Below are 55,898 nucleotides of genomic sequence, written 5' to 3' on the forward strand. Positions count from 1 at the left end.
GCGCGGAGGACCGCGAGGCCCTGCAGGGAATCCCGGTGGTGACCACGCACAACTCGGTCGAGATTCCGTACCTGGCGGCCGAGGAATTCGGGGAAGAAAACATCCTCGCCGGTGTCGCTCGCGTCTATGCCACGCGCCTGGAGCCGGCGCAGATCAAGCGCAACCCAGGGCCCTTGGCTTTGGCTTTTGGTCCGCTGAGTGCTGAGGCGCCGGAGTCGCTGCGCCGTACGGGCGAGGAGCTGGCGGCCGCGTTGAAAAAGTCTGGGGCCTCCAGCAAGTTCCACGACGCCGCGCTTGTCGACGTCTGGTCGAAAGCCATGTTCGTCACCCCGACAGGCACTCTAGGCACCTTGGTGGACAAACCGATTGGGTACCTCTGCCAGGAAATCCCCGGCCAGCTCGAGGCCTTCATGCGGGAAGTTGAGGCCGTTGGGCGCGCACTCGGCGTGGAGCTACCAGAGAACGTGGTGGAACAGACCATGGAGTTTGCCCGCCAGCAGCACCCGGACAGCACGTCCTCAATGCAGCGCGATATCAAGGAAGGATTGCCCAACGAATTAGACGCCCAGGTCGGAGCGATCCGACGCATGGGCGTCAAAGCTGGGGTTGCAACCCCGTTGTGGGACTTCGCACAGGAGGTGCTGGAGGCGCAGCTGCGCACCGCCTAAGAGTGCGCACTACGCAGCGTCGGTGCCTTATTCGGTACCGATCTTGCCGCCCTTCTTCCACACCACAACCACGGCCGGGCGCGGGGTGGACTTACCGCCATCAGGCCAGTGGGAGGTGGCCTTGTCGAAGGTGGCGTCATCAGACTCGCCCGGGTGCTGAACGTTGACCATGACGCGGTCATCGTCGACGATCGGGCCACAGGTCTCCGCGCCCGCCGGGACGGTGAGGAAGCACTTGAGCTCGCCGCGGGTCTCGCCCTCGGTGGTCACGGCGTAGAGGCCGTCGTTAGAGTCCAGCGCGTTGCCGTCAGTGGAGATCCACAGGTTGCCGTGGTTGTCGAAGGCCAGGTTATCCGGGCAGGAAATCGGGGAGACCTTCTCCTTGTCGAAGCCACCGAAGTAGGTGCTGGCCTCACGCGGGTCACCGCAGACTAGGAAGAGGTTCCAGGTGAACTTCTCACCGGCGTGGTCATCCTCGAGCTCCATGACGAGGCCGTTCTTGTTCTCCTTGACCGGAGCCCATTCCTTGGCGTCTTCCTTGTTCTTCTTAGCGTTCTCGCCGGTGGCGCCGCGGTACTTATTGTTGGTCAGCGCGATGTAGACCTTCTCGGTCTCCGGGTGAACCTGGACGTCTTCCGGGCGGTCCATCTTGGTGGCGCCCACCTTGTCGGCGGCCTCACGGGTAAAGACGGCGACCTCTTCGGCGGACATGCCGTCCACGTGGGACTCGAACTTGTTGTTCTCAGTATCGGAGGTCAGCAGCTTGACCCACTCGCCGCTGCCATCGAAAGCGCCGTCCTCCGGCAGGACACCAGAGCCGTCGATTTCCTTCTCCGGGGAGTTGCCCTCCATCTTGGCCACGTACAAGGTGCCGTGGTCCAGGATGGTCATGTTGTGCTCGAGATCGCCTTCCTTGTACTTCTTGGTGGAGACGAACTTGTAGACGTACTCGAAGCGGGAGTCATCGCCGGAGTAGCACACCACGGTGCCATCCTTGGTGATGTGGATGTTGCCGGCCTCGTGCTTGAAGCGGCCCACTGCGGTGTGCTTGATCGGGGTGGACTTCGGGTCCAGCGGGTTGATCTCCACGAGCCAGCCAAAGCGGTTCGGCTCGTTCGGCTCCTTGGTCACATCAAAGCGGTCATCGTACTTTTCCCACTTACGGTCGGACGGGCCCTCCTCGATGCCGAAGCGCTTCAAGGACTCAGCAGCCTTCTGATCCTTGATGTCGCCGCCGGCGAAGTATTGATCAAAGTTCTCTTCGCCGGAGAGCATGGTGTTCCACGGGGTCACGCCGCCGGAGCAGTTGTTGAGGGTACCCAGGACCTTCTCACCCTTCGGGTCGGCGGAGGTCTTCACCAGGTCAGTGCCCTTAGCTGGGCCCACCAGGGTGAACGGGGTGGTGGCGGTGATGCGGCGGTTGAGCGGGCCGAACTCACGCTTGAGCTCGCCGGAGCCCTTGACCTTGGACACCTCGAGGATAGTGTGGCCGTGACCGGCCCAGCCGATCTTCACCTGTTCCTCGGTGGGGTTCTCCGGATCGTAGTCCGGGAACATCATCGGCTCGGTGGTGTACTCGTGCGAGCACATGTAGATCATGCGGTTCTTGTCATCCGGGTGCTCGATGAGGCCGGCGAAGTCATTGTTGAAGCCGAACTGCTTCTCCGCCGCTTCGGCGGTCTGGTTGTTGACGTCGAATTCCGGAGCGCCCTCGATGACCGGGTCACCCCAGGCAATCAGGACGGACTGCTCGTAGCCCTTGGGGATGACGACCTCATCCTTGGTATTGGCCTCAACGGCTTCAAAGTGCATGCCCTCGGCGGAGGTGAGCTCGATGTCAGAGCCCTTTACCTCGCTGGTCTTGTTGGAGGATCCGCCAGCCGCAGACCCGTTGTCATCCGGAGCAGCGCATGCAGCCAGCGCAGAGGAACCACCAACGGCGACGACAGCCAAGCCACCGGCGCGCAGGGCGGTACGGCGGGAGAACTGGTCGCCGAAGTAAGGGTTGTCGGAGGTGTTCTCGCATTCGCCGAAACAGGCATTACCGCACTTGTAGGTGCAGGTAAGAGAAGAACGAGAAGAGGTAAACATGTTAGCCAAGAGATTGCGGCCGTTGAGTGCCATGAAAGTGATGCTCCAAAAATCGAAAATCGTTGGTTGCGCAAGGGGATGTCGCAACGGACGTCATGAGTTAATACGGTTGAGATGACCGCATGGTTGATGCTGTCTAACCACCAGATGAACTCTCTGTGAACCGGGATCGCGCCAGCGTATGGGGATCGACTACCCTAGACAACCGTGAGCGAGAAGAAGAATACTGAAGTTACTGACGTCCCCGAGCAGCTGCGCATTCGCCGCGAGAAGCGCGCCCGACTGTTGGAGTCCGGCACTGATCCTTATCCGGTGACCGTAGACCGCACGATCTCCCTGCGGGATCTTCGCCAGCAGTTCCAGGTGGTGGCCGAAGGCGAGGAGCCGGCCGCGGAAGAGGGCGTCACCTACCTCAGCGCTGGTGAGGAGACTGACGTTGAGGTGGCCATCGCCGGCCGTCTCATTTTCATGCGCAATACCGGCAAGCTGTGCTTCGCCACCCTGCAGGATGGCGACGGTACCCAGGTGCAGGCCATGCTGTCCCTTGCAGAGGTAGGGGAGGAGCGCCTAGCCGCGTGGAAGTCCGACGTTGACTTGGGTGATTTCATCTCCGTGCGCGGCCGAGTAATTGCCTCGCGCCGCGGCGAGCTCTCCGTCATGGCTAGCGAATGGACCATGGCGGCGAAGTCCTTGCGCCCGCTTCCGGTGTCCTTCGCTGACATGAATGAGGAAACCCGCGTGCGCCAGCGCTACAACGACCTCATCGTGCGCGAGGAAGCCCGCAAGAATGCCATGACCCGCGTCAAGGTCATGCGTGCACTGCGCAACTACCTGGAGGATGAGGGCTTCGTAGAGATCGAAACCCCGATGCTGCAGACCCTCCACGGCGGTGCAGCAGCCCGCCCGTTCGTAACGCACTCCAATGCTTTGGACATTGACCTGTACCTGCGCATCGCGCCGGAGCTCTTCCTTAAGCGCGCCGTCGTCGGCGGCATCGATCGCGTCTTTGAGATCAACCGCAACTTCCGCAACGAGGGCGTCGACCGCTCCCACTCCCCGGAATTCGCCATGCTGGAGACCTACGCCGCGTGGGGCGACTACAACGATTGCGCCCGTACCACCCGCGAGTCCATCCAGTCGGTGGCACGTGCGGTCTTCGGTTCCACCACCGTTACTCTGGCGGATGGCACCGAGTATGACTTCGGTGGTGAAGAGTGGCCGGAGATTGAAATGTATCCCTCCCTCAACGAGGCTCTGCAACGCAAGTTCCCGGGCCAGCCGGAGGTCACCATCGACTCCACCGTCGAGGAGCTGAAGGCGCTTGCCGACGTCATCGGGCTCGACGTCCCGAAGGACGGTGGCTGGGGCCACGGCAAACTGGTGGAAGAGATCTGGGAGGTGCTCTGCGAGGACCAGCTCGAGGGCCCGATCTTTGTGAAGAACTTCCCGGTCGAGACCTCTCCGCTGACCCGCCAGCACCGCTCCCTGCCGGGTGTGACCGAGAAGTGGGATCTCTACGTGCGCGGCTTCGAGCTGGCTACCGGATACTCGGAGCTGGTGGATCCCGTTATCCAGCGCGAGCGCTTTGAGGATCAGGCGCGCTTGGCCGCCGGCGGTGATGAGGAAGCCATGGTCTTGGACGAGGACTTCCTCGCCGCCATGGAGCAGGGAATGCCTCCGACAGCCGGCACGGGCATGGGCATCGACCGCCTGCTCATGGCCCTGACTGGCCTGGGTATCCGTGAGACCGTGCTCTTCCCGATTGTGAAGCCGGAGAAGTAGGCCCGAGGCCAACTCGCACAGAGCTCACCCCGCGGCACATTCCGCGCGCAACGCACAAGCCACCAGCCCCACAGCTGAAGGCTTGTGCGTTGTTGTTTTGCAGCCTCCAGTTTGTCGCCGCAGCGCACATCACTCAGCGAGAAGCCTGCCTGCGTGGAAAATACAAAGCATGAAAAAGCTACTCTCTCTTCTCACACTGCCGCTTGTAACGGCTGGCTTGGTTGCGTGTTCTTCTGATGAAGGAACCGAGGAAACCCATCGATTCGAAGTTGTGGAGTCCTCCGGTTCTCAAAGCAGTGCGCAAAGCTCTGAAAGCGCCGAAGAAAGCGATTCCACAGATCGCGAGCCGGAGTTTGGCTCTCAATCTTCCGGACTCAAAGAGCGCGATGCCGAGGACTTCCGCGCCACTGGGTTCAGGTATGAGACCACGGTTGCTTGGGGAGTGAGGAGCCCAGACGGCAGGGTGTCGTGTTCTCTGACTGAGGGCTCTAAAGGGCCTTGGTGCAGCGTTGGCTTTGAGAACCCGCCTATCCTGCCTGACCCCGAGAACCCGCAATGGGAAGCGAACATGGTTTCCTTCAAAGATGGCGCAGGCTTCTTCCCCAACGGCGTGGTGGATGCCGGCGACCAGGTTCCATCGCAGCAGCTGGGGGAAGGCGAGAAGGTCGAAATAGACGGTGTGGTTTTTGAAGCCCCCAGCGCAGATGAATTCACCGTTCAGGCCCAAGGGCACCAGTTCACCGTGAAATACGGCGGCCAGTTTTCGGCGGATACCTATCCTTTTAAACCGGACTCCAATGGCTATGCGCCCGTGGGTACCGTCTGCGGCGAGGCTGACACCAATTTTGGCCGTCAGAAAGTCTTTGTGCAGACAGACGGGACGAATTGCACGACTGCAATGGACATCGTGGACAAGTACTTCAACTACGAGTGGGACATCAAAGAAATGAACTCTCGCGGAATTTTGGAGCTTGACGGCTGGAAGTGTTCCTACCGAGAACCGGAGTACATTGACATGCCGGATCCGGATGCACGCCGTCTGCACTGCGGTGATTTGTCCGGTAATGGTCGGGTCATTCTTCTCGACGCTGTACACCCAGATGTTCCGAAATACACATATAACTACTAGCGCAGCACTAATTCGTGGGACGATGATTGTTATGAAGAAGCTTCTCTCTATCCTTTCTGCCTCCCTCATGGCCTGCGCCGTGGCTTCGTGTTCTTCCACGAGCGAACCGGCGGGCGATGAGCCACAGTTTCAACAGAACTCAGCCAGCTCCACTAGCTCTGAGTCTGCCTCCAGTAGCTCTACTGAGGCCGCGGCGTCGAGCAGCGCCAAGCCCGATAAAGACAAACCCGGCGGATTGAAGGAACGCGATCCGAAGGACTTTAAGGCCGGCGGTGATCGGGCGAGTATTCCGAACCCCATCCCGGCCGTCAAGAGCCCTGATGGGCGCGTCCTCTGCCTCATTCACGAAGAGACTGACGGCCCAAACTGCAAGGTGGAGTTTGCTGATCCGCCAATCTATCCGGGGCCAGTCATGCAAAGCTGGAGGTCAAACGCGGTGAGCTACCGCAGTGACCGTGGCTTCTTCCCTGTGTGGGCCATCGAGTTCTATAGGCCCACCGAGGTTGAAACGCTCAACGAGGGCGAGACCGTGAGCTTTGACGGTGGAACCTTTGAGGCGCACAGCGGCAATGAGTTCGTGGTCAAGTCGAACGGGCACCACTTCACCGTCAAGGATGATGGACAGTACTACTCCGATACCTTCCCGGCGAAACCGGACGCGGATGGCATTGCCAACACCGGTGCGGTGTGTGGTGAGAGCGGCACGCGTGGTGAAGACACCGGTTTGGTCTACGTGCAAGAGGACGGCACGAATTGCAATGACGCCATGGAATTGTTGGATGAATACGCCAACCATGATTGGCAGGCTGGCGAGGGCGGAAGCCGTGGCCACCTCGAGACTGACCTAGGACACTGTGCATACGGTGCGCCGAAACTGTGGGAGGATACCCCAGAAAACCGGCTGCTGGGCTGCAGCCTGGATAGCGGTGGCAGCGTCGTGGTCATCACGTCCCGCAACATGGAAACGATTCCTTAAAACCCCACCACCTGCCGGGGAGCGAGGAAACCTCGCTGCCCTGGCTCATGTGGCATCCCCGGCTAGCTTGCGAGTACTCTAAACTCCTTGCGCGCTGACATCGGAAGCGTTGGCGCGAGTATCCCCAGAGCAGAGAAAAGAAAGGTGTGGCTGGCCGCATGTCCGCTGAGATTCCCTCCAAGGTAGTCATCAACCTCAGCATCCTGGTGCTGGGAGCGATGGTCATGATTCTCAACGAGACCTCGCTGTCCGTCGCACTACCAGCCATCATGGCGGACTATGGCATCCCCGCCACGAGCGCACAGTGGTTGTTGACGGGATTCATGCTCACCATGGCCGTCGTCATTCCGACCACCGGTTACCTGCTGGAGAGGCTCACCACGCGCCAGATTTTCTTCGCCTCTGCCGGGTTCTTCCTGGCAGGCACCGTGGTGGCGGCCCTTGCGCCGAGCTTCGTCGCTCTGCTCCTCGGGCGCGTCCTGCAAGCAGGCGGGACTGCGTTGATGATCCCCACTCTCATGACCGTGGCCATGACTCTGGTCCCACCGCAGCGCCGCGGCACGGTGATGGGCATTATTTCTGTGGTTATTTCCGTCGCCCCGGCGCTGGGCCCCACGGTCGGCGGGGCAATCCTCAACCGCTTCACCTGGCACGTCATTTTTTGGGCCATGGTGCCGCTCATCGCTCTCATCCTGGTGGCTGGTCTCTGGCGCCTGAGTGATGTGGGTGAGAACCGCGATACCCCACTCGACGGTCCCTCCGTACTTCTTTCTGCTTGTGCATTTGGCGGTCTGATCTATGGTTTGTCTTCGATTGAAAAGATGCTGCAGGGTGGCGCCTGGGTAGACATCGCCGTCACCGTGGTGGGCGTCATCGCGCTCATCGTCTTCATCCGCCGGCAGCGGCGTCTGGCGCTCGAGGATCGTGCACTAATGGATATGCGCCCCTTCCGCGTTCGCAACTTCACGCTCGCGGTGCTCATCCTGGTATTGTCCTTCGGCCTGATGCTGGGAATGGTTACGGTCTTGCCCATCTACCTGCAGACCACCCTGGGCGTCACCGCCTTTGCCACGGGTTTGGCGGTGATGCCGGGTGGAATTCTCCAAGCATTTCTTTCCCCGATTGTGGGCCGACTCTTCGATTCCTATGGCCCGCGCCCGCTCATGATTCCGGGCTCGCTGTTTATGGTGGCCAGCCTGTGGCTCTTGGCCACCTTGGGCGAGAACTCAGCCGTGTGGATGGTTGTGGGCATGCACGTTCTCTTCTCCTTCGGCATGTGCCTGATGATGACGCCGTTGATGACAACAGCGCTGTCCTCGCTTCCGGAGAAGCTGTATTCGCACGGGTCGGCCATCATGAACACCTTCCAGCAACTGGCGGGTGCGATGGGAACGGCCTTCCTCGTTGTCTTCCTCACGCGCGGCACCCAGGCCGGTGTCGCGGCGGGGATGGGACCAGCCGCAGCGACGGCACAGGGAACGCACTGGGCTTTCCTCTTCGCTGGCGTGGCCGGCACCGCCATTGCGGTGATTGCGCCGCTGCTCAAGCGCGTGAATTAGCACAGCGGCATGTTCAGGCGAAGCTCCTCTGCATCCTCGCCCCACACGAGAACGGCGTCGGTCGAGTCCTCGGCGCCCATGTAGAACACCGGCTCGGTGTCGGAAACGTCGTAGCTGCGCACGGTGCACTGTCCGTTGGACAGTTCCTGTGCATCCTGCGTCGGGGCGGCTGCATCGCGCTTGGCGACGTCCCCGTACCGCGCCACGGAGTAGCCCACACCGTCACCAACGCAGGTGATTTTCGCGTCCTGACCATCTTCCGGTTCGCGGGCATCGCAGGTGGCACCGCTGAAGCCTTCCCCGCCGGGACGGGAGCTGATGAGTCCCGGGTGGTCGTCGACAAGCGCCTGCTCCGCCTCGGACCACGCCGGCCGCCCCAAGAAGAACCACAGTAGGCCGCCGATCAGAGCTAAGAGGAGAAGCCCCACGCCGAGCCCGGCGAAGACTTTCTTCTTCGAGGTCGACTTGCGCTTGGTGGAGCCTTTCGCGGGAGCGGGAGCTGCGACCTGCGGTTGGGGCTGCGTTCCCCACCCCTCCTGCGGGGCGGGGGAGTAAGGCTGTTCTGGCTGCCACTGCGGTGTGCCCGTTGCGGCGGTGTTCGTGCCACTGGTATTCGCGCCAGCCGTGTTCGTGCTGGTCGTGCCCGCGCTACGCAGCGAATCAACGACGGCAGCAGCCGAGGGATAGGCGGCAGCTGCGCGGAAGGAAGGGCAGGCGGCGGCGACGATGCGCGCGAGGCGGTCGATTGCTTCTTTCGCTGTTGCGTTGGGAGCTTCGTTAGTTGAGGCTGGTCCGACCGCAGCGAAGAAGGCATTCGAGCGGTTATCGGTCAGGATGATGCGACGCGGATTGAGCGCGCGGATGGCGTAGTTGGCGCGGCCCTTGTTGAGCAGAAAATCGGTGGCGTCTGCCAATGGAGCAAAGACGGCGAGGGCTTCCTCCCGGGACAGGTGGTGCGCGCCAACGCCGGAGGAGGTGAAGTTAGAAAGCTGCTCGCCCGGCAGACTGCGGCGCACAAAGAATTCCTGACCGCTGTTCATCGTGCCTGTGCCCACGATGGGTGCGATGGCGCTGTGCTGTAGCTGCCCCATAATGCCGGACTGGCGGAGTACGCCGCGGTGCTCCGGGGCGTAGATTTCCACGAGCATCTCATCGTGTGAGGGATCTTCTACGAGGAAGAGCGTGGAGTCGGCTCCTTGGTCCAAGACTGCCTTTTGGCGCAGCTGGTGCTGGGTGGTGAAAAATTCTGGGAGCATAGACACGGTGAGGGGAAATCCTTCGCGGAGAGTCGACGATGAGATTTATAGAATCCTCTTCATTCTAAGGGGATGAAGCCTCCATGGCAGGCTGGTGCGTGATGCGGGCTTTCTACTGCCTGTTCGCTACCGGCGTACAGTGCCGTTGCCTGCGGAAACGGGGATTTAGGGGAAGTGGGGAGAAAAATCGTGAATGGAGTGTCCGCCCCGCGCGTTAGAGTGGATGACACATTTAAAGCGAAAGGTAAGAGGTAATGTTCGAGAGGTTTACTGACCGTGCTCGCCGCGTCATCGTTTTGGCGCAGGAGGAAGCACGCATGCTCAACCACAATTACATCGGCACCGAGCACATCCTCCTGGGGCTTATCCATGAAGGTGAAGGTGTAGCAGCCAAGGCCTTGGAGTCCATGGGCATCTCGCTGGAGGATGTCCGCCGTGAGGTGGAAGAGATCATTGGTCAAGGTTCTCAGCCGCACACAGGCCACATCCCATTTACCCCGCGCGCCAAGAAGGTCCTCGAGCTCTCGCTGCGTGAGGGCCTCCAGATGGGGCACAAATACATTGGCACCGAGTTCCTGCTCCTCGGCCTCATCCGTGAGGGTGATGGTGTGGCTGCGCAGGTGCTGACCAAGTTGGGTGCTGACTTGCCGCGCGTTCGCCAGCAGGTTATCCAGCTGCTCTCCGGATATGAGGGCAACGAGGGCGAAGGCAACCAGTCCCAGGGCGGTGCCGGCCCGGTTGGCGCTGGTGCTGGCGCTGGCCAGGGCGGCCGTGGCGGCTCGGGCGGCTCCGGTGAGCGTTCCAACTCTCTGGTGCTGGACCAGTTCGGCCGCAACCTCACCCAGGCTGCGCGCGATGGCAAGCTGGACCCAGTGGTGGGCCGCGATTCCGAGATCGAGCGCATTATGCAGGTGCTGTCCCGCCGCACGAAGAATAACCCGGTGCTCATCGGTGAGCCCGGCGTGGGTAAAACCGCCGTGGTCGAAGGCTTGGCTCTCGATATCGTCAACGGCAAGGTCCCGGAGACCCTCAAGGATAAGCAGCTCTACTCGCTGGACCTGGGCTCCCTGGTGGCCGGTTCGCGCTACCGCGGTGACTTTGAGGAACGCCTGAAGAAGGTGCTCAAGGAGATTAACCAGCGCGGTGACATCATCCTCTTCATCGATGAGATCCACACCTTGGTCGGCGCCGGTGCCGCCGAGGGCGCTATCGACGCCGCGTCGCTGCTGAAGCCGAAGCTGGCCCGTGGCGAGCTGCAGACCATCGGTGCCACCACGCTGGATGAGTACCGCAAGCACATTGAGAAGGACGCCGCTCTCGAGCGCCGCTTCCAGCCGGTCAAGGTGGAAGAGCCTTCTCTCGATGACACCATCCTCATCCTCAAAGGCCTGCGCGATAAGTACGAGGCACACCACCGTGTCTCCTATACCGACGAGGCACTGAAGGCGGCGGCCTCCCTGTCTGACCGCTACATCAACGACCGCTTCCTGCCGGATAAGGCCGTGGACCTCCTCGATGAGGCCGGTGCCCGCATGCGTATCAAGCGCATGACCGCTCCGGAGGGCCTGCGCGAGGTCGATGACCGCATCGCTGAGGTCCGCAAGGAGAAGGAAGCTGCGATCGACGCCCAGGACTTTGAGAAGGCCGCTGGCTTGCGCGATAAGGAGCGCAAGCTGGGTGAAGAGCGCGCGGAGAAGGAAAAGCAGTGGCGTTCCGGTGACCTAGAGGAGATCGCTGAGGTCGGTGAGGAACAGATCGCAGAGGTCCTGGCTCACTGGACTGGCATTCCGGTTCTCAAGCTCACGGAGAAGGAATCCAACCGCCTCCTCAACATGGAGGAGGAGCTGCACAAGCGCATCATTGGCCAGGACGAAGCCGTCAAGGCTGTGTCCCGCGCCATTCGCCGCACCCGTGCTGGTCTGAAGGATCCGCGCCGTCCTTCCGGTTCCTTCATCTTCGCCGGCCCGTCCGGTGTGGGTAAGACGGAGTTGTCGAAGTCCTTGGCTAACTTCCTCTTCGGTTCGGATGATGACCTTATCCAGATCGATATGGGTGAGTTCCACGACCGCTTCACCGCCTCCCGTCTCTTCGGTGCTCCTCCGGGATACGTCGGCTACGAGGAAGGCGGCCAGCTGACGGAGAAGGTCCGCCGTAAGCCGTTCTCCGTGGTCCTCTTCGACGAGATCGAGAAGGCCCACAAGGAGATCTACAACACCTTGCTGCAGGTGCTGGAGGACGGCCGCCTGACCGATGGCCAGGGCCGCATCGTGGACTTCAAGAATACGGTGCTCATCTTCACCTCCAACCTGGGCACCCAGGACATCTCGAAGGCCGTGGGCTTGGGCTTCACCGGCTCCTCGGAGAATGATTCGGATGCGCAGTATGAGCGCATGAAGAACAAGGTCAACGACGAGCTGAAGAAGCACTTCCGCCCTGAGTTCCTCAACCGTATCGATGAGATTGTGGTCTTCCACCAGCTCACCCAGGAGCAGATCGTCGAGATGGTGGAGCTGCTCATCGGACGCGTCGAGAAGCAGCTTTCCGAGCGTGACATGGGCATCGAGCTCACCCAGAAGGCCAAGGATCTTCTTGCCAAGCGTGGCTTCGATCCGGTCTTGGGCGCTCGCCCGTTGCGCCGCACCATCCAGCGCGAGATTGAGGACCAGCTCTCCGAGAAGATCCTCTTCGGTGAAATTGGCGCCGGTGAGATCATCACCGTGGATGTTGAAGGCTGGGATGGTGAGTCCAAGGACAACTCTTCCGCAACCTTTACCTTCACCCCGCGTCCGCGCCCGCTGCCGGAGGACACCTTCGACAAGGAGCTCGAGGAAACCGCCGTGCGCGAGGCCGATGAGGAACTAGCCACCGAGATCGATGAGGGATCCCACGGTCCGAATTCCGATGGTCCTGACACCGTCACCCCGGATGTCCTCGATGAGTCTGGTAGCGACTCCGCCGAGGAATCCCACAACAACGATGGTGATGACGGCAATCCGCCGCCGGCTGGTGCCGGTGCTGGCCAGCCGCTCTAAGCGCTGACTTGGGCCCCGCGCTGGGCCTATAAGGATTAGCCCCGAACCGCATGCGAGTGACACTCCGTGCGGTTCGGGGCTTTCTTTGCGTGACCGGTGGGCGGGACGGCCCGGTGGGCGGCGTGCCCACAACTAGAACAAAATCAGCACACTGTCTCGTGGGATTCGTGTTCTGGGGGCTCGATTTGGATGGTGGAGTGCTCGATGCCATGTTCGCGCAGAACGTGCTGGGCGGCATCTAACAGCGGACCGGTGTCGACGGTGCCGTCGCGCACGATGTGCACGGTCGTGAGAACGTTGACTCCGTCCAGGCTCCACAGGTGCAGGTCATGGATGTCGGCAACGCCTTCGACCCGACGCAGCACGGGTTCGATCACGCTGGCGTCGAAGCCCGCCGGAACCTGCTCGAGCAGAACGCTTGCCGACAACCGCATGAGCTGCCACGCGCGTGGGAGCACCATCGCCGCGATGACTAAAGAGGCGATCACGTCCGCCGCCACAAATCCCGTGGTCAGCACCACGATGCCCGCTACGATCACCGCGACCGAGCCGAGCAAGTCCACCAGTACGTGTAAGAACGCGCCTTCCACGTTGATCGAGGACTCGCGGTGCCGGTGCAGCACCCACGCCGAGAGCGCATTGGCTACCAGGCCGATCACCGCGATGATCAGCATCGCCTTGCCCTGTACCTCGGCCGGGCTCTGCAGGCGGCGCACCGCCTCGACGACAATCCACACTGAGATTGCCAGCACCATTACTGCGTTGGCTAGCGCCGCAAGTACCTCTACTCGCCGGTAGCCGTAGGTGGCCTGGGCTGATGCTTGGCGCCGCCCAACCAACACTGCGATCACCGCAATGATGAGTCCCGCGGCGTCGGAAAGCATGTGCATCGCATCCGCCATCAGTGCCATCGAGCCCGCCAACCATCCGCCGATTAGCTCCGCGAAGAAGACAATGCCGGTAATACTGAGCGCAATCAGGAGCGCGCGCAGCGGCGTGCTGGAGTGATCATGGTCGTGGTGCTCGTGTGCCATGCACTCAGCCTATCACCACCAACGCTTATTGACAATAAAATGAAAACGTATGGCGGCGGGCAAAAGTGTGCGTTCTAGCTCTACTTGGCCACGCCGAGGTCTACCAGAGCTTTCTTTGCTACTTCAGGGTCATCACTCTTGATCATGTACTCAACGATTCCCTTATCATCCGCGAGGATCTCCTGAACAGTGAAGATGGCCTCCAATCGCTGTGCCTTGAATGTGGAACCGCGCGTTGATTCTGCCGGAATCTCAGCGGCGTCCAAGACGGGCTTGCCGTCACGAACGGCGGCGGTGGCAGCAGGATCATCGGTGAAGACTACATAACCAACCTCAGGCGCCTTCGTAGTATCCACGGAACAGTTGGTGCCCTTCGCTTCTGGGGCAGGGGAGTTATCCGCGCCGTAGTAGCTGAACATCACTTCATAATCTGTGCACACTTCCACGAAGTCAGCAATCGGCTCGGGCGCATGGTCGGTAGGAGTGAGGCCGCTTTGAGCGTCGCCAGCAGTATCGCCACCGGTCTCGCCGGCGGTGTCACCGTTGGAAGCCCCGGAATCGGCAGGTGCTTCAGCGGCGGGCTGCGCAGGCGCGGCGGAATCCTCAGACTTGTCACCAAAGAGGGCATCTTTAGCTGCGACGTAACCAATCGCTACCACCACGATGACCGCGATTACTAGCGGAAGGAGCAACAGCTGCTTCTTTACACTGAGGCCTTGCTTCGGGGCATCGGTATGGGAACCTGTCGTGCCTGCGGTGGGGTTCGACGTGGAGGCGGTGCCTGATGCATTCTTCGAAGCTGCGCCTGGGTCTAGTAGTTCGCCATGCTTGATGAAATGGCGGTAGCCATTATCCGCAACTGTCTGGCCTTCTTTGATGTGTGATGTGTCTTCCGCCCCGTTAAGGTGATCGGGCGAACCCGGGTATGCAAGTCGGCTCATTATTCAGTCCACCACCGTGAATCAATATCGGAATACAGGGAGCGCATCGACTCAACGTGCTCTTCAAAGCTATTGCGATTGAGACGGTGCTTGTTTTCTTTCCACCGCTTAAAAAGCTCCTCCGAAGACACCGCGCGCGAGGCCTCCGTTCGTGCCTCCCGGCCTGCGGTCAGGGCCCACTGGGCGGCAAACTGCACGCGACGCGCGGCCTTTTCCGTGAACCCGCTCCACACTTTGTATGTGTTGTAGAGTTGAGCCACGACGGCCCAGCCATCCTGGTAGGGCAGAACTGTGACGTTGCCCAGGTTGTCAAGTTCAAGGAACTCAAAATGAGATGGATCCTTCTTATCGGCGGTCACGAGGATCCTTCGGTTGGTGACAAACGCGGCACCATCCACCCCGCTAGCTTTCGTGGCGGCGGCTTCCAGCACAATCTCGTCGACACCAAGGCCTTCTACAACGGCTGCGGCGGCAGCGTGCACAATCTCGGAATCACCAGCACGTTTAAGCGCAGCACCGAGATCTGGCCGGTCTGTCAATGCAATTTGGGGTCCTGTCATGCACACGAGACTAACAACACATCAAAAACTGTGACTGGGTGCGCTGAATTATGGTGTAGATCACCCCCAGCATAGGGGTGATGGATGGGGCACCACGGAACCGTGCCAGAAACCTCGGTACGTTGTGTGGGTATGAGCTCAACGTTCACGCCAGCAAAGTTTGATGATACTTGGATCTACCGCCTTACAAAGTTCCCGTGGCCGGAACCGGCGCCGAGCAAAGATGAGGTGCGCCGACACTCTTGGGGAATGACGTACAAGAGCAATAAGGCGTTTGCGACCCCGCTAGGGGTTGAGGCCATCAACGCAAGGGCGGCCAAGTACTACAAAACATCTCTCGAGCAAAACTGGGGGGTCACTGGTGCACAGGAAGCGTATCAGGTTATTGATGCTCTGCTCGAAGGTGGCCAGCACGTGGAAAATGACCTGGTTTTACCCCTCGCATACGCCGTGAAGAACGTCCCCGAGCGCGAGCTAGATGCGGAAGTGGAGGAAAAGGTCGAGTTCCTCAAAGACTTCTTTATTGCCCAAGGCGCGGATCCGCGCCTTGGAGAACATAAGTTCCGCTACCTCGTGAGGATGTTGCGCTCGGAGGGCTTTGCCAAAGCAGCAGCCCCGGCACTGCCCACCACTACGCGCGCATGGGACATAATCCGTGTTCACGCTGTTGGTGGCCCGGCAACGGAGCTGGGGTGGATCTCTCCAGAAGAGTTCCTTCAGATTTCGGACAAGGCCGTGGCGACCCTGCAGCGCTACTTCGTGTCGTGGGCTGACGTAGCCGCAAGTTTCTGGTGGGGCCGAATGATCTGGGCGAGTGATGGTGAGCCCGACGTCACCGCTGCGATGAAGGATCAATCGCAACGGCTCACCGAGCTGCTCGCACACAGTGATTCGCCTTGGGTGCGCGTGCCCTTGCACGACATCCAGGCCGAGGAGCCATTCTCATCCTTGGGTGGTTTGCACTAAGTCTTAGGAAGCCTGGCAGTTAGAGGGTGCGGGGACATCCTTGAAGCGATCGATCAGATAGTCCACGCCGCGCGGAACCGAGTTGATGATGCCAACGGCGTGGTTGGCCCCGGAGTGGGGAAGAACGTCGACGGGGTCGGCGGCGTCAAACTGGACGGTGCCGCCGAGTGAGCAGTAGCTACCGGCCATCGCGCGAGCTTGCTCGTAGGGGATGAGGTCATCGGTGGGGGAGTTCATGACCAGCATCGGGGCGTTGAGGGCACGCTGGCCCAGTCGTTGCTCCGCAAGCATCTGGGCGGCAGCCGGTTTGCGGCGCACAAGTTCGCCGAAGGACTCGCCCGTCTTGGTCAGCTGGCTGGTGCGGGTAAAGCCCCACGTCGCAATCGAATCACCAATGCAGGCGTGGGCGGCGCTGGCAAGGAAGTGCATGCCGCGCGGGTTCATCTCGGTGACGACCTCGTTATAAAACTCAGGGCTGCGCTCCGCATAGCCGTTGATGGCATAGCCCAACACGTGAACGATGGAGGAGCCATCGACCGCGTTCATGACCTCGAAAAGATCGGCCGGCGGGGCACCGGCGTAGGTGCCCTTGACGTTGAGCTCCGGTGCATAGGTTTCCGCGTACTCGGCTGCGGCCGCGGCCGCACCGCCTCCTTGGGAATAGCCAGCAAAACCCACGGGGGCATCGGCCGGCGCGTTCGCGTGGCGGAGGGCGGCGCGGGCGGCGTCGAGAACCGCGTGTGCTTCCTCGATGTGGTTGACATAGGTGTGGTGACCTGGTGTGCCGAGTCCAACCAGGTCGGTCGTGACCACGCGCACGCCCTGTTGCGCGGCGTATTGGTACAGCGCGTACTCGTAGTTCATATTGAGCGTGACCTGATTGGCCGGACCCAGCGCGACGTTGCCCACCGACTGCGTGGCATTGGACGGAGCGCACTGGTCGCCCGCGCCGCGGGTGCCGGGTGCGAAGATGATGGTGGGGCGCTCACCCGGGCCGCTCCAGGCAGCGGAAGGCTCGTAGATGACGCCGGTGACGGTGGTGGGGGAGCCGTCCATGAGCGTGGACTCATAGGAGATCTTCTCCGCAGTGACGCCGGAGACGCCTGCGAGGTGGTCAATCGGATGGGCGGAGGTCGGCGTGCCGGGTGTAGCCGATGCTGTGACGGGCAGCAGCGCAGAAGCCGCCAGCGTAAGGGCCGCCACGAGTGCGCGAGGAGAGATTAGATTCATGCCGTAAGGGTAATCGCTCTGTCGCCGGTGCGCAGCGACTTCGCTGCGCTGAGACGTCGCTGCGCTAAGCTAGCGCGCATGGGCATTTATTTTCGCAAGCGCAAGAAGACCGGAAAAAATAGCTGGATCAATCTCTCCGGCTCCGGTGCCTCGATGTCAACAAAGGTCGGTCCCGTGACCTTTAACTCCCGCGGCGGCATGTGGGTCAATCTTCCAGGTGGACTGAACTTCCGGGGGCGCTGGCGCTAATGACTTCTCACCCCAGCAGCGACTATGTCCGTATGGGGTACGAGGCCGACGTCGTCCTGCGCCTAGGCATGATGCTCATGGGTGCGGGAACGTCCGGCTACCGCGTGCTGCGCGGCATGAAACGTGCCGCTCGCGCGCTCGGCTTTGATCGGCTCGACGCCAACGTTGGCGTCACACAGATCACCTGTACGTTCCACCGTGGCCGCGACTTCCGCACGGTGGTGGCGCAGCAGCATTCACCGGCTGTCGATGCTTCCCGGATCGAAGCCCTAGAGGACCTGACCCACCACCGGCTGTACGCGGGCATCACGGCGGAAGAACTCACAAAGATGCTCGACGTCATCGAGGCCAACGTGGTCAAGCGGTGGAACCGCTGGCTCCTAGCTGCGGCGGCGTCCATTGCGTGCGCCTCTTTCGCGGTCCTGAACTTCTTTACGCCGCTGGCGATTCTGCTGGTGGCCCTCGCTGCCTTTTGTGGTCAGCTCACCCGCGCGGTTCTGCACAGCAAGCACGTCCACCAACTGGGGTGCATCGTGGCAGCCGGAACGGTGGCCAGTCTCGTGTACTTCTTCACCACCGAGGCCGTGGCCGCCGCCGGGGTGGCGGACCCGTCAGAGTTTTCCTCGGGCTACGTGGCCGCGGTGCTCTTCCTCATTCCCGGCTTCCCGCTGTTCTCCGCGCTCATTGACCTCGCGCGCTTCGACTTCGAGGCCGGGCTATCCCGCCTGACCTATGCGCTGACGGTGATCACCGCCGCCACCTTTACCGTGGCCCTAGTCAGCTGGACCACGGAGCTAACTCCGGAACCGGGCATCCCCGACTATGCGCCGGTGTGGTACCTCGCCGCCGCGGCGGCCAGCTTCTTGGGCATTTCCGGATTCGCGTTCCTCTTTAATTCCTCGCGCCGGATGGTGCTCGTGGCGGCCGCGGTGGGAACGGTGGCCAACCTCGTTCGCCTTATCCTTATCGGGGTCGGGGCCACAAGCTACGTCGGCGCGTTCGCCGGCGGTCTCATCGTGGGGCTCTTGGGCGCGGTGGCCTCCAAGCGCGCGCATCTACCGCGCATCACCACGACGGTGCCGGCGTCCGTCATCATGATCCCGGGAACCTCCATGTTCCGCACGGTTTATCACCTTAATGTTGGCAACATGGACCAGGCGTTGAACAACTTCGCCACTGCCTCGATGGCCGTGGCGGCCATTGGTTGCGGGCTCATCCTCGCCCGCCTGCTGACTGACCGCGATTGGACCTTCGGTCACCTCATCGATTTCTCGCACGTGCCTAGTGCGGCAGGTGAAACAGGCCCTGCTCGTTGATGTCCATTAGGCCATCCTCGATAAGCGAGGCCTGCGCCCGCGAGCGCTGCGTCGCGTCCGGCCACACCGCATCCAGGTCGGCTTGGGGAACTGGGTGGGGTGAGCCTCGGAGGACGTCGAGAAGCAGCCCGCGCACCTGGCGGTCCGTGCCGGTGAACTTCTGCACGCGCTTCTTTGCCCGCGCTGCCTCCTCTTCGCTGGGTTCCGGACAGCCCGCGAGCTGCCACGCGCACGAGGCTTTGATGGGGCAGGCGGCGCAGTCGGGGTTCTTGGCTGTGCACACCAGTGCACCGAGCTCCATGAGCGCGGCGGAAAAACGTGGCCCATTCTCCTCCGGAAGCAGTGCTTCCACCTGTGCCAGCTCGCGTTTTGTGGGAGGCGGCGCGAGGAAGCGGCCCTCCTCGGCGCGGGCATAGACGCGGCGCACGTTGGTATCCACCACCGGGACGTTGTAGCCAAAATGGAAGCACGCCACGGCGCGCGCGGTGTACTCACCGATCCCGGGCAACGCCAAGAGCTTGTCGACGTCCCCCGGAACCGCCCCCTCACCAATCTCCTTCGCGCACTCCCACAAGCGCAGCGCGCGGCGCGGGTAGCCCAGCTTTCCCCAGGCGCGCAGTACATCCGCTTTGGATGCCGCCGCGAGGTCGTGTGGGGTGGGCCAGCGGCGCATCCACTCCTCCCACTGTGGGGCCACGCGTGCGACGGGGGTCTGTTGGCTCATGACCTCGCTTAAGAGCACACCCCACGCTGAGGTACCCGGTCGGCGCCACGGCAGGGGGCGCTCATGGGCATCGAACCATTCCACGACAGCTTGGGTATCCATAGGCACCTCAGTGTAGGGCGCTGAGGTCTAAGCTAAGAAACATGCCTTTAGCTAAAGTTCCTCAAAATCCACAGAAAGTGTGGGAAGCCCTCCAGCAAGGTAATCAACGCCTCGTTACGGGCAACCTCATCGCCGTTAACCAGGACGCGAAGCTGCGCGCTGGCCTGACCCAGGGCCAGGATCCGCGCGTCATCGTATTGGCCTGCTCGGACTCCCGCGCGCCGATCGAGCACGTGTTCAACATTGGTTTCGGCGATGCCTTCGTCATCCGTACCGCGGGCCACATTTTGGACAGCGCGGTGATGGCCTCGCTGGATTATGCCTTAGAAAACCTCCACGCCAACCTGCTCGTTGTCATGGGACATCAGTCCTGCGGCGCAGTGGGCGCGGCCAAGGACTTCCTGGATGGTGGCGAATTGCCCACGGGCCTGCAGCGCCCGATCATCGAGCAAGTTGCCGCGGCCTCGATGGTGGCCAAGCGTGATGGCCGCGAAGAGCGCGCTGACTTCGAGCGCGAAAACACCGCGCAGGTGGTTTCCCAGATCATCTCCGATATTCCGGCTGCACGCCGGCTTCTCGACGCCGGAACGCTCGGCATCGTCGGCCTGCGCTACCTCCTTGAGGATTCCAGCGTGGAAACCGTCGTCCTGCACGGAGTTCATTAGCCCTGGGCGCTGGGCGGGCCCCAAGCGCGTAGAAGCCGCTGCTCAAGACACGCGGCTTGGGGCTGGCCCGGGTTGGGCTCGAGTCCCCTTAAACTAAGACCTGTGACTGAGCCATCCCGTACCCCGAAGCAGCTGCCGCGAGAGATCTACGTGCGTCGTCGCGTCGCCGCACTCGTGGCGATCTTGGTACTCGTGGTTGTTCTTATCTTCGCTGCTACCGCGCTCTTTGGCGGTTCGAAGGAGGACTCGGCGGCCGAGTCGCAGCAGGCAGCGGTTTCGGATACCTTGGCACCTTCGGAAAAAACAACCTCCGCAGCGGAAACGACGGAGCCCACCTCAGCCAAGGAATCCGCCGAAGCGACGGGTTCGACGGAACCGGCGAAATCCGAGGCGGGCGAGTCCGGCAAGGAAGAACCAACGTCAGAGGCGAAGCCGGATGAGCTGACCGTGGACCCGTCCAAGACGACGTGCTCCCTCCAGGACCTCAAGGTGCTGGCTAAGACCAATGAGGACAGCGTCCCGGCCGGTAAGATGCCGACCTTCTACCTGGAGGTTTTTAACCCGACGACAAAGGATTGCTCCATCGACCTCGATGAAGAGCAGCTGCGCTTTGAGGTTTACAAGATGGGCTCTAACGAGCGCGTGTGGGCCGATACTGACTGCTATGCCTCTGTAGAAACCGGCAAGCAGACCTTCAAGTCCGGTGAGACCCGCTACTTCCAGGCGGATTGGTCCCGCAAGCGCTCCGAACCGGGCAAGTGTACCGAGCGTGAGGAAGCCGAGCCGGGTGCTTACTTCCTGCATACCGTCATCGGGGAAAACTACTCCCCAGCGTTGCCGTTTAACTTGCTTTAAGCGCTGCAATCGCCTCGCTCAGCGTTGCGGCTTGGTGCACCTGCATGCCGCCGCCGATCTCTACCTTTCCGGGCGGGACGATGGCGTAGCGGTAACCCAAACGGGACGCTTCTGCCAAGCGGCGGTCTAGGTTCGGCACACGGCGCACCTCGCCAGCTAGGCCCACCTCACCGATGACCACCGTCTTCGGTGGTAGCGGCTGCTCGTGCAAGGAGGACCACGTGGCGAGCGCTACGGCAAGATCCGTGGCTGGTTCCTGAATCTTCATCCCTCCCACCGTGGCCACGTAGGCGTCCTTATCGTTGGTGCGCTCGCCCGCGCGGGCCTGCAGCACCGCGAGCACCATAGGGACGCGGTTGGCGTCGAGCCCCGTCACCACGCGCCGCGGGTTCTTGGCCACGGGATCGACGGTCAACGCTTGTACCTCGGCCAAGATGGGGCGCACACCATCCATGGCGACGGTCACCGCGGAGCCATCCGGGGTGCTGCCGCGGTGGGAAAGAAAGAGCCCGGAAGGATCCGCGACCTCCCTGATTCCGGCCGCTGTCTGTTCGAAGCAACCCATCTCATCGGTAGCGCCAAAGCGGTTCTTCAGGCCGCGAAGCAGCCGCAGTGAGGATTGGCGGTCACCTTCAAAGTTCAAGACAACGTCCACGAGGTGCTCGAGCACGCGTGGTCCGGCGACGTTGCCGTCCTTGGTCACGTGCCCGACGAGGAGGATAGGGATGCCGGTGGTTTTAGCTAGCGTGGTCAGCGCTGCGGTCACAGCGCGTGACTGCGCTACACCACCGGCTACTCCTTCGACCCCGGCGGCGTGCATGGTTTGGACGGAGTCCACGATGAGCAGGCTGGGCTTAAGCTGCTCTACATGGCCAAAGACGACGTCCAGGTTTGACTCGGCCGCAAGGTAGAGCGTCTCATGCAGTGCGCCGGTGCGCTCCGCGCGGGCGCGGACCTGCCCGGCGGATTCCTCCGCGGTGGCGTACAGGGCGGTGCGGCCCAACTGTGCCCAGCGGGAGGCTACCTCCAGCAGCAGGGTGGATTTGCCGACTCCCGGCTCTCCCGCCATGAGCACGACCGAACCAGGGACGATGCCGCGGCCGAGAACGCGGTCGAGCTCCCCGATGCCGGTATTGATGGCCTTCGTCGCTGATGCGCCGACCTTCGTTATCGGCACCGCCGGGCTCGTCGGAGTCAAGCCTGTGGGGCGCCGCCCAGACACGGCGGCTTGGGCGGCGGTACTGCTTTGAGCCGCCGCGGTTTCCTGCAGCGTCCCCCATGAGCCACACTCAGGGCAGCGGCCGAGCCACTTGGGGGAGACGAAGCCACACTCAGAACACGTGTGGACGGGACGAACCTTTTTTGCCATGTCTCACACTCTAGTAATCGCACCGGACAGTCAGGCTTAAATTGCTCACCGCAAGGCTTTGTATTAGCAACGATGTGGCTTACCCCCGCATGAATGGAATGCTTCGAGTTGCCCAGCGCTGATGCCTCGAAGAGGTTAAGCTATTTGGTAGGTAACATACTTAGCTTTTTGATGAAGTGTGTTCCGGTTTCTATCGTCTCCCTACCCAAAGGTGATTTCATGAAGATCCGTCGTTCTCTCGTTGCTGTCGGTGCTGCTATTGCTATCGCTACGGCTGGTACCCCTGCTGCTTCCGCTGCGGAGGCTCCGGAGCCGCTCGCAACTGTCCTTACCCAGATTGCTAACACTGCTGGATACCACGCTCAGAACATCATTCTCGTTCCAGCTCTCACCTCTTCCCTGGGCTTCCTGGGAAACCTGCTGTTCCGCTAAATCAACTCGCACGTCAACACTTTCTCAAGGAGTCACTATGAAGAAGATTCGTCGTTCCCTCGTTGCTCTTGCCGCGGCAACTGCTGTTACCGTTGCTGGCGCTCCGGCTGCTTCAGCAGCTACCTACCCGGAGCCGCTCAACCAAGTCATCGACAAGATGGTTGAGGTCGGTGGCCCGCAGGCACCGAACGCTCTGCTGGTACCGTTTGGCATTTCCTCTTTGAGCTACGGCTTCCTTGCCTTCGCTCTGATTGCTAGTGGTTCCTCTAAGTAAAAGGATCCGCTTCTAGGAAGTTTGCTAAGACTTTAAGCCACCGCGTGTATCTCATGCGGTGGCCTTTGCGCATCTACGGAAGCACTAATACGAAACGCAACCGCCCCAACTGACGAAGTTGAATCCCCCGATTCGAAGATCCGGGAAAACTTTGGCAGCTGGGGCGGTTGCGCTTTGAGGAAAAGGCTTACTTGTTCTCAGCGTAGCCTTCGGTGGACTGCGGGTCGCGGTCGAAGTCACCGGACTGCAGCGGGGAGGCGGACACGGTGGCGTCAACCTCAATGGTGCCGGTGTTGAAGGTGAAGGTCACCGGGCGGGAGCCGCCGAAGGCGTAGTCCTCGTTCTCCAGGGAGGTGGTCACATAAGTGATGTTCTCATCCTTGCCGTCCTTGGGGAGGCGGTCCAGGTTCGTCTGGGAATCAGCAAAGAGGGAATGATCGCGGGGGAGCGGCTCGACGCCCTCCAGAGGAACATCCTGGCCGTCGACGCTGACGGACTCGAGAACGACGTCGTTGACCTTGTAGCCCTGGTTGACGGCGACGAACTTGAGGGAGGTCTCACCGGTGTCCGGCTCAACCTGAATGGTGACGTCACGCACGGCCACCTTTCCATCTTCGGAGCTTGCGGATGCGCCGTCGACAGCAATCACCTTTTCCGCGGTCTGAGCAACATGACCGGCCGAGCAGGACGCCAAGGCCAGCGCGGAGAGGGCGGTAACTGACATGATGGCACCGCAGCGAGCGGCGGACTTCAGGGACTGCACTGTGAGTGTCCTCCATTGAATTGCGATCACAAAGCTTATCAACGCTTTAGCCTAGTACCTCCGGGGAGAAAGCACACAGTTTCCAGCAAACCCCTTGGGTAGACCGGGGGTAGCCGAGGTTTCGACAAGGCGTCACGGTGGTGTAAAGCGCCGGGCAGACGGTACCCGGGCGGGGGAGCGGGGCACGATGGCTGCGTGCTAGAATAGATTCCCTGTATATGCGGCCCACCGAGAGTACGCCGAGAGCACACGATGGGCACCGTCTCAAAGGCTTCACAAGGAGTGGCAATGGAATTTAAGGTCGGAGAGGTCGTCGTCTACCCCCACCACGGCGCCGCCAAGATTACGGCGATTGAAACCCGGGAGATGGGCGGCGAGGAGCTCGAATACCTCGTTCTCCAAATCAACCAGTCCGACCTCGTGGTCCGTGTGCCTTCCAAGAACGTTGAGATGGTCGGCGTGCGTGATGTCGTGGGCAAGGAAGGCCTCGAGAAGGTCTTCTCCGTTCTGCGCGAAGTAGACGTTGAGGAAGCCGGCAACTGGTCCCGCCGCTACAAGGCCAACCAGGAGCGCCTCGCCTCCGGCGACATCAACAAGGTGGCCGAGGTTGTGCGTGACCTGTGGCGCCGCGACCAGGACCGTGGCCTGTCCGCTGGTGAGAAGCGCATGCTGGCCAAGGCCCGCCAGATTCTGGTCGGTGAGCTCTCCCTGGCCAAGCCGGTTGATGAGAAGAAGGCTGACACCATGATGGAGGAAATCAACGCCACCATCGAGCGTCACCGCGCCGCTGGCCTGGTGGATGACAAGTCCATTACCACCGACATTGACAATGACGTCGATCTCGATGACCTCTCCTTCGACGACGAAGACTAAGGACCAGCCCACCCCCCGCGTCATTGCTCTCGTCGCGGCTGCTGGTCAGGGAACGCGCCTCGGCGCAGACGTTCCCAAGGCCTACGTAGAGCTGCGCGGGCGCACCCTCCTGGAGCGCTCCGTTCGGGCGATGATCACCTCGGAATTCGTCGATGAGATCATTGTCTTGGTAAGCCCGGCCATGGAAGATTATGCCTCCAGCATCCTCGGCCGCATCGATTCTGACGTGCCTATTCGCATCGTCCACGGCGGGGGCGAGCGCGCCGATTCCGTCTGGGCGGGATTGCAAGCAATCCCGGAGGAGGACGCCGTGGTGCTCATCCACGACGCCGCCCGGGCATTGACGCCGCCGGGGATGATCGCGCGCGTCGCCAAGCGCGTGCTCGACGGCGCCACCGCAGTCATCCCGGTCCTTCCCGTAGCGGACACCATCAAAGAGGTAGAGGGCCAGACGGTGCTGTCCACCCCTGACCGTTCCCGTCTGCGCGCCGTGCAGACGCCGCAGGGTTTTAACTTGGCCGCGCTGCGCCGCGCCAACCTAGACTATTGGGCGCAGGACCCTGACTTCGTCGCCACCGATGACGCCAGCCTCATGGAATGGCACGGCGAGCGCGTGGAGACCGTGCAGGGAGATACCTTCGCCTTCAAGATCACCACCCCCATCGACCTCGTCCTGGCCAAGGCCGTGACGGATGAGGCCGAACCGACCATCTTCGAGGTGCCTAGTGACTAACCCGATTATCCCGCGCGTGGGAATCGCCACCGACGCCCACCAGATCGAGCCTGGAAAACCCTGCTGGATCGCAGGCCTCCTCTTCGAGGACGTGGATGGATGCGAGGGCCACTCCGATGGTGACGTGGTGAGCCACGCGCTTGTCGACGCCTTGCTCTCCGCCTCCAACCTCGGCGACCTCGGCTCCTTCGTCGGCGTGGGCCGGCCAGAGTACGACGGGGTCTCCGGTGCCCAGCTGCTGCGCGAGTGCCGCGAGTTGCTGGAGAAGGAAGGCTTCATTATCGGCAACGCCGCCGCACAGTTGGTTGGACAGAGCCCCAAGATGGGCCCGCGGCGGAAGGAAGCCGAGTCCGTGCTGAGCGACATTCTCGGCGCCCCCGTGTCCATCTCTGCTACGACGACGGATCACCTTGGCTTCACCGGCCGCAAGGAGGGCCGCGCAGCCGTGGCTACCGCCGTGGTCTGGCGCGCTCCCAATTCCTAACGTAAAGTCATCAGAAAAGGAGGACGCTGTGGCTTTGACAATGCGAATTACCAATACCGAGGCACTTCGTGCTCGGCACGACGAACTCCTGCACGCCTTGGAAGCTGCGGTTGGTGAAAACCTTAGCTCTGAAGATATGCGGATGCTTGCAGAGTCCGGTCGCTTTTCGAAAGCGGAGCGCGCTTTATATGACGAGCTCCGACGCGTCGAGCTTTTGCTTTACCGTTAGCTCCGTGAACAGTTGCGTGCCTCCGTCGACGTGCTGGAGGCATCTGGCAAAGGGCGTCTGACAAAAGGCATCAATCAAATGGCGTTTTCACGGCTGAAAACGCCATTTATTCGTTACAGATGGCGTTTTTGGACCCAAAGATGCCTTGTGACAGATGCCTTTTACGGGACGCCTTCCTGTCTTAGGTCAATTGAGTGCGGAACAATCCCATCACGCTGCTGTAAGCCGCCAGGTATCAGTGTTAAAAATGACGTTGCTCATCCATCCGCGACCTAAATCGGGTTGAATGGACAGGCACTGCGCCCAGTCCTGCTCCGTGTGACCATCGGCCGTGGTGAATTCCTACTTGCGGGTCAATTAGACTAGGCCGGGTGAGTACTTTGCGCATTTTTGATACCGCCACCCGCAGCCAACGTGAGTTCGAGCCGGTTCGTCCCGGCCATGCGTCGATCTACCTGTGTGGTGCCACCCCGCAGTCCCAGCCGCACATTGGGCACCTGCGCTCCGGCGTTGCCTTCGATATCCTGCGCCGCTGGCTGCTTGCGCAGGGCTATGACGTAGCCTTGGTGCGCAACGTCACCGATATCGATGACAAGATCCTCACCAAGGCAGCCGAGAATAACCGCCCTTGGTGGGAGTGGGTATCCACCTATGAGCGCGAGTTCACCAAGGCTTATAACACCCTGGGCGTTTTGCCGCCCTCCGTGGAGCCGCGAGCGACGGGCTTTGTGACGCAGATGGTGGAGTACATGCAACGGCTTATCGACGCCGGCTTCGCATATGCCGTGCCTGGCGAGGACGGTGCTGGTTCCGTCTACTTTGATGTCGCCGCGTGGAATGCCACGGAAGGCTCGGACTATGGCGCGTTGTCTGGCAACCGCGTCGAGGATATGGAGCAGGGTGAGTCCGATGCCGTGGGCAAGCGCAGCCCGCAGGACTTCGCGCTGTGGAAGGCGGCTAAGCCGGGCGAACCGTCCTGGCCCACACCGTGGGGCAAGGGCCGCCCGGGCTGGCACCTTGAGTGCTCGGCCATGTCGACTTACTACCTAGGCGGCGAGTTCGATATCCACTGCGGTGGCTTGGACCTGCAGTTCCCGCACCACGAAAATGAGATCGCACAGTCCCATGCGGCGGGGGATAAGTTCGCCAACTACTGGATGCACAACCACTGGGTCACCATGGCCGGTGAGAAGATGTCGAAGTCCTTGGGCAACGTACTCTCCATTGCCAACATGCTGGAGATCGTCCGCCCGGTGGAGCTGCGCTACTACCTGGGTTCCGCGCACTACCGTTCGGTCCTCGAATACTCTGAGGCAGCGCTGACCGAGGCCGCGGCGGGCTACCGTCGTATTGAGGACTTTGTGGGCAAGTTCGAGGGCGTCGAGAAGGGCCAGTGGACCGCGGCCTTCGAGGACGCAATGAACGATGACATTGCTGTCCCGAAGGCGCTGGCGGAAATCCACACCACGGTGCGCGCGGGCAATAAGGCGCTGGGAGAAGGCAACCGTGAGGAAGCCGAGCGCCTTGCCGGGGCGGTGCGCGTCATGGCTGCGGTTCTTGGCTTTGATCCACTCGATGAACAGTGGAAAGATAGTGGCGAAGAAAGCGGCGCTGATGCGGCATTGGACGTCCTCGTCCGAGCCGAGTTGGAGCGTCGCACTACCGCCCGCGCAGAAAAGGATTGGGCTACTGCGGACGCTGTGCGCGACCGCCTTGCAGCCGCGGGTATTACCATCACCGACACCGCCGACGGCCCCACCTGGTCCTTGGCGGATTAACGTCCTTGGCAAAGGCCTAGGACAGCACAGAAGCCGAGGACAACATAAGGAGAAGAATTATGGCACGTACCCATGGCCGCGGCGGCGCAGGTATCCGCAAGACGAATAAGAAGGGCGCTACGAAGGGCTCTGGCGGTCAGCGCCGCAAGGGCCTAGCCGGCAAGGGGCCCACGCCGAAGGCGGAGGACCGCGTCTACCACGCCAAGCACAAGGCGAAGCTGGAGCGCGAACGCCGCAACTCGGGCCGCCACCACAAGGAGACCGCGGAGATGGTCGTCGGCCGCAACCCGGTCATCGAGTGCCTCCACGCTAAGGTTCCGGCAACGTCGCTCTACATTGTGCAGGGAACGCGCAACGACGCCCGCCTGTCTGAGGCCGTAGCCATGTGCAATACCCGCAACATCCCGATTCTTGAGGTCCAGCGCCACGAGATGGACCGCATGACCGGCAACGGCATGCATCAGGGCATTGGTCTGCAGATCCCGCCATATAAGTATGCCGACGTCCATGACCTGATGGATCGCGCACGCGATGCCCAGGAACCGGGCATGTTCGTCATCCTCGATAACATCACCGACCCCCGCAACCTCGGCGCGGTCATCCGCTCCGTTGCCGCTTTTGGCGGCCATGGCGTCATCATTCCGGAGCGTCGCTCGGCCTCCGTTACCGCGGTGACCTGGCGTACCTCGGCAGGCACTGCCGCGCGCCTGCCAGTAGCTCGCGTGACCAACGTGACCCGCACGGTTCAGGAGTTCCAGAAGGCTGGCTACCAGGTCGTCGGCCTCGATGCGGGAGGCGAGCACACGCTCGACACCTACAACGGCGGCACTGACCCCGTCGTCATCGTCATCGGCTCTGAGGGCAAGGGCATCTCGCGCCTCGTCCGCGAGAACTGCGATGCCATCATGTCCATCCCCATGACCGACTGGGTTGAATCCCTCAACGCCTCCGTGGCGGCAGGTGCGGTCCTTTCGGAGTTCGCCCGCCAGCGTCGCGCGGCCCAGAAGTAGGCTCACGCTTTCGTCGCCATGTTCCTCACGAGTGTGCGTCCCGCCCCGGAGCTTATTGGGGAGGGACTGCCCGGCGTGCCGGAACACATGCGCCGCCTGGGCGTGCTCATCGCAGCGCTGCCCGGCGGCGCCTTGCGTTTGCCTACGCCCGTGACCGTCGTCGTGGGGGATAACGGCGCCGGAAAATCCACGCTGCTCGAGGCCATCGCCGTGGGGCTTGGCGTCAATCCCGAGGGCGGCTCGCGCCACGCCCGGTTTGCCACCGGCGACGAGGACTATCCCGAGTGGCTCATCTGCTCGCGGGCGCACAACCCGCGCGACGTGTACTTCTTGCGCGGCGAGACCTTCCTCAACTTGAGCGAGTATCACCACCAGATCCACAGCCCGGAGAATCCCGATCCGCTCAGTGACCTGCCGTTTCTCAGCCACGGCCAGGGTCTGCTCGCCCTCGTCGAGAGACGCTTCCATTCTGACGGAATGATCATTCTCGACGAGCCGGAAGACGGCTTGTCCTATCCCCGGCAGGTCGAGGTTGTCACGCAGCTCGAGCGCCTCGCCGCCCAGGGCGCGCAGGTCATCCTCGCGACGCACTCGCCAGTCTTCCTCAGCATGCAAGGTGCGACCGTCTACGCGTTCGGCGACAAGGGGATTGCGCCCGTCGCTCCCGAAGCGACGGAAGCTGTCCACGCCGCGCGCGAGTTCCTTGCCGATCCATTGGGAACCGCCGCGTTTCTTATTGGGGAGGGCGAATGAGAGACTTCTATGTCGACGCCTATGCCGCGCTGGACGGCGGCCACGGACCTGAGTGGGTGTCCTCCGTTCCTGGTTTCGTGGCGCTGCGACGCCAAGGACTGGACCTGCGTGCGCCGGTGACCGTGCTGACCGGGGACAACGGGGTAGGAAAGTCGACGCTCGCCGAGGGCATTGCCTTCGAGTACGGCTTTCCTGAGCGCGGTGGGATATGGGGTGTGCAGCGCTCCGCCGGTCCCATCAATCCCCTCCGGAGGTGGGCGAGCCTGCGGCTAGGTACCGCGCCCAAGGACGGCTACTTCCTGCGAGCGGAGGCGCACTACAACGTTGGTTCGACCGCGATGTCGCATGGCGAGTCCGTCATGGACGTCGTGCAGCGTTCCTTTGATGGGCGCGGGCTCTACATCCTCGACGAGCCGGAATCTGGGCTTTCGCTCGTGCGGCAGATGACGCTCATGGCGGAAATCCATCGCGCTGCGGAGGCGGGTGCGCAGTTCATCGTGGTGACGCACTCACCGATTGTGGCAGCCATCCCCGGTGCGCGGATTGTTGAAATTACAGTAGATGGGTTCTTCCTTGAGCTGCGCGACGTGACACAGACGCTGGCGTTTCAGTCGTTGCGTGAGTTTCTCTACGCCTCCGGATGCTAGATTCAGGGCCGAGAAAGCTGGATGGCGATCTTTACTTCTTGGTTGCTGGCCAGTACTTCACATCTTGAACATTCAGATTGCGTGCGTGTGCCGAATACAAGGTTCTGGAGGATTGGGGTTCCACGGCTTAGAGACGAGGACAACTCGGTCCTTTGCCTGCCGTTTTCACCTTGTACAGATTCAGCTGCGGGTAACTTGAAGAATCTTCGCCAGCAAACCGTGACATCGAGAGTACATACATGCACAGACGTGTGCAACATCACGCTGGGACGTAATAATTCTCTAGATAACAACGGGTCGCAAGTGTGATTAGTCAGTACGCGAGAAAAGAAAACCTACGCGATGGAACGCGACCTCTACGCGATCGTCAACGACATTGCCGACCACTACAACAAGGTTCACTGAATGATGAACTGAAGGATCTTTTATCCCTTGTAGGCCTTTCATTGCACCACAGTGTTTCCTGCGAGCATGCTTCGCTCGGTATGAAACAGCGTCTAGGAATCGCCAAAGCACTGGTCGGTAATCCACAATTATTGCTTCTCGACGCTCACCTACGAACGGCCTCGACCCGAGGTTGGGGCTGAGTGGAGTGAGACACGATGGGGCGCACGTGCAGTCTAGAGCCCGAAGAATTCCTCCACGAGCTCGGCAGCGATGAAGGAATCCGTGTTTTTACCCAGGCGTGGGTCCAGCTCGTTGCCCGACGGGATGACGTGGCCCATGCCCTCGACGCTCACGAGCTCGACCGGCGCGCCGGTGGCGTCTGCCGGCTCCCAGCGGTCGACAACGGTGTCGGGGAAAAGGTGGGTGCGCTCTGGGCCGGCGGCATGGTTGAGCTCCGCGAAGCGTGCGGCGTTCTCCTGCGCGCCGGTGACGGCACCGCGGGTGCGCTTCGGGTCAATGCCCGCCGTTCCGCCCGTATAGGGCGCGAGCCGGTCGCCCGTGCCGTGGACGAACATGACCGGGGTGGGTTGGTACGCCGAGTCCGGATTGGTGGGCGCATGGTTGGCGCCGGCGCCGAGAGTGGAGGCGAAGATGCAGGCGGCATCGGCAAGCCCGGGGGCGTCGAAGAGCAAGCGGATAACCATCTGCCCGCCGTTGGAGAAGCCGCAGAGGAACACGCGGCTAATCTCCTGCTCCGCGCGCAGCTCGTCGAGGATGGCGCGCGTGAAGGCGACGTCATCGATGCCCAGCTCGCGCGCGGCGACGGGCAGGGTGGCGCGGGCATCGTTAAAGTGCTGTTCCACGCCGGTGGGGTAGACCGCAAGCATGCCGTGGCGGGTGGCGAGGTCATCGAACGTGCCGTTAGTGAAGCGGCGGATGACGTTCGCGGATTGCAGGGAGCCGTGGAAGAACAGGAGGAGGTCTCTCTGGCGCTCGACGTCATCATTCGGGCGGTACACGAGGTACGTGCGGGTGCGGTCTTGTAATTCGAGGCTACGGCGTTCCAAAGTCACGCATCTAGCCTAATCCTGATGCGCGCAGTGCTCATCGTGCGTCGAGGTGTGGTGTGTCTCGGCGTCGGCGCGATCGGTGGCGGCGCGGAAGTGTTCCTGGGAGGCGCGGCGGGCGGCGACGTCGTCGCGGACGGCCTTGCGGCTGCGAGCCCAGCCGATGCCGCGGCAGACCAGGTAAATAACAAAAGAGATGCTCGTGACGAAGACCGAGACGGGCAGGCCCGGCGCCAGGGAGAGGACCAGGCCGCCCACGGCGGAGACCTCCGCGAAGATGGTGGACCACACCACCGCGCGCAGCGGGGAGGAGGTAATCTGTACCGCCGCTGCGCCCGGGGTGATGAGCAGCGCCATGACGAGTAGGGAACCGACGATCTGTACGGACTGCGCGGCCGTCAGACCAACGAGGATGGCGAAGCAGACCGCTAGGGACTTCACCGGCACGCCGGCGGCTTGGGCCATGACGGGATCCGCAGAGGCGAAGAGCAGCGGGCGCCAGAACAGCGCCACTACGGCGACGATGATGGCGGTCGTGGCGGCGAGTAACCACACCGAAGCGGAGGAGACGCCGACGATTTGTCCCGTCAGGAGCGTCATAGCGGTGTTGGCGTTGCCAGGGTAGAGGTGCAGGAATAACACCGACAAGCCTAGGCCAAAGCTCATGACCACGCCGATGGCGCTGTCCTGTTGGCCTTTGAGGCCGAGCACCGCCAGAATGATGGCGGCGACGATGGCGCCGGCAATCGCGCCGAAGCCGATGTTCAGTCCGAACAACAGCGCTGCGGCCGCACCCATGAGCGCGAGCTCCGAGGTGGCATGCACGGAAAAAGACATCTGGCGCAGCACGATGAGCGAGGTCATCACTCCGGACAGGATGCCCAGCAGCGCACAAGCAACCAGTGCATCCTGTACGAAATCGACGCCCAGCAGGTACTGGGTGTCCTCGAGGAACTTAGACAACGATGAGCCTCCCATCGACGTTGAGGACCTTCACGGACGAGCCGTACAGCTCCGAGAGCACCTCCGAGCGCATGACCTCATCCACCGTGCCGAACATGTGCCCGTTGGGCGCGAGGTAGAGCACCTTGTCCACCACACCCAGCACGGGATTGATGCCGTGGGTGACGAAGAGGATGGAGGTGCCGCGTTCGTGACGCCACGCATTGAGCTTCTCGACGGTCGCCTGCTGCCTTCCCGGGTCCAGCGACAGCAGCGGCTCATCGGCAAGGATGAGTTCTGGGTCGTTGGCGAGGGCTTGCGCCTGGCGGATGAGCTGCTGCTGGCCGCCGGAGAGCTGGCCCACGCGGCGGTTGGCAATTCCGGTGGCGCCGACCTCGGCGAGGAGCTCGTCGACGCGGCCCCGAGCAGGCCGTCGGTTGCGCAGGGTGCCGTGGGCGAGGGACAGTGACACCAGATCCCGGGCGCGCAGGGGCAGGTCCTGGGGGAACATTCTTTGCTGTGGGATAAAGCCCACGCGGCACGCGACGTCCACGCTGCCCGCGGTGAGCTGGCGGGTACCCAGGATAGTTCCCAGCAGCGTGGACTTGCCCACGCCATTGGGGCCTAAAACGGCGATGAACTCGCCGCGGTCTACGGCGAGGTTCATATCCGACCACAGTGGTTCTACTGCGGCATTCTTAAAGGAAATGAGCACTTATGCGGCCTCGAGTGCGCTGACGACTTCTTCGTAGTAGTCGAGGAAGTTGGTCTTCTCCGGCGGGGTTTCACCAATCTCTACCACCGGGATGTTCTTGTCCTCGGCGGCGGTGCGAATGCGCTTGGTCATGTCGGTTTCGGTCTGCGGGTTGAAGATGAGCAGGTCGATCTTGTCCTGCTTGATGTCCTCGAGGAAGTGCGCCAGGTCGGCGGCGGTGGGCTCGCCTTCAGCAACGGTGGCCTTGCGGTAGCCCTCCGGGGTGGCGTCGGTGCTCTCGGTGTATTTGAAGATGTAGTCCGCGATGGGCTCGGTCTGCGCGTAGTTGTGCTGCGGGAGCTTCTCGATGCGTGCCTTCAGGCCCTCCACGCGCTCGACCAGAGGATCGGCGGTGGCCTTGGCCTCCGGGTTGGCCTCGTTGACGAGATTGGCTACGTCGGTCGCCACCTTCTCGATGGCCGCGGCGTCGTACCACACGTGCTCGTTGCCATCGATGTTGGTGATCTGCTCGGGGTGCTCGGCGGCGATCTTCTTGGCCTCGTCCATGGTCACGGTTTCGCCTTCGTGAGCGTGGTCATGATCATGACCTTCTCCATGGTCATGCTCGTCATGACCATGTTCGTCGTGGTCATGCGCGTGTTCCTCGTGCGCATGGTCGTGTTCTTCTCCATGATCATGATCGCCATGGTCATGCGCGGTCAGCGGCAGGGCGTGGATGATCTCGTCCTGGTTCTTGACTGCCTGGTAGAGCCATGCGTCGTAGCCGCCGCCACCGGCGATGATGACGTCGGCGTCGTTAGCGCGCGCGATGTCGGCCGCGGTGGGTTCGAAGTGATGGGGGTCCACGCCATTGCCACTCACGATGGGGCGGACGTCGATGTTGACGTCGGTCTGTGCGGTATCGACGACGGCCTGGGCAACGTCGGCCCAGATGGAGGTCGAGGCCACGACGTGGATGGTCTCCTTGTCGGAGCCGGCATCCGAGCCGCCGGCGGCGCTGTCATCACCGGAGGAGCAGGCACTCAGCGCTGCGGCACCCAGGGTGGCGGCGAAGAGGAGAGCGGTGGGACGTCGGAAAGCACGGCGTGAGTGGGAAGTGGTCATGTCCCTATTTCTACGCTTTAGTGAAAATTGTTGTCAAATGATAATGAGTTGAAAACGGGTAGTGTTACCGTCATGTCCAAACGCAGCACGACGCTGGCCTCCCTGGCTGCCGAACTCGGGGTTTCGCCCACCACGGTGTCCAACGCGTATAACCGCCCGGACCAGCTGGCGCCTGCCACCCGCGAGCGCATCCTCGCTGCCGCGGCCGAGCGCGGCTACACCGGCCCGGATCCCACCGCGCGCAGCCTGCGCACGCGCCGCCAGGGGTCGCTGGGGGTCCTGCTCACCGAGCACCTGTCCTATGCCTTCGAGGACATGGCTTCCGTGGACTTCCTCGCCGGGATGGCGGAGGCTTCAGCGGGGGCGAGCACGACCCTTACCTTGATTCCCGCCGGCCCGGATACCGTGGGCGCCCCCAACGATGCCCAGGCGGCGCAACTCGTAGGGTCGGCGGCGGTTGATGGCTTCGTGGTCTATTCCGTGGCGGCGGGCGATGCTTATCTGGAGGCCGTGCGCCGTCGCTGTCTGCCGGTGGTGGTGTGTGACCAGCCCACGGATTCGGGCCTGCCCTTCGTGGGCATCGACGACCGCGCCGCGATCGCCCCGGCGGCGCAGGCGCTTGTCGACGCCTCCCATACCCGCATCGGCATCCTCACCATCCGCCTGCACCGCGAGCGCCTCGACGGCGAAGTGACGGCAGAACAGCTCGCCGCGGCGGACATGCACGTCCAGCGCTCGCGCGTACTGGGGGCGCTGGACGTCTTCGCGCAGGCGGGCCTCGATCCTTCAGATATCCCCGTGGTGACGCGCCACATCAACGACCCGCGCACCGCCTATGCGGCAGCCGAAGAGTTGCTGAGCGCCCACCCCGAACTCACCGCGGTGCTGTGCACGACGGACTCGATGGCGCTCGGCGTGATAGCTTATGCCCGCGATCATGGAATTGCTGTTCCGGAGCAGCTTTCCGTCACCGGATTCGACGGCATCGCGCCGGCCCTAGCACTGGGACTGAGTACCGTCGTACAGCCGAATAAGGAGAAGGGGGCGGCAGCCGGGCGCATGCTGGCCAGTCTCATCGATGGGCGCGGCGACGTACCGCGCGCGTTGTTGGAGACCACCTTCCATCCTGGGCGGACCGTGGCCCCGGCTGGGGCTTAAGCGCTGTGCTGCGCGCGGGCGGCGGCGAGTTCTTCGAGGAACTCCGTCACCGCCGCGATATCGGGCACGCGTAGCGCCGCTTGCGTTGCGCCCTCACCGACCTTGACGCCGAGGTCCGGCGGTTGGTTGAGCATGGCGAAGCCGTCTTCATCGGTGGTGTCGTCCCCCACGAAGACCACTGCCGTGGCGCCGACGCGCTGGCGAAGCTTCTCAAGCCACGTGCCTTTCGTGGCCTGCGTAGCGGAAAATTCGACGACGCACTTGCCCGCAGTCTTAGGGAAGCCATCGGCGCTGAGAGCCTCGCCTTCTGCATAGGCCGCGGCCGCCGCGTCAGGATCCTGCAACTCTAGCGTCCGCAGGTGCAGCACGCGCTGGAAGGGTTTGACCTCCAGTTCCGCGCCGGGGTGGCGCGCGATGATTTCTTTGAGTTCTGCTTCTTTCTTCGCCAGGTGAGCTTCCATCTCCGGAGTGAGGGCGGAATCCTCCCAAGAGGACTCTGCGCCATGCGAGCCGCCCAAAAGTACCGGTTCACGCAGCGGGCAAACCCGCTTTAAGCCTTCGAGATGCCGACCGGAGAGTACCGCGGCGGTGGTGTTCGGGAGCTCCGCTAGGGTGGCCAGGGCGTCGAGTGAGCGCTGCTCCGGCTTTACGTCATACGCGTTGCGCGCGAAGCCCGCTAAGGTGCCATCAAAATCGGACACAACCGCGAGGTGTTCAGTGGAGGCGAGAGCATCAATCATGCTCCCCACCCTAGCGCTGAAAACTTCAGGGCTACAGCGAAGCCATCCGGATGATCGGTGAATCCACTTTGTCGGTGCGCAGCGTCAATACGAGTTGGTTGTTGGGGTTAAGCGCAAAGTCGAATTCATGGCCTTCGGCGATGAGGTTGCGCATGAGCGAATCGGCCCACCTGACCGAGCCCTCGCAGTCTTCACCGTTCGGTGGGCTCTCGTAGGTGGCTTTTTCTACCCTCATCACGTCACCCTCCCAGATCGTGGAGGCCTTGTTCCCTTTGTGGAAGGAGACCTCGGCGGTGAAGGGGACGCAGCCGGTCGAGCCCACGGCAGTGTGCTCACCGAAACTCATGTGCGGCACTTGCGCGGTATCGGCTGGGAGGGAGGATGGCGCGTCCGGGGAGGTATAAAGGTTGATGACCTGCCAATCCTTGCCCACGATGCGATCATCGCCGCGCGGCGTGGGCTCCTCGTCCGCGGAGCCGCACCCGGTGAGGCCACTTGCGAGCAGCGCCGAGGTGAGCACAGCGGTGAGCGCTGCGGCGGGGCGGCGTCGCATCATGCTTCCTCCTGATCCAACGCGCCGAGGAAGGACTGCGACCACAAAGCGATATCATGCTGGCGCACCTGCTCGTTCATGGCAGTCATGCGCTCGCGCATGGTCTCAGGCGATTCCTCCAGCGCCTTGACCGCGGAGATCAGGGCGCGCTTGATGGATTCGATGTCGAAGGGGTTGCACAGGTTAGCTTGAGTAAGCTCTGCCGCCGCACCTGCGAACTCGGAGAGCACGAGCGCGCCGGAGCCATCGCCGTGGGAGGCCACGTATTCCTTGGCCACTAGGTTCATGCCGTCCTTAAATGGCGTGACCAGCATGATGTCCGCGAGCCTGTAGTAGCGGCGCAGGACCTCCTTCGGAACGGAGCTGTGCTGATAGTGCACCACCGGCGCACCGAGGCGCCCGAAGCGCCCATTGATGCGGCCTACGGCTTCCTCCACCTTCGAGCGCGTGGCGCGGTAGTGGTCGATGCGCTCGCGCGAGGGCGTGGCCAGCTGCACGAAGGTCACCTCTTCTGGGTCCAGCGCCCCGGTTTCGAGGAGCTCCTCGAAGGCAGTAAGACGCTGCAGGATGCCCTTTGTGTAGTCGAGGCGGTCGACTCCCAAAATGACGTGCGTGGGGTTACCCAACTCCGCACGTAGCTGGGCGATGTCCCCCGCATCACCGCCTTCAGCGAACTCACCCGCCGCAATGGAGATGGGAAAGGCACCGATTCCGACGGAATGCCCACTACTGGTCACGATGCGCGCGGTGACCGCGCGGGTGCTCACTTCACCTTCGACCTTCAGGCCCTGGGTGCGGGCGAGCTCTAGGAAATTGCGGGCGTTGGATTCGAGGTGGAAGCCGATCAGGTTGGCGTCGAGAAGCCCCCGCACCAACTCCTCACGCCACGGCAGCTGGCGGAAGAGATCCGGGGAGGGGAAAGGGATGTGGAGGAAGAAGCCGATGGTGAGATCGGGGCGCAGCTGGCGCAGGATGCCGGGCACGAGCTGCAGCTGATAGTCCTGAACCCACACCGTGGCATTCTCCGCGGCGACAGCCGCTACCTCGTTGGCAAAACGCAGGTTGACCTCGCGGTAAGCATCCCACCAATCGCGGTTGTAGACGGGGGTGACGATGAGGTCGTGGTAGAGCGGCCACAGGGTGGCATTGGAAAAGCCCTCGTAGAAGGCTTCATAATCCTCTTGCGTGAGGCGTACCGGGTGAAGCAGGACGCCGTTGTCGGTGGTGAAAGGCTCAGGGGCCTCGTCGGCCACGCCCGGCCAACCCACCCAACAGCCCTGGTGTTCTTCCAAGACAGGGGAAAGCGCGGTGACGAGACCGCCGGGGGAGGCCTTCCATTCACGGGTGCCGTCGGCGGAGGTCTCGAGGTCCACCGGCAGGCGGTTGGCCACGACTACGAAGCTATTGCTGCGCCCGGACATAGCTAGGCCTTCTTCGCGGACTTTTTAGACGCCTTCTTCGTCGACTTCTTGGTGCTCTTCTTAGTCGCCTTCTTTGAGGCTTTCTTCGTAGCCTTCTTGGTCGCCTTCTTGCTGGACTTCTTGGAGGCCTTCTTCGTTGACTTCTTGCTGGACTTCTTTGGAGCAGCATCGGCTTGCTCGGCCAAGACCTTGCGGTGCACCAAGCCTTCCGGTTCGACGCCCAGCATCGACATAAGAGTCACGCCGTCAAGGAAATCCTCCGCATAGGTGGCAACGACGCGGCGCGCGGAGCGGGCGGTCTCTTCCTCTACTGCATGAGTCTGGTCAGCCGCTGGCTGAGTATCTGTGACCTTTGGTGGCACGGAGTCCTCCTGGGATGAAGTGTGAAAGCTTTCAGACCGGCTATTCTACGCTATTGCGACGCCGATGGGGCGCTCGGGTCATCTTTGCCGGGCACCGTGTAGGTGGGGCGCTGCGCTGGAAACTCCGTGGTGACGGGCCACATGTCCGTGACGGCATCACCCTGCTGGAAGCGCGCCTGCTGCGCGGGCGTCGGTGGCTTGGGGCCATACTGCGGCGGCGGGGCCGGCAGGTTGTGGCGCGGTGCGAAGGGGGACATGGGGACGCGGGGGATGCGTGCTCGCTGCGCCAAACGGGTGGCCCGTGAAAAGGAAAAGGTTCCCAGGCGCTTGAAGGCGGTATAAGGCCGGAAGTACTGCGGGCGGCGCAGGCGGCGGGCGACGCGCTCACCGAAGACCACGCCGGCGGCGAGCGCGCCGGAAATGGCAAGCGCACTGGCCAGGTTGGTCAGGCCGGTGATGAGCTGTTCGTTGAGCATGGCGTACATGCCGCGATACAAGGTCAGGCCCGGCAGCATGGGGGTATAGCCCACGATCATGGTGATGAGCGGTGGCATCATGTAGCGGCGGGAAAGGAGACCACCCGCGAGGCCTACCGCCACGGCCGAGAATCCGGAGGCCACGACAGCGCCAACGCCGAAAAAGACGACGAGGAAGTAGTAGAAAACCATACCGGCGGCCGCCGTGAGCCCGGAGATGGTGACCTCCGACCACGAAGCCCCCAAGGCCAACGCGAAGGCGGCGGAGCCGATTCCGCCGCACAGCACCAGAAGCGGGATCTGGTGATAGACGGGTGGCGCGAGCGTCGCCAGCGGCGGCAGGCTAAAGCCCACCCATGAGGCAACCTGGATACCCAGGCCCACGCCGGCGATGATGGCGCCGGTGGACATGAGGGCCTCGAAGAACTTGGCGGAGGAGGTCACGGGCGCGCGCGTGATGCCGTCCACCAGGCACTGCACCAAGGTCAGTCCCGCCACCAGCACGATGATGCCCGAACCGATGATCTGGGAGGGCAGAATGTGGATACCAAAACCCGCGAAGACGTTGTAGAGAATGGCCGCGGGGACAACGGCAAGCAGGCCACCGACGAGGTTCTGATAGAAGGGCGGCAAGCGGTAGCCGGCCAGGAACATGTTCGTGCCCATGATGAGCGCCGAAATGAGGAACGTGATGACGCCGACGAGGAGATCACCACCGAGCATGACGGCGATAAACCCACCCATGGCTCCCCAGGCGCTGACGATGGTGGTTGTGGAATAGGGGTTCTTCATCGCGTCGATATCATCCAGGACCTTCTCCGCCATGGCCGGCGGCGTGGCACCGGAGTGGATGGAGCGGATGAGGCGGTCGACGGCGGACAGCTTGGTGAAGTCCACAGCGATGCTCGGCGCCACGCGGAAGACGTGGAGGTTTCGCCGGTCCGGGCCCGTGCCGATAGCCGTGTGGATAGTGATCGTGTTCATCAGGATGGACACGTGACAGTAGTGCAGACCATAAGAGGATGCGACGAGGTGAATCTGCGCCTGGACGTCGGTATTGGCGGAGCCAGCCGCAATCAGGATTTCCCCGACGCGCGCGGCGATCTCCATGACGCCCGTGACCTGGGCCGGGTCGGTAAGATCGACCGGGGCAAGAGGGGAGGGCGGTGGTGCGGCCTTCGCGGCGTCAATGGTGGCGACGGAGGCCGAACGGTACAGCAGGCGCTGGCGCAAGGAAGAAAGAACAGACACGGAAAAGAAAGACCTCATCAACACTTCTGGGTTCGGTAAGTCAGCACTTTAGTAACTGCCGCCGATTTATGCACCTGCCAGTGCTTTTCGAGGTCCTCGCACCCGCTTTTTCGCAGCGCAAGCCCCCTGGCTTTCCTTCCGAGGGGTGGTCTCAGGTACGATGCCCTCTAGCGGATTAGCCGCGGTGCTGGAGTGGCGCAATTGGTAGCGCAACGCACTTGTAATGCGTAGGTTGCGAGTTCAAGTCTCGTCTCCAGCTCAAAGAAGGCCTTTTTAAAGGCCCATTTTTCTTAGTCGGCGAGGTGGCCAAGGGCGACGTCGATAAGCGCCCGGCGTCGCTGCGGTGACAGGGGGCGTTCGGTGAGGTGATCATGGACCCACAGGCCGTTCGCTATCACCATCGCGAGCGCCACGGATTCATCCTCCGTAGCGGGATCGGGGAGCCAACGCTCGTCGACATCTCTCCACACCTTCTGAAAATCCGGATGGGACTGCGCGTGGATGGACATCAGCAGCTCAATGAGCGGATCATTCTTGCCCATTGATTCCAACGCGGCACGGTAGCGCTGGCGCGGGCTTAATTCCTCGGCCGTCTTGCCGTCTGAGAGTGCGATAAGCTCCTCCTCCCAGCGCTCCGCGCACAACGAATGGCAGTCTATGAGCAGCTGGTGCCGGGAGGGGAAGTGGTAGATGAGCCCAGACTTGCTCATGCCCGTGGCCGTGGCCAAGGAATCATAAGTGAGCGCGTGGACGCCGTCCTTCTCGATGATGGTGAGCGCCATGTCGAGCGCTTCGACCTTTTTACTAGTGCGAGGCATCGGCACCTCCTGACGTGGGGTTGGTGCGGAAGCACCAGCCGGTGACCGCGGCGAAGACGAGCATGACTACGCCGAGTCCTGCGGCGGTGGCCAGGTAGGCGTCGGTATAGGCGGGGCCGGCAACCTCCGCGAGCGCCGAGTTGTGGAGCGCTTCCATGCCCAGGTCTTGGACGTCTTCGGGCAGACCGCTCTTGTACACCATGGGGAGTACGGAACCGGTGATCGCAATCGAGAGCAGCGTGCCGAATTCATAAGAGACCTCCTCCACGCCGGCGGCCATGCCGGAGCGCGAGGCGGGGGCGGCGCCGATGATGGCGGTGGAGGAGGCTGACATGACAAGTCCCGCGCCGATTCCGGTGATGAATAGGCCCGCCAGGTATGCGGGGAAGATGTCGTGCGTGCCGCCCCACACCACGCAGCCGATGCCCGCCGCCATGAAGAGGAAGCCACCGGCGATGATCGGCAAGAAACCCCAACGGTGGAGGTTGGCACCACCCAACGCGGACATTGGCAGCGCCGCCAGCGCGATGAGGGAAATGATGAGCCCGGCATGAAGCGGGGAATACAGGTCCACCAGCTGGAGCTTCTGCGTCGTGGTCATCTCTAGTCCCGCCATGCCAAACATGGCGCCCGCCGCAGCCAAGACGCCGCCGCTAAAGATGGGGGAGCGGAAAATATCGAAGGTGAGGAGTGGTTCCTCCAGCTTGTGCTGGCGGCGGGTGAAGAGGATGGCACCGATGAGGCAGGCGGCTAGCGCGCCGCCAATGAGCATGGCGTTGAGGTGGGCGCTGGCCACCGACTTGATGACGAGTATCAGCGAGGCCAGCGTGATGAGCGCATACAGCGAGGAGAGGAAATCCCAGTGCTTCGCCGGGTTCGCCATATTCGGCGGGGCGAGGAAGGCCGTGAGGATGAGCGCGATGATGACGATGGGCACGTTGACCAAGAAGACCGAGCCCCACCAAAAATGCTCCAGCAAGAAGCCACCCACCGTGGGGCCGGCCGCCGCACCCACGACGGCGATGGAGCCCCAAATGCCGATGGCTGTATTGCGCTCAATCTCATCCTCAAAGGTCAACCGGATGAGAGCGAGGGTCGCGGGCATCATGATGGAGGCCCCGAGGCCCAAAAAGGCGCGAGCCGCGGCTAATTCCCACGCGCCGGGCGCTAGCGCTGCGGCCAGTGATGCGATGCCGAAGATCCACAGGCCGATGACGAACATGCGGCGGTGCCCGATTTTATCGCCCAACGTGCCGGTTCCCAGCAGGAGGCCGGCCAGCATGAGCGCGTAGGCGTTGATGATCCACAGCTGCTGCAGCGAGGTGGCGTGGAGCTGATCGGAGAGCACCGGTAGCGCGGTGTAGAGGATTGAGTTGTCTAAGCCGATCATGAGCAGGCCCAGGGAAATGACGCCAAAAAAGGTCCACCGGCGCGTAGCGGAGGCGCGGAGGGATTCGGCGGAGGCTTTCACGTGGAGGTCTGACATGGTTCGAAACTATAGCGAACGGTCGTTACAGTTTCAAAGCTTAGAAGGTCGAGTTGTTGTCGCAGTCACAAAGTTTCTAGGACGTGAGAAGTCAGCTTTATGGTGGCGAAACGCGCCTTAAAGGGGGGACACTGGGGCCGTTAACGGCAAAAGTTAGAGAGGTAAATCATGGCACGCAATTACGCCACACAACTTGTTGAAACCTTGGAAGCCCAGGGTGTGAAGCGCATCTACGGCCTCGTCGGCGATTCCCTCAACCCCATCGTGGACGCAGTGCGGAAGTCCTCCATCGAGTGGGTTCACGTTCGCAACGAGGAGGCCGCAGCGTTTGCCGCGGAGGCCGATTCCCTCACCACCGGCAACCTTGCCGTGTGCGCCGCATCCTGCGGCCCGGGAAATACGCACCTTATTCAGGGACTTTATGACGCCCACCGCAACGGCGCCAAGGTCCTCGCCCTGGCCAGCCACATTCCTTCCCGCCAGATCGGCTCGAAGTTCTTCCAGGAGACCCACCCGGAGGCCATCTTCCAAGAGTGCTCGAGCTACTGCGAGATGGTGAACTCCGCTGACCAAGGTGCCGTGGTCTTGCACCACGCCATCCAGAGCACCATGGCGGGCAAGGGAGTGTCCGTCCTCGTTATCCCGGGCGATGTGTCCACGCAGGAGGCCGAGGATGATACCTTCACCTCCTCTGTTATTTCCGCCGGCAGCCCGGTCGTCTTCCCGGATCCTGCCGAGGCCGCCGCATTGACCCAGGCCATCAATGGGGCCAAGACCGTCGCCCTCTTCGTCGGCGCCGGCGTGAAGAACGCCCGCGAGCAGGTCCTCGCGCTCGCCGAAAAGATCAAGGCCCCCATCGGCCACGCCCTGGGTGGCAAGATGTACATCCAGTACGACAACCCCTTCGACGTCGGCATGTCCGGCCTGCTCGGCTATGGTGCAGCCCACGAGGCCACCCACGAAGCAGACCTGCTCATCCTGCTGGGCACGGATTTCCCCTACAACGACTTCCTGCCGGATGCCAACGTGGCGCAGGTTGACATCGACGGCTCCCACATCGGCCGCCGCACCCGCATCAAGTACCCGGTGACCGGTGATGTTGCCGCCACCATCGAGAACATCCTGCCGCACGTGGAGGAGAAGAAGGACCGCTCCTTCCTGGACAAGATGCTCAAGAAGCACTACGACAAGCTGAATCACGTTGTCGAGGCCTATACCTCCGGCGTGGAGAAGCACACCCCGATCCACCCGGAGTACATTGCCGATCTCATCGATCAGCAGGCCGATGAGGACGCCATCTTTACCGTCGATACCGGCATGTGCAATGTCTGGGGCGCGCGCTACATCACCCCGAATGGTAAGCGCGAGCAGATTGGTTCCTTCCGCCACGGCACCATGGCCAATGCTCTGCCGATGGCCCTCGGCGCGCAGGCGGCGAACCCGGGCCGCCAGGTCATTACCTTCTCCGGCGACGGCGGTCTGTCCATGCTCATGGGCGAGCTCCTCACGGTGAAGCTGCACAACCTGCCGGTGAAGATGTTCGTGTTCAATAACTCTTCCCTCGGCATGGTCAAGCTGGAGATGCTGGTCCAGGGCCTCCCGGAGCACGAGACTGACCACGAGCACGTGAACTACGCCAAGATTGCGGAGGGCGCGGGCATCAAGCACTTCCGCATCGAGGACCCGAAGGAAGCGCCGCGCCTCATCAAGGAGGCCTTGGCCTACGACGGGCCTGCGCTTATCGACGTCGTCACCGACCCTAACGCCCTTTCCCTGCCACCCACACTGACCTTTGAGCAGCTGCTCGGCTTCTCCAAGGCGGCAACCCGCACCGTCTTCGGCGGCGGCGTGGGCCAGATGCTCACCATGGCGAAGTCCAACCTGCGCAACATCCCGCGCCCGCAGGACTTCTAAGCGGACTCTCGGCATTCGGCCGTGACCCCCGCCTTCCCTCCGGCATACTTTTCGCCGTGGGGAGGCGGGGGTTTGCTGTGCGGGGAGTTCTCGGCTTGCACCTGCCGCGACGTCAACTTCTAAGCTTCGTGTCATGAGCACGGACTACAGCGACTACAGCATTGGTGAGGTGGCCGCCATCCTCAAGGTCACCACTCGAACGTTGCGGCACTGGGATGAGATTGGGCTGCTAAGCCCGCAGTGGCGCACTGTGGGAGACCACCGTCTCTACACAGAAGACGACCTGCAGCGCGGTATGGACATTGTGATCTATCGCAGCGTGGGCATTGAGCTGAAGGACATCGCTGAGCTGTTGCAGGCGCCCGCCGCGTCCGCCGTGGATCGTCTCCGTGCTCAGCAGGCTGCCTTGCTGAAGCGGCGCGCCGATGTTGACGCGATGCTGCAGGCAGTGAACCGACTAATCAAGGAGACCGAAATGGATCAGAACCTTAGCGCGAGCCAAAAGGTAAAGAAGCTGGGGGACGCATGGCCCACGTTGCAGGAAGAGGCCCACGAGAAGTGGGGTGACAGCACAGAGTGGGCGGCCAGTGCGGCCGTCGCGGAATCGATGGGGAAGAAAGACTGGGAGGAATTCTCCGTGGAGCATGAACACTTTGCGGCCGAGCTAGAGGAGGCCGCGAAAGCGGGACTTGAGGCAGGCAGCGAGGAGGCGAAGGAGATCGTCGACAAGCACCGTGCTCTCATCGCCCAGTGGTACCCGGTGTCGAGGTCCAAGCAAGTGCTCCTGGCGCGCATGTATTGCGAGGATCCGCGCTTCGATGAGACTTACCGTGGCAACGCCGACTACCTGCGCCAGCTGATCGAGGCTCAAGCCCAGGCAGAAGGGCTAGATCTGGATAATCTCGTGTGGGACTAATTTGTTCACAGCGCACGTCCAGACTCCGCTCAGTACCCTGGGAAGGCGTAGTGCAATACTTCTCACTTTGAATGAGAAACCCCCACGCCACCTAGCTATAGGAACAGCGGAGAAAGGACCAAAGCGGGACCATGGATGATTCAAAGGACGTCAAGGTACTTGTCGTCGATGACGAGCCCAATATCGTTGAACTACTTACCGTCTCCCTGAAGTTTCAGGGCTTCGATGTACACAGCGCCAACTCCGGCAACGAGGCTCTGCGCATTGCGCGTGAGATCAATCCCGACGCCTACATTATGGACGTCATGATGCCGGGCATGGACGGTTTTGAGCTGCTGGGCAAGCTGCGCGCAGAAGGCCTCGACGGCCCCGTCCTCTACCTCACAGCCAAGGACAGCGTGGATCAGCGCATCCATGGCTTGACCATCGGTGCGGATGATTACGTCACCAAACCCTTCAGCCTGGAGGAGGTCATCACCCGCCTGCGCGTGATCCTGCGCCGCGGCAATGCGGTGGATGATCAGGATGGCAGCGCCACCATGACCTATGCCGACCTCACTCTCAACGATGACACCCATGAGGTCACCAAGGCCGGGGAGATCGTGGAGCTTTCGCCCACCGAGTTCAACTTGCTGCGCTACCTCATGCAAAACCGCGAGGTGGTGCTGTCCAAGTCCAAGATTTTGGACAACGTCTGGCACTACGATTTCGGCGGCGATGGCAACGTGGTCGAGTCCTACATCTCCTACCTGCGCCGCAAGATTGATACCGGCGATACACCGCTGATCCACACCGTCCGCGGCGTTGGTTATGTGCTGCGTACGCCGCGCACGTAGGCTCGTCCACTATGAGCGAATCCCCCGCGAACACTCAGGGCTCGGATTCTGGATCCTCTTCGGTGCGGAACAGCGCCCTGCGCCGGCGCATGCAACGTCCTAAAGCGCTGCCCCTGCGCACGTGGCTGCTCGTCCTCATGGTTCTGGTTTCGGGCTTGGGCCTGGCTATGTCCTCCCTGGCGGTGTCGTCGATCATGCGCAATGTGCTCTACACCCGCGTGGACACTGAGCTCAATGACGCGATTGGCTCCTGGGCCAGCAACCTTGACGCGGCCTTTTATACCCCGCAGGACGGAAGCCGCCGACCCCCGACGGACTATGTAGCACTGGCGTATTATCCCGATGGTTCCGTGGTGACCACGCGGCCGATGGCGGGGTTGCCGGATGCCCGCTCGGTGGTCGTCGGCGGCGAGCCCACGAGTGTCCGCTCGGTTCAAGGCGAAACCGAATGGCGGGCCGTGGCGAAGCTCAAATCGGATGGTTCCGTGGTCGTCGTGGCCAAAGACATGACGACGGAGAACTCCATCCTTAAAGGCCTGGCCATAGTCCAGGTCATTATCGCGGCGTTGGTCATGCTCATCATCGCGTTGGTGGGCATGTGGCTCATCCACAGAGCCTTGCGTCCACTGCGCGTGGTGGAGAAAACGGCCTCCCAGATCGCGGCGGGCAACCTGGATAAACGCGTGCCGGAGTGGCCGCTGCACACCGAGGTGGGGCAGCTCGCCGCAGCGCTCAACGTCATGTTGACGCAATTGCAAAACTCCGTGCTCCATGCGCAGGAGAAGGAGCAACAGATGCGCCGCTTCGTCGGCGATGCCTCCCACGAGCTTCGCACCCCACTGACCAGCCTGCGCGGCTATACGGAGCTGTACCGTTCGGGGGCAACCCAAGACCCGGAGTTTGTCTTCAGCAAGATCGATGCTGAGTCGAAGCGCATGTCGCTGTTGGTGGAGGACCTGCTGGCGCTGACCCGTGCGGAGGGTTCGCGTTTGGATATGCGCGAGGTGGACATGTTGGAGCTCGTGCTCTCTGTGGGTTCTTCGGCGCGCGCGGCATTTTCTGGCCGCATCATCAACGTCAACAACGAAGCCTCTGGGATTCCGATGGTCAACGGTGACGCGGACCGCCTACACCAGGTGCTGCTCAACTTGGTGTCCAACGGCATCCGCCACGGCGGTGATGAGGCGTCGGTGACGCTGACGTTGCGGGATGACGAGGAGCACGTGCTTATCGACGTTGCCGATGACGGCAAGGGCATCTCCCCCGAAGATGCAGCCCACATCTTTGAGCGCTTTTACCGTGCTGATAGCTCACGAACCCGCGATACGGGTGGCTCGGGCTTGGGCTTGGCCATCGTGAAGTCTCTCGTGGAGCAGCACGGCGGTTCGATTTCCGTGGATTCGGAGCTGGGCAGCGGCTCGGTGTTTACCGTCCAGCTGCCCAAGGCGGCAGCTAGTTCCTAGCTGCCGAAAGGTAGCAGTCAGCTCTTAGCTGTCGCGGCAGCCGTCCTCATCCGTGCCGAGGTGCTGGCGGATACGCGCGGCGGCCTCGTCCATGGCGGCGGGGTCGGTGGCGTCGGCAGCGAAGGCCTTGGCAAAGTCGTAGTCTTCCATCTTCTCGGTGGGGAAGAGGTGGATGTGGGTGTGGGGAACGTCGAAGCCGGCGATGATGTAGCCGGTACGTGGGGTGTCGAAGGCCGTCTTGATGGCGCCACCGATTTCCAGAGCGATGGCATTGAGGTGTGCCCAGGTTTCAGGATCGAGGTCAGTCCACTTATCTACTTCCTCGACCGGCACCACCAAGGTGTGGCCGTAGCGCAGCGGCTCGATGGACAAAAACGCCACGCATTTCTCGTCGCGGTAGACAAAGCGAGCAGGCAGCTCGCCCTCGATGATCTTTGTAAATACGGAAGACATGGCCCCTAGGCTACCGCCAGTTAAGATAGACGGCATGCGCATTCTCGTTATCGGTTCGGGCGGCCGCGAACACGCCCTGCTCACTGGCCTGAAAGCTGACCCTTCTGTTACCGATCTGCACATCGCACCGGGCTCCCCGGCCCATGCGAAGCAGGCCACCGTCCACCCGGAGTATTCCCAGGTGGATGATCCTGCGCGCATGGTTGAACTGGCCGTAGACATCGCCGCTGACCTCGTCGTCATCGGGCCGGAGGTACCGCTGGTGAAAGGCGTCGCGGATGCTCTGCGTGAGCGCGGCATTGCGGTCTTCGGACCGTCGGCAAGCGCGGCGCAAATCGAGGGTTCCAAGGCCTTTGCCAAGGACGTCATGGCGGCCGCTGGCGTGCGCACCGCCCGCGCGGAGCAGCTCGCCCCTGGCGCAAGTGATGCGGACATCGAGGCCGCGCTCGACCGCTTCGGCCCGCACTTCGTGGTCAAGGACGATGGCCTAGCCGGCGGCAAGGGCGTGGTGGTGACCGAATCCCGCGAAGAAGCCCGCGCGCACGTCGACGCCGTCCATGCAGCCGGCAACCCGGTGCTGCTCGAGTCCTTCCTCGACGGCCCCGAGGTTTCCCTGTTCTGCCTCGTGGATGGTGAGACCGTCGTGCCGCTGCTGCCGGCGCAGGACCACAAGCGCGCCTATGACAACGATGAAGGCCCCAACACCGGCGGCATGGGCGCTTATACGCCGCTGCCGTGGCTGCCTGCCGACGGTACCCAGCGCATCGTCGACGAAGTCTGCGTCCCCGTGGCCAAGGAAATGGTCAAGCGCGGCACGCCGTACACCGGGCTGCTATATGCGGGACTGGCCTGGGGCAAGGAAGGCCCGGCCGTCGTCGAATTCAACTGCCGCTTCGGTGACCCGGAAACGCAGGCGGTGCTCGCTCTGCTGAAGTCCCCACTGGGAGAGGTCCTGAACGCCACGGCGACGGGGCGGTTGGCATCACTTGCGCCGCTGGAGTGGGAGGAAGGCTACGCCGTTACCGTGGTGCTGGCTGCCGAGGGTTACCCGGCTTCCCCGCACAAGGGTGATCCGATCACCTCGCCGGATCTTGATGATCCCACCCGCGTCCTCCACGCTGGCACCACCACGGGGGAGGGCGGATACGTATCCAACGGTGGTCGTGTCCTCAACGTCCTCGGCCGCGGTGCCACCTTGGCCGACGCCCGCGCCGCCGCCTACGAGGTGCTCGACGGCATCAAGCTGGAGGGCAGCTTCTTCCGCACGGACATTGCGTTGCCAGCGGAAAAGGGCCAGATCAGCATCTAATCCGCTGATAATGCCTCCTTTGGGGCGAGGCGTGGAATAATGAGCGACGTGGCTGAAAAGAAGAACATTTCCAACGTCCTGTCCGCTCGATACGCCTCCCCAGAGATGGCTGAAATCTGGTCCCCAGAACACAAGATTATTCTGGAGCGCCAGCTGTGGATCGCGGTGATGAAGGCGCAGAAGGATCTCGGCGTCGATATTCCCGCCCAGGCCATCGCCGCCTATGAGGCGCAGGTTGAGAACGTGGACCTTGCCTCGATTGCCCAGCGTGAGCGCGTCACGCGTCACGACGTCAAGGCACGCATCGAGGAATTCAACGCCCTGGCCGGCTGCGAGCACATTCACAAGGGAATGACCTCGCGCGACCTGACGGAAAACGTCGAGCAGCTGCAGATTCTGCGTTCCTTGGAGCTGGTGCGCAATAAGGCCATCGCGGTGGTCTCGCGCATCGGTGAGCACGCCGCGCAGTACCAGACGCTGGTGATGGCAGGCCGCTCCCACAACGTTGCTGCGCAGGCGACGACCTTGGGCAAGCGCTTCGCCTCGGCTGCCGACGAGCTCCTGCTCGGCATCGAGCGCGTGGAGTCTCTGCTGAGCCGCTACCCGCTGCGCGGCATCAAGGGCCCGATGGGCACCTCGCAGGACATGCTCGACCTCATGGGAGGCTCCGAGGACAAGCTCGCCGCGCTGGAGACGCGCATTGCGGATCACCTGGGCTTCTCCCGCGTATTCAACTCGGTGGGCCAGGTTTACCCGCGCTCCCTCGACTTCGACGCTGTGTCTGCGCTCGTTGAACTGGGTGCTGCGCCCTCCTCGCTGGCCACGACCATCCGCCTGATGGCCGGCAACGAGACCGTGACTGAAGGTTTCAAGGAAGGCCAGGTCGGCTCTTCCGCGATGCCGCACAAGATGAACGCCCGCTCCTGCGAGCGCGTGTGCGGTTTCCAGGTCATTCTGCGCGGCTACCTCACCATGGTGGCGGATCTGTCCGGCCAGCAGTGGAACGAGGGCGACGTGTTCTGCTCGGTGGTCCGCCGCGTGGCACTGCCGGATGCCTTCTTCGCCATTGACGGTATGTTTGAAACCTTCCTCACCGTGCTCGCGGAATTCGGTGCCTTCCCGGCGATGATCGACCGCGAACTGGAGCGCTACCTGCCCTTCCTCGCCACCACCCGCATCCTCATGGCGGCGGTGCGCGCGGGCGTGGGCCGCGAGACCGCGCACGAGGTCATCAAGGAAAACGCCGTCGCCGTGGCGCTCAACATGCGTGAGAATGGCGGGGAGCAGGATCTGATTGAGCGCCTGGTTGCCGACGAGCGCCTGCCACTCGATGCCGCCGCCCTCGAGGCCGCGCTGTCGGACAAGCACGCTTTCATCGGCGCTGCCGAATCGCAGGTGAGCCAGATTCTGGGCCGCATCAAGGCGATTGCTGATCAGCACCCGCAGGCCGCCGCCTACACCCCGGGCGAAATCCTCTAGTTTCACCCTTGGCGGTACGTTTCGATCAATTAAGGCCCCAGATCCTCAATTTTCTGGCCCTTATTTGATCGAAACGACTTCCCATTGGCGGCCGGGCTCACCCGGCACTAGCTCTTAGGCTATTCCAGGGATGCGCAGAACCGGCAGCTCGAAGCCGCCGAGGGATTTGCCGTTGGTAGCAAGGTAGCCGCCGATCATCAGAGCGGTGAGCACCGCCATGATGCCGAGAACCGTAGCACCCGTGGACGAGGTTTGCTGCTGCGTCGTCTTGCCCGGGATGGGTAGCTCCGGCACCGGCTGGATACCTTCCTGCGCACCGCGGCTGTGCAGCTCTTCCACGCACTCGGCAAAGGACTGCACCTGCGCTGCGTTGAAGGCATCGACGGCCTCCTTTTCCTGCGCCTGGTTTTCTGCCAGAGCGGCGCGCAGCTTAGGGCTGAAATCGCTACCCGTAGACAATAACGGTGCCGGTCCCTTCTCAGTCCGGGACTTCGCCGCATTGATCGAGTATTCGGCATCCCCTGGCAACAGCACCGATTCATCCTCCACCAGGTCCTCCGGGGCGGACGCGCCGACCATGATGATGACCATATCCGCGCCCGTGTAGCCGGCCTTGCCCAGCGCGGCCACCGTCGCCGCGTAGCCCGGAGCCTTGCTGATATCGCGCGAGGTGTACGCGGAGAAGTCCAGCTTCGGGAACTGCGCTTGAATCTTCTCCGAGGTCGTGCGGATGGTGTTGATGTAGCCCGCCCGGACATCGCGGGCTAGTGCGCGATCCGTGGAGGACGCCGACATCGTGCACAGCCACTGTCCGTGGGCGGACTCGCGCACGGAGATGTCGGCTGCGTGCGCAGCGGGCACAGACAGGGCGGCGCCCACCAGCACAGCGGAGGTCAAAAGGGAGGTCAGGCGAGAGTGCACGGGCTTAGCTCCTCGGGATTGGGATGTATCTTGAAGCAGTCTAGACGGGTCTAGAATGTATGTCATGCGTCCAGAACTTTCTTCCTATGCCCACATCGCCTCCGGCAAGGTGCGCGATATCTACGAAATCGATGACAACACCCTGCTCATGGTGGTCTCCGACCGTATTTCCGCCTATGACCACGCCCTCGAGCCGGCCATCCCCGACAAAGGCCGCGTGCTCACGGCGACGTCGAAGTTCTTCTTCGACGCCATCGACTTCCCCAACCACCTGGCGGGACCGCTCGATGATGAGCGCATCCCCGAGGAAGTCCTCGGCCGCGCAATGGTCGTGCAGAAGCTCGACATGCTTCCTTTCGAGTGCGTCGCCCGTGGCTACCTCACCGGCTCCGGGCTCAAGGAGTACAAGGCATCCGGCAGCGTGTGCGGAGTCGAGCTGCCTGAAGGCCTGACCGAGGCTTCCCGCCTGCCCGAGCCTATCTTCACCCCCGCCACCAAGGCGGAGCAGGGCGAGCACGATGAAAACGTTTCCTTCGATGTCGTCGTGGACAAGCTCGGCCGCGAACGCGCCGAGGAGCTGCGCGATGCCACCCTGCGCATTTATGCCAAGGCCGCGGCGTTGGCGGAGGAGAAGGGCATTATTTTGGCGGATACGAAGTTCGAGTTTGGCGTCGATAAGCACGGCACCCTGGTGCTGGCCGATGAAGTCCTCACACCGGACTCCTCGCGCTACTGGCCGGCCGATACCTATGAGGAAGGCAAAGTCCAGCCTTCCTTTGATAAGCAGTACGTTCGCGATTGGCTCACCAATTCCGGCTGGGACAAGGAGTCCACGCCGCCGCGCCTGCCGGATGACGTTGTCCAGGCTACCCGCGCGCGTTATGTTGAGGCCTTCGAGCGCCTGTCCGGAACCACCTTTTAAGGAGGCTGAATGAACGCACCGATTGCTGCCAAGCGTCCCATCACGCGAGAGTTCCACGGCCGCAGCTTCGTCGATGACTACGAGTGGCTGCGTGAGAAAGACGCCCCGGAGACCCGCGAATACCTCGAGGCCGAAAACACCTACACTCAAGAGCGCACTGCGCACCTGGAGACCTTGACGGAGAACATCTTCACCGAGGTCAAGTCCCGCATCAAGCAGACGGACATGTCCGTGCCCCAGCGTCGCGGCAAGTACTGGTACTACGGCCGCACCGAGGAGGGCAAGGAGTACGGCTATAGCTGCCGCATCCCGGTGTCGGAAGGCTCCGATCCGTGGACCCCGCCGACCATCCCGGAGACGGGGGCGCCGGAAGGGGAGCAGGTGCTTCTCGACGTCAACGCGCTCGCCGAAGGCCACGACTTCTTCGCTCTGGGTGCGTCCACGGTGAGCGATTCCGGTGACCTGCTGGCCTATTCGGTCGACGTGGCCGGCGATGAGCGCTTTGAGCTCTTCATCAAGGACCTGCGCACGGGCGAGCTGTTGGAGGACCGCCTGGAAGGTATCTTCTACGGTGCGACGTGGGTCGGGGAGGAGTTCATCTTTTACACCACCGTGGATGATGCGTGGCGCCCGGATACGGTGTGGCGCCACCGCGTGGGTACCCCGCAGTCGGAGGATGTCGTGGTCATGCGCGAGGAAGACTCGCGTTTCGGCATCGGCGTTGGTACAACGCGCAGCGAGAAGTACATCATGATCGTGTCGAGCTCGAAGATGACGAGTGAGGCATGGGTACTCGAGCAGGACAACCCGGAGGGTGAGTTCCGCTGTTTGTGGGCGCGCGAGTCCGGAGTGGACTACGACGTCGACCACGCGGTCGTGGACGGTACCGACTACTGGGTGGTCACGCACAACGTGACCGGCCCGAACTTTGAGTTGGGCTATTGCCCGGTCAGTGAGGAACTTCCCTCTTTGCGTGAGCTCACCGTGCTCATGCCGCACGATGAAGAGGTTCGCTTGCAGGGCGTTGATTGCTACCGCAACCACATCGTCGTGGCCTACCGCCGGGGCGGCATCGGCCGGGCTGCGATTATGGATGTGCGGGAAGGCTGGGCGCGCCTCAGCGAGCTCAACTTCAACGAAGAGCTCTATACCGTTGGCGTGGCCGGCAACCCGGAGTGGGACGCCCCAGTTCTGCGCGTGAGCTACACATCCTTTATCCAGCCCGCACAGCTCTTTGACTACCGCGTGGCCACCGGTGAGTACACGCTGCTCAAGGAACAGGAAGTACCAGGCGGCTATGACAAAGACGAATACGTGGCCTACCGCGTCTGGTCTGAAGCACCCGATGGGACGAAGGTGCCGGTGTCCATCGTGCACCGCGCGGACCTGGACCGCACGCAGCCGAACCCGACGTTGCTTTATGGCTACGGGTCTTATGAGGCGAATATGGACCCGTACTTCTCGGTCTTCCGTTTGTCTCTCATGGACCGCGGCATGATCTTTGCCATGGCGCACGTTCGCGGTGGCGGCGAGATGGGCCGCAACTGGTACGACGACGGCAAGATGCTGGCCAAGAAAAACACGTTTACGGACTTCATCGCGGTGGCGGATGACCTCATCGCGCGTCGGGTGACTACACCGGAGACCTTGGTGGCTGAAGGCGGTTCCGCCGGTGGCCTGCTCATGGGCGCGGTGGCGAATATGGCGCCAGATCGGTTTAAGGCCATCGAGGCTAACGTGCCCTTCGTGGACCCGCTGACCTCCATTCTCATGCCGGAACTGCCGCTCACGGTGGTGGAGTGGGAGGAATGGGGCGACCCGTACCACGATCCGGAGGTCTACGACTACATGGCCTCCTATGCGCCGTACGAGAACATCGCTCCGCAGGAGTATCCGAATATTCTGGCGTTGACCTCGCTCAATGACACCCGCGTGCTGTATGTTGAGCCGGCGAAGTGGGTGGCCAAGCTGCGTGACGTTGCCACCGGCGGCGAGTTCCTCCTCAAGACGGAGATGGCCGCGGGCCACGGTGGTGTGTCCGGGCGCTATGCCCAGTGGCGGCAATCTGCATTCGAGTATGCGTGGCTGATTAACCAGGCCACGGGTGTCGAGGCTTAGAGACCGCTTGCGCTGTGTGGCTAATGAGCCACACAGTGACCTAGGCCTCCCATGTGGGGGGAGCTCCGAATCTCTCTCAGCGCGCGCCGGGGCGGTGGCTGTGCGATAATTTTCCTTATGCATGGCCACCTTCTGGTTTCGATTTCCAGTATTTTTGATGACACCCGAAGCCAAGCCTCTGATCTGCTCAAGCAGTTCGATAAAGCTGACGTTCCTGTCTCTTTGCTGGTGGCGCCGCACATCGACGGCAATTGGCACCTAGCTAAAGATGCGGCGACGCAATCCTGGCTTCGCGAGCAGGCCGAATCGGGCCGCGTGCTTATTCTCAATGGCTTTGACCAAGCGGTCCAGGGTCGCCGTGCGGAGTTCGCCAACCTGGATGCACACGAGGCACGTTTGCGCCTCAAGGGTGCGACGCGGCAGATGGCCAAGATCGGCTTTGAGCCGACCATCTTTGCGCCGCCGCGCTGGCGAATGTCGGAGGGAACACTAGAAGTCCTTCCCGAGTTTGATTTCGACTTCGCTGCCTCCACCCGTGGCATCCACGACCTTCGCACAGGCGAGCTCCACCAAGCCCGCAACCTGTCCTTTGGTGAGGGCTTCGGTT

At 62.3% G+C, this 55,898-nt stretch carries 54 protein-coding genes and 1 tRNA gene (2 of these 55 cut by a window edge); 33 read left to right on the plus strand and 22 right to left on the minus strand.

Annotated features, from left to right (window positions below; all coding sequences use genetic code 11):
* Positions 1–668, plus strand: partial view of a 2-dehydropantoate 2-reductase gene (locus HMPREF2822_RS06800; RefSeq protein ID WP_070522741.1) — the 3' portion only. The gene continues 280 nt to the left of window position 1, outside the view; the window shows 668 of its 948 coding nt (coding positions 281–948); the start codon falls outside the window, past its left edge; its stop codon occupies positions 666–668.
* Positions 669–695: 27 nt separating this feature from the next.
* Here HMPREF2822_RS06800 and HMPREF2822_RS06805 read toward each other — a convergent pair whose 3' ends face one another.
* Positions 696–2,792, minus strand: coding sequence for a PhoX family protein (locus tag HMPREF2822_RS06805; protein WP_070522744.1), 2,097 nt, complete (start codon positions 2,790–2,792; stop codon positions 696–698).
* A gap of 174 nt (positions 2,793–2,966) precedes the next feature.
* Here HMPREF2822_RS06805 and lysS point away from each other — a divergent pair, with 174 nt between their 5' ends.
* The 4 genes from lysS (at position 2,967) to HMPREF2822_RS06825 (ending at position 8,205) form a co-directional block, all read left to right on the plus strand.
* Positions 2,967–4,541: a lysine--tRNA ligase gene (gene lysS / locus HMPREF2822_RS06810; RefSeq protein ID WP_070522747.1), complete on the plus strand. Its 1,575-nt coding sequence runs from the start codon at positions 2,967–2,969 to the stop codon at positions 4,539–4,541.
* A gap of 169 nt (positions 4,542–4,710) precedes the next feature.
* Entirely contained in the window at positions 4,711–5,670 is a 960-nt protein-coding gene (locus HMPREF2822_RS06815) for a hypothetical protein (protein ID WP_070532267.1), read from the plus strand.
* 31 nt (positions 5,671–5,701) lie between these two features.
* Entirely contained in the window at positions 5,702–6,646 is a 945-nt protein-coding gene (locus HMPREF2822_RS06820) for a hypothetical protein (protein WP_070522753.1), read from the plus strand.
* 158 nt (positions 6,647–6,804) lie between these two features.
* A complete protein-coding gene (locus HMPREF2822_RS06825) occupies positions 6,805–8,205 on the plus strand; it encodes an MDR family MFS transporter (RefSeq protein ID WP_070523012.1) in 1,401 nt (466 codons plus the stop codon).
* Here the strand turns inward: HMPREF2822_RS06825 and HMPREF2822_RS06830 are convergent.
* Positions 8,202–9,461: a serine/threonine protein kinase gene (locus HMPREF2822_RS06830; protein ID WP_070522755.1), complete on the minus strand. Its 1,260-nt coding sequence runs from the start codon at positions 9,459–9,461 to the stop codon at positions 8,202–8,204. The two genes, HMPREF2822_RS06825 and HMPREF2822_RS06830, sit on opposite strands and share 4 nt — an antisense overlap.
* A gap of 254 nt (positions 9,462–9,715) precedes the next feature.
* Here HMPREF2822_RS06830 and HMPREF2822_RS06835 point away from each other — a divergent pair, with 254 nt between their 5' ends.
* Positions 9,716–12,493 carry an ATP-dependent Clp protease ATP-binding subunit gene (locus HMPREF2822_RS06835; protein WP_070522758.1) on the plus strand — a complete coding sequence of 926 codons (2,778 nt, stop codon included), beginning with the start codon at positions 9,716–9,718 and terminating at the stop codon, positions 12,491–12,493.
* Positions 12,494–12,636: 143 nt separating this feature from the next.
* On the opposite strand, the gene HMPREF2822_RS06840 is transcribed toward HMPREF2822_RS06835, so the two are convergent.
* From HMPREF2822_RS06840 to HMPREF2822_RS06850, 3 genes are all read right to left on the minus strand, one after another.
* Entirely contained in the window at positions 12,637–13,527 is an 891-nt protein-coding gene (locus tag HMPREF2822_RS06840; RefSeq protein ID WP_070522760.1) for a cation diffusion facilitator family transporter, read from the minus strand.
* Between the two features lie 80 nt (positions 13,528–13,607).
* Positions 13,608–14,468 carry a hypothetical protein gene (locus HMPREF2822_RS06845; protein ID WP_070522763.1) on the minus strand — a complete coding sequence of 287 codons (861 nt, stop codon included), beginning with the start codon at positions 14,466–14,468 and terminating at the stop codon, positions 13,608–13,610.
* Positions 14,468–15,028, minus strand: coding sequence for a hypothetical protein (locus HMPREF2822_RS06850; protein ID WP_070522766.1), 561 nt, complete (start codon positions 15,026–15,028; stop codon positions 14,468–14,470). The genes HMPREF2822_RS06845 and HMPREF2822_RS06850 overlap by 1 nt, the downstream gene beginning before the upstream one ends.
* A gap of 249 nt (positions 15,029–15,277) precedes the next feature.
* On the opposite strand from HMPREF2822_RS06850, the gene HMPREF2822_RS06855 reads away from it, so the two are divergent.
* Positions 15,278–15,994, plus strand: a complete 717-nt coding sequence (locus tag HMPREF2822_RS06855) for a DUF1266 domain-containing protein (protein ID WP_232755617.1) — start codon at positions 15,278–15,280, stop codon at positions 15,992–15,994.
* 3 nt (positions 15,995–15,997) lie between these two features.
* Here HMPREF2822_RS06855 and HMPREF2822_RS06860 read toward each other — a convergent pair whose 3' ends face one another.
* Positions 15,998–17,224 (minus strand): lipase family protein, encoded by a 1,227-nt coding sequence (locus HMPREF2822_RS06860; RefSeq protein WP_070522772.1) that lies wholly within the window; start codon positions 17,222–17,224, stop codon positions 15,998–16,000.
* 78 nt (positions 17,225–17,302) lie between these two features.
* Between HMPREF2822_RS06860 and HMPREF2822_RS12930 the strand changes: the two genes are divergently transcribed.
* Complete coding sequence (locus HMPREF2822_RS12930; protein ID WP_083299135.1) at positions 17,303–17,473, plus strand: DUF4236 domain-containing protein; 171 nt, start codon at positions 17,303–17,305, stop codon at positions 17,471–17,473.
* Positions 17,473–18,789, plus strand: coding sequence for a threonine/serine exporter family protein (locus HMPREF2822_RS06865; RefSeq protein ID WP_070522775.1), 1,317 nt, complete (start codon positions 17,473–17,475; stop codon positions 18,787–18,789). Before HMPREF2822_RS12930 ends, HMPREF2822_RS06865 begins: the two co-directional genes overlap by 1 nt.
* Here HMPREF2822_RS06865 and HMPREF2822_RS06870 read toward each other — a convergent pair.
* A complete protein-coding gene (locus tag HMPREF2822_RS06870) occupies positions 18,755–19,615 on the minus strand; it encodes an HhH-GPD family protein (protein ID WP_070522778.1) in 861 nt (286 codons plus the stop codon). The genes HMPREF2822_RS06865 and HMPREF2822_RS06870 overlap by 35 nt on opposite strands.
* Positions 19,616–19,656: 41 nt before the next feature.
* Between HMPREF2822_RS06870 and HMPREF2822_RS06875 the strand changes: the two genes are divergently transcribed.
* Together HMPREF2822_RS06875 and HMPREF2822_RS06880 are read left to right on the plus strand one after the other, a co-directional pair.
* The gene (locus HMPREF2822_RS06875) at positions 19,657–20,280 is read left to right on the plus strand and encodes a carbonic anhydrase (protein WP_070522781.1); all 624 of its coding nucleotides are present in this window, start codon (positions 19,657–19,659) and stop codon (positions 20,278–20,280) included.
* Positions 20,281–20,382: 102 nt separating this feature from the next.
* Positions 20,383–21,135: a hypothetical protein gene (locus HMPREF2822_RS06880; RefSeq protein WP_070522784.1), complete on the plus strand. Its 753-nt coding sequence runs from the start codon at positions 20,383–20,385 to the stop codon at positions 21,133–21,135.
* Here the strand turns inward: HMPREF2822_RS06880 and radA are convergent.
* Positions 21,122–22,504, minus strand: a complete 1,383-nt coding sequence (gene radA / locus HMPREF2822_RS06885; RefSeq protein WP_070522787.1) for a DNA repair protein RadA — start codon at positions 22,502–22,504, stop codon at positions 21,122–21,124. The two genes, HMPREF2822_RS06880 and radA, sit on opposite strands and share 14 nt — an antisense overlap.
* A 219-nt stretch (positions 22,505–22,723) precedes the next feature.
* Between radA and HMPREF2822_RS06890 the strand changes: the two genes are divergently transcribed.
* Positions 22,724–22,936 carry a hypothetical protein gene (locus tag HMPREF2822_RS06890; RefSeq protein WP_070522789.1) on the plus strand — a complete coding sequence of 71 codons (213 nt, stop codon included), beginning with the start codon at positions 22,724–22,726 and terminating at the stop codon, positions 22,934–22,936.
* Positions 22,937–22,973: 37 nt separating this feature from the next.
* Positions 22,974–23,210 carry a hypothetical protein gene (locus tag HMPREF2822_RS06895; protein WP_070522792.1) on the plus strand — a complete coding sequence of 79 codons (237 nt, stop codon included), beginning with the start codon at positions 22,974–22,976 and terminating at the stop codon, positions 23,208–23,210.
* Positions 23,211–23,397: 187 nt separating this feature from the next.
* Here HMPREF2822_RS06895 and HMPREF2822_RS06900 read toward each other — a convergent pair whose 3' ends face one another.
* The gene (locus HMPREF2822_RS06900; protein ID WP_070522795.1) at positions 23,398–23,973 is read right to left on the minus strand and encodes a hypothetical protein; all 576 of its coding nucleotides are present in this window, start codon (positions 23,971–23,973) and stop codon (positions 23,398–23,400) included.
* A 288-nt stretch (positions 23,974–24,261) separates the two neighbouring features.
* Between HMPREF2822_RS06900 and HMPREF2822_RS06905 the strand changes: the two genes are divergently transcribed.
* From HMPREF2822_RS06905 to HMPREF2822_RS12935, 9 genes are all read left to right on the plus strand, one after another.
* Entirely contained in the window at positions 24,262–24,846 is a 585-nt protein-coding gene (locus tag HMPREF2822_RS06905; RefSeq protein WP_070522798.1) for a CarD family transcriptional regulator, read from the plus strand.
* Positions 24,818–25,579 (plus strand): 2-C-methyl-D-erythritol 4-phosphate cytidylyltransferase, encoded by a 762-nt coding sequence (gene ispD / locus HMPREF2822_RS06910; RefSeq protein WP_070522801.1) that lies wholly within the window; start codon positions 24,818–24,820, stop codon positions 25,577–25,579. Before HMPREF2822_RS06905 ends, ispD begins: the two co-directional genes overlap by 29 nt.
* Positions 25,572–26,063: a 2-C-methyl-D-erythritol 2,4-cyclodiphosphate synthase gene (gene ispF, locus HMPREF2822_RS06915; RefSeq protein WP_070522804.1), complete on the plus strand. Its 492-nt coding sequence runs from the start codon at positions 25,572–25,574 to the stop codon at positions 26,061–26,063. Before ispD ends, ispF begins: the two co-directional genes overlap by 8 nt.
* A gap of 28 nt (positions 26,064–26,091) precedes the next feature.
* On the plus strand, positions 26,092–26,292 hold the full coding sequence (locus tag HMPREF2822_RS06920; protein ID WP_070708275.1) for a hypothetical protein: 201 nt from the start codon (positions 26,092–26,094) through the stop codon (positions 26,290–26,292).
* 371 nt (positions 26,293–26,663) lie between these two features.
* Positions 26,664–28,070, plus strand: coding sequence for a cysteine--tRNA ligase (gene cysS / locus HMPREF2822_RS06925; RefSeq protein ID WP_070522808.1), 1,407 nt, complete (start codon positions 26,664–26,666; stop codon positions 28,068–28,070).
* Between the two features lie 59 nt (positions 28,071–28,129).
* Positions 28,130–29,080: a 23S rRNA (guanosine(2251)-2'-O)-methyltransferase RlmB gene (gene rlmB / locus HMPREF2822_RS06930; RefSeq protein ID WP_070522812.1), complete on the plus strand. Its 951-nt coding sequence runs from the start codon at positions 28,130–28,132 to the stop codon at positions 29,078–29,080.
* Between the two features lie 18 nt (positions 29,081–29,098).
* A complete protein-coding gene (locus HMPREF2822_RS06935; RefSeq protein WP_010188884.1) occupies positions 29,099–29,833 on the plus strand; it encodes an AAA family ATPase in 735 nt (244 codons plus the stop codon).
* On the plus strand, positions 29,830–30,480 hold the full coding sequence (locus HMPREF2822_RS06940) for an AAA family ATPase (RefSeq protein ID WP_070522816.1): 651 nt from the start codon (positions 29,830–29,832) through the stop codon (positions 30,478–30,480). Before HMPREF2822_RS06935 ends, HMPREF2822_RS06940 begins: the two co-directional genes overlap by 4 nt.
* A 305-nt stretch (positions 30,481–30,785) precedes the next feature.
* Positions 30,786–31,067, plus strand: coding sequence for an ATP-binding cassette domain-containing protein (locus HMPREF2822_RS12935; protein ID WP_080550367.1), 282 nt, complete (start codon positions 30,786–30,788; stop codon positions 31,065–31,067).
* A 33-nt stretch (positions 31,068–31,100) separates the two neighbouring features.
* On the opposite strand, the gene HMPREF2822_RS06945 is transcribed toward HMPREF2822_RS12935, so the two are convergent.
* The 4 genes from HMPREF2822_RS06945 to HMPREF2822_RS06960 are packed head-to-tail and all read right to left on the minus strand — an operon-like array spanning position 31,101 to position 34,695.
* The gene (locus HMPREF2822_RS06945; RefSeq protein ID WP_070522820.1) at positions 31,101–31,940 is read right to left on the minus strand and encodes a CE1 family esterase; all 840 of its coding nucleotides are present in this window, start codon (positions 31,938–31,940) and stop codon (positions 31,101–31,103) included.
* Between the two features lie 9 nt (positions 31,941–31,949).
* Complete coding sequence (locus HMPREF2822_RS06950; protein ID WP_186312193.1) at positions 31,950–32,912, minus strand: metal ABC transporter permease; 963 nt, start codon at positions 32,910–32,912, stop codon at positions 31,950–31,952.
* Positions 32,890–33,591, minus strand: coding sequence for a metal ABC transporter ATP-binding protein (locus HMPREF2822_RS06955; RefSeq protein ID WP_070522825.1), 702 nt, complete (start codon positions 33,589–33,591; stop codon positions 32,890–32,892). Before HMPREF2822_RS06955 ends, HMPREF2822_RS06950 begins: the two co-directional genes overlap by 23 nt.
* Complete coding sequence (locus HMPREF2822_RS06960) at positions 33,592–34,695, minus strand: metal ABC transporter solute-binding protein, Zn/Mn family (protein ID WP_070522828.1); 1,104 nt, start codon at positions 34,693–34,695, stop codon at positions 33,592–33,594.
* Between the two features lie 72 nt (positions 34,696–34,767).
* Between HMPREF2822_RS06960 and HMPREF2822_RS06965 the strand changes: the two genes are divergently transcribed.
* A complete protein-coding gene (locus tag HMPREF2822_RS06965) occupies positions 34,768–35,853 on the plus strand; it encodes a LacI family DNA-binding transcriptional regulator (RefSeq protein WP_070522832.1) in 1,086 nt (361 codons plus the stop codon).
* On the opposite strand, the gene otsB is transcribed toward HMPREF2822_RS06965, so the two are convergent.
* Genes otsB through HMPREF2822_RS06990 form a run of 5 tightly spaced genes read right to left on the minus strand, consistent with a single transcriptional unit; the run spans position 35,850 to position 40,656 of the window.
* Positions 35,850–36,593 carry a trehalose-phosphatase gene (gene otsB, locus HMPREF2822_RS06970; RefSeq protein WP_070522835.1) on the minus strand — a complete coding sequence of 248 codons (744 nt, stop codon included), beginning with the start codon at positions 36,591–36,593 and terminating at the stop codon, positions 35,850–35,852. The genes HMPREF2822_RS06965 and otsB overlap by 4 nt on opposite strands.
* Before the next feature lie 31 nt (positions 36,594–36,624).
* Positions 36,625–37,149 (minus strand): hypothetical protein, encoded by a 525-nt coding sequence (locus HMPREF2822_RS06975; RefSeq protein ID WP_070522838.1) that lies wholly within the window; start codon positions 37,147–37,149, stop codon positions 36,625–36,627.
* A complete protein-coding gene (locus HMPREF2822_RS06980) occupies positions 37,146–38,567 on the minus strand; it encodes an alpha,alpha-trehalose-phosphate synthase (UDP-forming) (protein ID WP_070522841.1) in 1,422 nt (473 codons plus the stop codon). The genes HMPREF2822_RS06975 and HMPREF2822_RS06980 overlap by 4 nt, the downstream gene beginning before the upstream one ends.
* Before the next feature lie 2 nt (positions 38,568–38,569).
* Positions 38,570–38,929 carry a hypothetical protein gene (locus HMPREF2822_RS06985; protein WP_070522844.1) on the minus strand — a complete coding sequence of 120 codons (360 nt, stop codon included), beginning with the start codon at positions 38,927–38,929 and terminating at the stop codon, positions 38,570–38,572.
* A gap of 50 nt (positions 38,930–38,979) precedes the next feature.
* Positions 38,980–40,656 carry a threonine/serine exporter ThrE gene (locus tag HMPREF2822_RS06990; RefSeq protein ID WP_070523015.1) on the minus strand — a complete coding sequence of 559 codons (1,677 nt, stop codon included), beginning with the start codon at positions 40,654–40,656 and terminating at the stop codon, positions 38,980–38,982.
* A gap of 186 nt (positions 40,657–40,842) precedes the next feature.
* Here HMPREF2822_RS06990 and HMPREF2822_RS06995 point away from each other — a divergent pair.
* Positions 40,843–40,915, plus strand: a tRNA-Thr gene (locus tag HMPREF2822_RS06995).
* A gap of 31 nt (positions 40,916–40,946) precedes the next feature.
* On the opposite strand, the gene HMPREF2822_RS07000 is transcribed toward HMPREF2822_RS06995, so the two are convergent.
* Positions 40,947–41,474, minus strand: a complete 528-nt coding sequence (locus HMPREF2822_RS07000) for a TetR/AcrR family transcriptional regulator (protein ID WP_070522847.1) — start codon at positions 41,472–41,474, stop codon at positions 40,947–40,949.
* Positions 41,461–42,960 (minus strand): MFS transporter, encoded by a 1,500-nt coding sequence (locus tag HMPREF2822_RS07005; RefSeq protein WP_070522849.1) that lies wholly within the window; start codon positions 42,958–42,960, stop codon positions 41,461–41,463. Before HMPREF2822_RS07005 ends, HMPREF2822_RS07000 begins: the two co-directional genes overlap by 14 nt.
* 168 nt (positions 42,961–43,128) lie before the next feature.
* Here HMPREF2822_RS07005 and HMPREF2822_RS07010 point away from each other — a divergent pair, with 168 nt between their 5' ends.
* The 4 genes from HMPREF2822_RS07010 (at position 43,129) to HMPREF2822_RS07025 (ending at position 48,089) form a co-directional block, all read left to right on the plus strand.
* Positions 43,129–44,874 carry a pyruvate dehydrogenase gene (locus HMPREF2822_RS07010; protein ID WP_070522852.1) on the plus strand — a complete coding sequence of 582 codons (1,746 nt, stop codon included), beginning with the start codon at positions 43,129–43,131 and terminating at the stop codon, positions 44,872–44,874.
* Between the two features lie 133 nt (positions 44,875–45,007).
* A complete protein-coding gene (locus HMPREF2822_RS07015; RefSeq protein WP_070522857.1) occupies positions 45,008–45,790 on the plus strand; it encodes a MerR family transcriptional regulator in 783 nt (260 codons plus the stop codon).
* A 131-nt stretch (positions 45,791–45,921) separates the two neighbouring features.
* A complete protein-coding gene (locus tag HMPREF2822_RS07020; protein ID WP_070522860.1) occupies positions 45,922–46,626 on the plus strand; it encodes a response regulator transcription factor in 705 nt (234 codons plus the stop codon).
* Between the two features lie 11 nt (positions 46,627–46,637).
* Positions 46,638–48,089, plus strand: a complete 1,452-nt coding sequence (locus tag HMPREF2822_RS07025; RefSeq protein WP_070522863.1) for a sensor histidine kinase — start codon at positions 46,638–46,640, stop codon at positions 48,087–48,089.
* A gap of 24 nt (positions 48,090–48,113) precedes the next feature.
* On the opposite strand, the gene HMPREF2822_RS07030 is transcribed toward HMPREF2822_RS07025, so the two are convergent.
* Positions 48,114–48,542, minus strand: coding sequence for an HIT family protein (locus tag HMPREF2822_RS07030; RefSeq protein WP_070522866.1), 429 nt, complete (start codon positions 48,540–48,542; stop codon positions 48,114–48,116).
* A 34-nt stretch (positions 48,543–48,576) separates the two neighbouring features.
* On the opposite strand from HMPREF2822_RS07030, the gene purD reads away from it, so the two are divergent.
* Together purD and purB are read left to right on the plus strand one after the other, a co-directional pair.
* Positions 48,577–49,851: a phosphoribosylamine--glycine ligase gene (gene purD / locus HMPREF2822_RS07035; RefSeq protein WP_070522869.1), complete on the plus strand. Its 1,275-nt coding sequence runs from the start codon at positions 48,577–48,579 to the stop codon at positions 49,849–49,851.
* Between the two features lie 39 nt (positions 49,852–49,890).
* Positions 49,891–51,330 (plus strand): adenylosuccinate lyase, encoded by a 1,440-nt coding sequence (purB, locus tag HMPREF2822_RS07040; RefSeq protein ID WP_070522871.1) that lies wholly within the window; start codon positions 49,891–49,893, stop codon positions 51,328–51,330.
* Between the two features lie 114 nt (positions 51,331–51,444).
* Here the strand turns inward: purB and HMPREF2822_RS07045 are convergent, their stop codons facing one another.
* A complete protein-coding gene (locus HMPREF2822_RS07045) occupies positions 51,445–52,251 on the minus strand; it encodes a serine/threonine protein kinase (RefSeq protein WP_070522873.1) in 807 nt (268 codons plus the stop codon).
* A 64-nt stretch (positions 52,252–52,315) separates the two neighbouring features.
* Here HMPREF2822_RS07045 and HMPREF2822_RS07050 point away from each other — a divergent pair, with 64 nt between their 5' ends.
* The 3 genes from HMPREF2822_RS07050 to HMPREF2822_RS07060 form a co-directional block, all read left to right on the plus strand.
* Complete coding sequence (locus HMPREF2822_RS07050; protein WP_070522876.1) at positions 52,316–53,173, plus strand: phosphoribosylaminoimidazolesuccinocarboxamide synthase; 858 nt, start codon at positions 52,316–52,318, stop codon at positions 53,171–53,173.
* Between the two features lie 9 nt (positions 53,174–53,182).
* Positions 53,183–55,291 carry a S9 family peptidase gene (locus HMPREF2822_RS07055; RefSeq protein ID WP_070522878.1) on the plus strand — a complete coding sequence of 703 codons (2,109 nt, stop codon included), beginning with the start codon at positions 53,183–53,185 and terminating at the stop codon, positions 55,289–55,291.
* 117 nt (positions 55,292–55,408) lie between these two features.
* Positions 55,409–55,898: the 5' portion of a DUF2334 domain-containing protein gene (locus tag HMPREF2822_RS07060; protein ID WP_070522880.1), read on the plus strand. It continues 197 nt past the right edge of the window; 490 of the gene's 687 nt are visible here — the first part of the coding sequence; its start codon is at positions 55,409–55,411; its stop codon lies off the right edge, out of view.

The organism is Corynebacterium sp. HMSC062E11, from assembly GCF_001811845.1.
Classification (GTDB): Bacteria; Actinomycetota; Actinomycetes; order Mycobacteriales; family Mycobacteriaceae; genus Corynebacterium; species Corynebacterium hesseae.

Excerpts from the sequence above, each read along its gene's own strand:
- HMPREF2822_RS06850 (WP_070522766.1), bottom strand. The coding sequence starts at position 15,028 with ATGACAGGACCCCAAATTGCATTGACAGACCGGCCAGATCTCGGTGCT.
- HMPREF2822_RS06940 (WP_070522816.1), top strand. The coding sequence starts at position 29,830 with ATGAGAGACTTCTATGTCGACGCCTATGCCGCGCTGGACGGCGGCCAC.
- HMPREF2822_RS12930 (WP_083299135.1), top strand. The coding sequence starts at position 17,303 with ATGGGCATTTATTTTCGCAAGCGCAAGAAGACCGGAAAAAATAGCTGG.
- HMPREF2822_RS07030 (WP_070522866.1), bottom strand. The coding sequence starts at position 48,542 with ATGTCTTCCGTATTTACAAAGATCATCGAGGGCGAGCTGCCTGCTCGC.
- HMPREF2822_RS06980 (WP_070522841.1), bottom strand. The coding sequence starts at position 38,567 with ATGTCCGGGCGCAGCAATAGCTTCGTAGTCGTGGCCAACCGCCTGCCG.
- HMPREF2822_RS07055 (WP_070522878.1), top strand. The coding sequence starts at position 53,183 with ATGAACGCACCGATTGCTGCCAAGCGTCCCATCACGCGAGAGTTCCAC.
- HMPREF2822_RS06895 (WP_070522792.1), top strand. The coding sequence starts at position 22,974 with ATGAAGAAGATTCGTCGTTCCCTCGTTGCTCTTGCCGCGGCAACTGCT.
- HMPREF2822_RS06860 (WP_070522772.1), bottom strand. The coding sequence starts at position 17,224 with ATGAATCTAATCTCTCCTCGCGCACTCGTGGCGGCCCTTACGCTGGCG.
- HMPREF2822_RS06845 (WP_070522763.1), bottom strand. The coding sequence starts at position 14,468 with ATGAGCCGACTTGCATACCCGGGTTCGCCCGATCACCTTAACGGGGCG.
- HMPREF2822_RS06950 (WP_186312193.1), bottom strand. The coding sequence starts at position 32,912 with ATGGGAGGCTCATCGTTGTCTAAGTTCCTCGAGGACACCCAGTACCTG.
- HMPREF2822_RS06825 (WP_070523012.1), top strand. The coding sequence starts at position 6,805 with ATGTCCGCTGAGATTCCCTCCAAGGTAGTCATCAACCTCAGCATCCTG.
- HMPREF2822_RS07025 (WP_070522863.1), top strand. The coding sequence starts at position 46,638 with ATGAGCGAATCCCCCGCGAACACTCAGGGCTCGGATTCTGGATCCTCT.
- HMPREF2822_RS06840 (WP_070522760.1), bottom strand. The coding sequence starts at position 13,527 with ATGGCACACGAGCACCACGACCATGATCACTCCAGCACGCCGCTGCGC.
- HMPREF2822_RS06965 (WP_070522832.1), top strand. The coding sequence starts at position 34,768 with ATGTCCAAACGCAGCACGACGCTGGCCTCCCTGGCTGCCGAACTCGGG.
- HMPREF2822_RS06805 (WP_070522744.1), bottom strand. The coding sequence starts at position 2,792 with ATGGCACTCAACGGCCGCAATCTCTTGGCTAACATGTTTACCTCTTCT.
- HMPREF2822_RS07000 (WP_070522847.1), bottom strand. The coding sequence starts at position 41,474 with ATGCCTCGCACTAGTAAAAAGGTCGAAGCGCTCGACATGGCGCTCACC.
- HMPREF2822_RS07010 (WP_070522852.1), top strand. The coding sequence starts at position 43,129 with ATGGCACGCAATTACGCCACACAACTTGTTGAAACCTTGGAAGCCCAG.
- HMPREF2822_RS07015 (WP_070522857.1), top strand. The coding sequence starts at position 45,008 with ATGAGCACGGACTACAGCGACTACAGCATTGGTGAGGTGGCCGCCATC.
- HMPREF2822_RS06975 (WP_070522838.1), bottom strand. The coding sequence starts at position 37,149 with ATGATGCGACGCCGCCCCGCCGCAGCGCTCACCGCTGTGCTCACCTCG.
- otsB (WP_070522835.1), bottom strand. The coding sequence starts at position 36,593 with ATGATTGATGCTCTCGCCTCCACTGAACACCTCGCGGTTGTGTCCGAT.
- HMPREF2822_RS06935 (WP_010188884.1), top strand. The coding sequence starts at position 29,099 with ATGTTCCTCACGAGTGTGCGTCCCGCCCCGGAGCTTATTGGGGAGGGA.
- HMPREF2822_RS06890 (WP_070522789.1), top strand. The coding sequence starts at position 22,724 with ATGAAGATCCGTCGTTCTCTCGTTGCTGTCGGTGCTGCTATTGCTATC.
- HMPREF2822_RS06960 (WP_070522828.1), bottom strand. The coding sequence starts at position 34,695 with ATGACCACTTCCCACTCACGCCGTGCTTTCCGACGTCCCACCGCTCTC.
- purB (WP_070522871.1), top strand. The coding sequence starts at position 49,891 with ATGAGCGACGTGGCTGAAAAGAAGAACATTTCCAACGTCCTGTCCGCT.
- HMPREF2822_RS06870 (WP_070522778.1), bottom strand. The coding sequence starts at position 19,615 with ATGGATACCCAAGCTGTCGTGGAATGGTTCGATGCCCATGAGCGCCCC.
- HMPREF2822_RS06830 (WP_070522755.1), bottom strand. The coding sequence starts at position 9,461 with ATGCTCCCAGAATTTTTCACCACCCAGCACCAGCTGCGCCAAAAGGCA.
- HMPREF2822_RS06865 (WP_070522775.1), top strand. The coding sequence starts at position 17,473 with ATGACTTCTCACCCCAGCAGCGACTATGTCCGTATGGGGTACGAGGCC.
- HMPREF2822_RS07050 (WP_070522876.1), top strand. The coding sequence starts at position 52,316 with ATGCGTCCAGAACTTTCTTCCTATGCCCACATCGCCTCCGGCAAGGTG.
- HMPREF2822_RS07020 (WP_070522860.1), top strand. The coding sequence starts at position 45,922 with ATGGATGATTCAAAGGACGTCAAGGTACTTGTCGTCGATGACGAGCCC.
- HMPREF2822_RS06815 (WP_070532267.1), top strand. The coding sequence starts at position 4,711 with ATGAAAAAGCTACTCTCTCTTCTCACACTGCCGCTTGTAACGGCTGGC.
- HMPREF2822_RS07005 (WP_070522849.1), bottom strand. The coding sequence starts at position 42,960 with ATGTCAGACCTCCACGTGAAAGCCTCCGCCGAATCCCTCCGCGCCTCC.
- radA (WP_070522787.1), bottom strand. The coding sequence starts at position 22,504 with ATGGCAAAAAAGGTTCGTCCCGTCCACACGTGTTCTGAGTGTGGCTTC.
- HMPREF2822_RS06835 (WP_070522758.1), top strand. The coding sequence starts at position 9,716 with ATGTTCGAGAGGTTTACTGACCGTGCTCGCCGCGTCATCGTTTTGGCG.
- HMPREF2822_RS06905 (WP_070522798.1), top strand. The coding sequence starts at position 24,262 with ATGGAATTTAAGGTCGGAGAGGTCGTCGTCTACCCCCACCACGGCGCC.
- ispD (WP_070522801.1), top strand. The coding sequence starts at position 24,818 with ATGACCTCTCCTTCGACGACGAAGACTAAGGACCAGCCCACCCCCCGC.
- HMPREF2822_RS06875 (WP_070522781.1), top strand. The coding sequence starts at position 19,657 with ATGCCTTTAGCTAAAGTTCCTCAAAATCCACAGAAAGTGTGGGAAGCC.
- purD (WP_070522869.1), top strand. The coding sequence starts at position 48,577 with ATGCGCATTCTCGTTATCGGTTCGGGCGGCCGCGAACACGCCCTGCTC.
- HMPREF2822_RS06820 (WP_070522753.1), top strand. The coding sequence starts at position 5,702 with ATGAAGAAGCTTCTCTCTATCCTTTCTGCCTCCCTCATGGCCTGCGCC.
- HMPREF2822_RS06855 (WP_232755617.1), top strand. The coding sequence starts at position 15,278 with ATGACGTACAAGAGCAATAAGGCGTTTGCGACCCCGCTAGGGGTTGAG.
- rlmB (WP_070522812.1), top strand. The coding sequence starts at position 28,130 with ATGGCACGTACCCATGGCCGCGGCGGCGCAGGTATCCGCAAGACGAAT.